We start from the raw sequence: 57,671 nt of genomic DNA, 5'->3' as shown, positions 1-57,671 counted from the left end.
AACTCCAGAGCCTGGTCAGTGGCGCCACGCCACCGACACTGGCCAACCTGGAGAACATCACCGCCCCTGGGGTGGCCATCACCCGTCAGGTCATCGAGGCGATCCGGGCGATGCCGGCCTCCGAGCAGGGCCTGATCATGGGGCGCCTGGTGTCGGAGATTAGTACCGCGCGCACGGTGGAGAAGGCCCTGTTCGCCCGCCGACTGCTGCTCACCGGCCGGCAGGTGCCGGAGGTGTATGCCACCGAGGTGGCCCGCGAGCATGCCGATGCCTCCATCACCGAGCTGGATAAGGAGATCGAGAACCTGCTGTTCGAGACCCGGGTGCGCAAGGAGGTCGTCTCGGACACGGTGAGCCTGTTGCTCCAGCGGGCGGCGGCGCGCCGCCAGGCCTCCCTGGACACACCCGCGGTGCCGACGGTCGATCCCCGGCCTGTACGTAATGGCCGTGTTCCGTAACGGTTTGGCCAGGCGCCGGCGCTGGTTCGTGCTGTTGACCCTGCTGGCGTTCGGGCTGGCGTTGGGCATCGGCGCCTTCCTGTGGCACTCGCTACAGACCGCATCCCTCGTCGCGATCCAGTCCCGGATCGAGCTGATGAAGCCGCTCTTCACCACAATTCGACTGCTGCTGATCGGCCTGGTGGCGTTGGCATGGCCAGCAGTTACGCGATGGCTCCATCGACGGGGGCGCATCGACGAGGGCGGGGCAGGGCGACTGCTGTCGCTGCGTTGGCGGATCGTTACCTGGCTCCTGATAATCGAGCTGCTGCTCGGGCAGAACCTCCTGGGCCGTTTCCTGATCGCCCTGCAGGGAGCCGCCGTATGACCGTCGACAGCTATCTCGAACTGTTCACCACCCTGTTCGGCTGGGCTTTCTATGGCATCCTCTGGGATGTGCTGGTGGAGACGGGTATCGTGTTCCTGCCGTTTTTCGGCATCCTCATCGACAACTGGCGGGAGCCCGCCCAAGGCGGCGAGTTCGGCACCGTCACCGGGTTATCCCTGCGGCGCATGGAGATCGAGCTGTTCATCGCCCTGCTGGTCGTGGTCCTTGCCGGACAGCCGGCCGCCCTGACCCCGTTGAACGCCGGCACCCTCAGCTACACACCACCGCCGACCCTGATCGATCCCACGCCTACCACGGCGACGGTCGGTGCACCCCAGAGCACCTACGGCTCAGTCGGGTTCACCGGCTCGCCGGCCACAGTAAACGTTCCAGTGTGGTGGTATGCGGTATTGGCCATGACATCGGGGTTGAATCATGCCGTGATCGAAGGTCTGCCCTCGGCCACCGATATGCGCACCTACGAGCAGCAGGCCCGCCTGGCCACCATCGCCGACCCGCGCCTGCGGCAGGAAACCAGTGACTTCTTCAGCCAGTGCTATACACCGGCGCGATCGAAATACCAGGCCGAACGGCCAGCCACGGCTGCGGTCAACACCCTGTTGAGCACCTACGGACCGGATGATCCCGACTGGATGGGCTCCCATCTCTATCGCGACACGCCCGGCTATTACGACACCCTGCGGCCAACCCTGCAGATTCCGGGCTGGGCCTACAGCGCGGCGCGCGACACCGAATATGATCCGGCCGCGCCGCCCGCCTGGGGCAAGCCCTACTGCAAACAGTGGTGGGAAGACGGTGTGATCGGGCTGCGGGAGAAGCTGATCGATGAGGCCGATGCGACATCCGCCGGCTTCTCAAGCCTGGTCGCCGCCGTGGCGCCGATACTGGCAAGCGAAAAGCAACAGGATGCCGTGGCCCGCACCGTACTCACCAGCTCCCCACCCAGCTGGTCGAACAACGACCTGGTGGCCAATAATTCCGGCAGTACGGGCCTGGTGAGTACCGCGGAGAACTGGATCAAGGGCGGACTGGCATCCGGTGGCGTGGTCACCGCATCGGCCCTGTTCTCGGTGACCATGACCGCAATCCTGCAAGCCCTGCCGATGGTGCAGGCGGTACTCCTGCTCGGTATCTACGCCTTGCTGCCCCTGGTCCTGGTGCTGTCGCGTTACTCCATCGCCATGATGGTGATCGGCGCCATGGCGATCTTCACCGTCAAGTTCTGGAGTGTGCTCTGGTACTTGGCGCTGTGGGTGGATCAGAACCTCATCCAGTCGATGTACCCGGACGTCAATGTCTTCCTGCAGATCTTCGCCAACCCCGGAGAACACGACACCAAACGCCTGCTGCTCAACATGATCACCACCAGCTTCTATCTGGGGTTGCCGTTGCTGTGGAGTGGCATGATGGCGTGGGCGGGGGTGAGCATTGGGCGTTCCATCACTGCGGCATCTACACCGTTGGCACGTCCGGGAGAGGATGCGGGGAGGCAAGGAGGGAGTATTGGTAAGGCGGCAATCTCAAAGGGGATGAAGAGATAAACCTTGACTACATGTCTTCTTCATACCAACCATCTGGGTCGGTACCTGCGTCCAAACGCCCGGTGCGATGATTCAATTCACCAGTCAGATCTGAATCGTGGGGTCTGCGCTCCTCGTCATGCTGAATTTCCATTGAGACAAAAAGCTCACGCAGGACACCCGTCAAGGCTACCAGTAGCCCGATCGTGAACACGCCAGCTTTGCGAAGGATGGTTCCTACGCCTGTACGCTGCTCTTGGGTGATGGTTGTATGCTTTTTCATATCCCAAATGATAGATGATGGTGCCATATCGGAACAGCTTCTATTCGAAAACTGCCGATATTCGGTAATCACGCCAAGCTGAAGACCCCGGCTGGGTAAATCTGATAATTGAACGGTCTGTCAAGCAACTGAAATCCCTGTTATTTTTTAGGGATTCATAAATACCCTATGATAATGCCTGTATGTACGGTAAAAAACCGTAGACAATCAGTATTTACATTAATATATTCGACCATTTTTTTAAGTTGCCAGAAATGCATAGACAATTTACATCCTCATTGGTTTAGTGGATGGGTTGCGCGTAACACGGATCGCCTGTGAGGAAATCGAGATATGACTGGAATGGAAGGTCGCAGGATCACACTGGATGACGCCGAGCGGACTGGCGTTAACCGGCCAGCGCATAATCGTATAGCGAACGTGAAGGGGTATTCGACAACTACCGGTATTCTGCACCGGCTATGTGAGTGTTTTGAGTGCCGCCTGGATCGATTGGCGGAGTATTTGCCGGACAAGCAGGGACAACTGTGATTCTACTGGGTTGTGCCTAACCGTGAACAGCGAACTTAACTGAACCGTTCATGGAAATGGAGGATAACCAATGGAACGCATACTAATAACTTGGCTAGGCAGCCACGACCTCGCTGCTGTCGATGGTGATAGTCCTGGCCCAGTTTACGCAGCCATTCAGGATGCCAATAGCTGTGGGCGTCCATATAAAGTACTTCACTTCCTCTACAACTACAGTGAAGAGGAGGTGCGCCCTTATCGGGAGTGGCTGTCCATTCAACTTCCACCCGATTCAACGGTTTCATATAGCGCCGTTCAGCTATCGTCCCCATCGGCATATAAAGAGATATACCCCGCTGTAGAGCAAATATTGCTCTCACTGGATGAGAGATTCTCTGAACTGCAGCGCACAGTTCATTTGAGCCCTGGCACACCAGCGATGACCGCTGTGTGGATCCTCTTGGTCAAAACCCGTTTCCCCTCTATCTGTATTGAGTCCTGGTATGACAAGAAAACTGGTCAGCAGCACGTCAATACCGTGGAATTGCCCTTCGAGATAGATGCTCGTTTCACGAAAGAGGCGCTAGATCGTTCAGATGCGAGGCTTATGCAGCTCTATCAGAGCGAAACTCAGATACGAGAGGCCTTCAAGGGCATTATCACTGTGGGGGGGCTAGGTGACGCGCTACAGAAAGCACAAAAGATGGCCATCCGGGAAGTACCTGTTCTGCTCATGGGAGAGACTGGAACAGGTAAAGAGGTATTTGCCCAAGCTATCCACCAGGGCAGTCGGCGATCTGATGGGGCGTTCGTAGCGGTTAACTGCGGGGCTTTACCGCGCGAGTTGGCTGAGTCGCTACTGTTTGGCCACAAAAAAGGGGCCTTCACCGGAGCACACAAGGACCATTCCGGATTCTTCGCCCAAGCTGATGGCGGTACGCTCTTTCTTGATGAGATTGGTGAGCTGAGTCTCGACCTTCAGGTAAAGCTCCTCAGAGTGCTGCAGGAAAAGATCTATACCCCGGTTGGTGGAACCGAGGCAAAGCAGAGTGACTTTCGTATCATTGCAGCTACTCACCGCAACCTTATGCAGCGGGTTGCCGATGGGCAATTCCGAGAAGACCTTTTTTACCGCCTGGCCGTTGGGGTAATCAAGCTGCCGGCGCTCCGAGCGCGTGTAGAAGATATGGATGTGCTCGTCGATGCCCTGATGGCCCAGATCAACGATGAGCTTGCTGACCAGATCGGTCATCAGCGTAAGAAAATAGATCAATCAGTAATAGATATTATCAAATCACATCCCTGGCCCGGTAATATCCGAGAGCTGCGAGCGACCTTGTTAAGGGCTATGGTCTGGACAGAGGGTCCTCGCCTGTCTGCTGAAGCGTTTCAGGAAGCGATGCTAATACTTCCAGCCAAAGATAAGCAATTGTTAGTAGATACAATTACGCAACCTATTGATATCAATGAGCTAATGGATGATGTAGTCAGGCATTATATCCCCTTGGCACTGAAGCAAACGGGCGGTAATAAGACCCAGGCGGCAAAGCTTTTGGGGCTGAAAAGCCAGCAGGTGCTGACGAATAAGATGGAAAAACTTGGGATCGAGTAGGAAGTTGGCACACCCCCTGCACTAAGGAGGGTATGGACGAGATTATGCAATCACAGAATTTCGAGTTTCTACGGAAGCGCTGGCCCGAGTTGGCATCACTCGGTGGCTTTGCTGAGCAGTATGCCCATCGCGACCCGGAAAGCGCACTGGTGAAACTGCGCACCTTTGGTGAGCGGACGGTTGCTATCGTCTATCAGGAGCTTTCGCTTCCGCGCCTCCCCATGTCTGGCTTCATGGAGCTTCTGACTAACGATGCACTTGAAGCAGTCACTCCCAAAGTTGTCATCGATAAATTGCATGCTCTCCGTATTCATGGCAACAAGGCTGCGCATGGCGATAAGGCTTCCGTCAACAGCGCATTGTGGCTGGTGCGCGAGGCATGGGACCTGGGGCGTTGGTTATTCATTACCTATGGTCAGGGGGAGGTCGATGCAGTCGCTGAGTTTTCTCAGTCAGAGCCACCCAAATCAGCCAAGGGTGAATACAAAAATGAGCGCAAGGCCCTGCTGGAGCAATACGCCAAGCAAGAAGCACGCATGCAGGCACTGCTGGCCGAACTGGAGTCTGAGCGCCAGAGGGCCTCACAACTTGAGAAAACGGCCGAGGAGTTAGCCAAGTTCCAGGACAAGGCTCAGCGTGTGGCCAACGATCTCCACTTTGATGAGGCCACCACCCGCAAGCGCCTTATCGACATGCAACTGGCTGAACATGGCTGGGATGTTGGTGCGGACGGTGCGGATACCGAAGAGGTCACACAGGAGGAGAAGGTCCTCCATCAACCAACCGCAACAGGCGAGGGCTACGCTGACTACGTCTTGTGGGATGCCAACGGCAAGCCACTGGCAGTGATTGAGGCAAAAAAGAGCGCAGTTGATGCCGAGAAGGGCCGTCATCAGGCACGTCATTATGCCGATGGCCTGGAAAAGATGCACGGCCAGCGTCCGGTGGTCTTCTATACCAATGGCCATGACATCTGGATTTGGGATGATCACCCTGAACAGGGCTATCCACCACGTCGGCTCTATGGTTTCTATTCCAAGAGCAGCTTGCAGTACCTCATCCGCCAACGACGTGAGCGAAAGCCGCTCAATAGTGTTTCTCCACGCCCGGAGATCCTTGGTGAGCGTCTCTACCAGCACGAGGCCCTGAAACGTGTCTGTGAACGTTTCGAGGATAAACAGCGCAAGGCGCTCGTCGTGCAGGCAACGGGTACCGGTAAAACCCGTTTGGCCATTTCTATTAGTGATGTAGCGATGCAGGCTGGCTGGGTCAAGCGCGTACTGTTCCTCTGTGACCGGCGTGAGCTGCGCAAACAAGCGAAAAATGCCTATAGCGAATTTCTCTCGGCCCCGGTGACCGTCCTCAATTCCAAGAGTGTGCATGACGACGTCAATAGCATCTTCCTCGCCACCTATCCGGCGATCGAAAAGGTTTACCAGCGGTTCGACCCCGGCTTCTTCGACCTCATCATCGCGGACGAGTCGCACCGCAGTATCTACAACGTCTATGGCGATCTCTTCCGCTATTTCGATGCACTGGAGCTTGGCCTCACCGCTACGCCGGTAGAGATGGTCAGCCGCTCTACCTGCCGCCTGTTCGGCTGCGACTTCAAGGAGCCTACCGCCAACTACACCCTGGATCGCGCTGTGGAGGAGGGCTACCTGGTCCCTTACGAGGTGGTAAAACACACCACCAAGTTTCTCCGCGAAGGCATTAAAGGTCATGCCCTCACAGCGGAAGAATTGGCGCAACTGGAAGACCAGGGTATCGACCCCAACGCACTCGATTTTGATAGCGGGGAGATCGACCGAGCCATCTACAACAAGGACACCAACCGGAAGATCCTGCAGAACCTTATGGATAACGGTATCCGCCAGGCGGATAGTCAGACCCTGGGTAAAACCATCGTCTTTGCCCGCAACCACCGTCACGCCAAGCTGCTGGAAGAACTCTTCAATGAGATGTATCCCCAGTATGCCGGCAAGTTCTGCCAGGTTATCGACAACTACGATCCTCGTGCCGAAGCGCTCATCGATGACCTCAAAGGGGAGGGCAGTAACGACCAGCTCACCATTGCCATCTCTGTGGATATGCTCGACACCGGCATCGATGTCCCCGAGGTCGTCAATCTGGTCTTCGCACGTCCCGTTAAATCGCCCATCAAGTTTTGGCAGATGGTCGGTCGCGGTACCCGCCTCTGCAAAGATCTGTTTGGTCCGGGAAAGCACAAGACGCGCTTCCAGATCTTCGACCACTGGGGTGTAGTCGAATACCACGGCATGAAACAGCGCGATATTACCGTTAGCCAGAGCAAACCACTGATGCAGCGTCTGTTTGAGGCCCGCCTGGTCCTGGCCAAGGAGTCACTCAACAAGGGTGAGGTCGATCACTTTGATACCCTGGCGCAGTGGCTCGCCAAGGCTATCAATGGCCTGAATGAGAAGACCATCGCCGTGCGAGATAAGTGGAAGCTCAAGCGTCAGCTGGGCGAGGTGGATGTGATCCGCCAGTTTGCCGCCACCACCGTCACCCTGCTGGAGACCGATATTGCCCCGCTCATGCAGTGGGTGGACATCCGTGGCTACGCCGATGCCTACCAGTGGGATCTGCTTATCACCCAACTCCAGCAAGAAAAGCTAAAGAAGAGCACTCGTTATGAAGATCTTAAGGGCGATGTACTGAACCTGCTCTCCAGCCTGCAAATGAACCTGAACCAGGTCAAAGCAAAGGCTACCGAGATCAAGCAGGCACGCGACCCACAATATTGGGACAACGCTTCACTCGAAGAGATCGAGGTCATGCGCGAGTCACTGCGCGACATCATCAGGCACCGTGATAAGGGCACTGGCCCTGAGTATGAGCCGCCGATCATCGATATCACCGACAACGGTGAGGTGCGTGAGCAGCAGACTACCTATCTTAATTCAGTGGACATGCGTGCTTATCGCATCAAGGTGGAGCAGGCACTTCTGGACCTCTTCGAAACCGATGCCACCCTAAAGAAGATCCGTAACGGCGAGCCGGTTACTGAGCAAGAGCTGGATAGCCTCAATGCCCTGATTCACACTCGCCACCCTGGTATCGACCTGCACACCCTGCAGGGCTTCTATGGCTCGGCGGCACCGCTGGATCAGATTCTGCGCAGCATCGTAGGCATGGATGCCGAGGCGGTGAATGCACGCTTTGCGGCCTTTATCCAGGCCTATCCGTCACTCACTGCCAAGCAGGTGCAGTTCCTCGGCATGCTTAAACGGCAAATCGCCCAAAGCGGTGCTATTGAAATCAAGAACCTTTATGAGATGCCCTTTGCCGCCGTGGGAGACCTCGACGAACTGTTTGATAGTGAACAGCAGATTGAGCAGCTCATCGCGATCGTGCAGAGCTTTGGTCGTCAGCCCTCAGCTCATGGCGATGCGAATCAGGGTGAGCATTGATGAATGCAGTAATTGACTACAGTGAGCAACTGCTCAGCTGCGCAAAGTGTAAGGATTTGCTGGCACAGAAGCGTGTTGACCCCTCGGTGAATGACGAAACGGTTATTCCAAAACCGATAGTCAACGGTATCAAGCAAAGGCCGATTATGCTGGTTGGCCAGGCGCCTGGTATCAAGGAGTATGAGTCTGGTAAACCCTTTCAGGGGCAGGCCGGTCAGGATATCCGCAGGATATTTTCAGAGATCGGAGTGACTGATTTTGATGAACAGGTATGGTCTACGGCGGTCGTCAAATGTTACCCCGGTAGGAAACTGGTCAAGAATAGTCGAAAAGGTGGCTATCGCGTGGAGGACGAGGTTCCTCCGACACGCATGGTTAACAACTGTAAGCCTTTCCTGGAGCAGCAGATCGCTGGGGTGGAACCAAAGGTAATAGTCACCCTTGGCGGCTTCCCGCTAAAGGCCTATCTCCGCTTACGTGGCCGCAAACCATCAGAGGGAAGACTGGATGCCTTTGTAGGAAAGACTGAGCAGTGGGGTGAAAAGACCATCGTATTCTTCCCTCATACCTCGGGCAGCTCACGCTGGCTCAATGATTACGCCAACAAACAACGCTTTGAGCAGGCGAAGCAGCACCTGCGCAAGGCACTTATCGAAGCAGAACTGACAGCAATCTAGGTAGAACGTAAAAGTATGATCACCGGTGAACTGAAAAACCAAATCGATAAACTCTGGCTGGAATTCTGGCAGGGCGGTATTGCCAATCCGCTCACGGTGATCGAGCAAATCACCTTCCTCATGTTCTGCCGCCTACTCGACATCAACGAAACCCGCGATGAAAAGCGCAGCAAGCGCACCGGCCAGAGCTTCCGCCGTCGCTTCAATGACGACCAGCAGCACATACGCTGGTCTGACTTCATTCACATCGAAGATGCCGAGCGCCTGCACACCCTGGTGCGTGATGAGGTCTTCAAGCACATCCGTGAGCACAATAGCGATACCCGCTTTGGCGACTACATGAAGGATGCCCGCCTCGCCATCGACAAGCCAAGTCTGCTGCAAAAGGCGGTGCGGATGATCGACAAACTTCCCCTCGAAGCGGGTGATACCAAGGGCGACCTTTACGAGTACCTGCTCGGCAAGCTCACCACCGCAGGCATCAACGGCCAGTTCCGTACCCCGCGCCATATCATCAAGCTGATGGTGCGTATGCTGGAGCCCAAGCCCAACGAGGTAGTGTCCGATCCCGCCTGTGGTACGGCAGGCTTTCTGGTCGCGGTCCTGGAGTACCTGCTGGAGACCTATACCTCACCGGATGGGGTGATCCGCGAAACCGTTACCCTGGAAAACGGCAAGACCGAAGAACAGGCCATCTATACCGGTGACCTGCTCGATCAGGAGCAGTGGGCCCATATCAAGGGCAAGATGTTCCACGGCTTCGACTTCGATGCCACCATGCTGCGCATCGCCGCCATGAACCTCTATATGCACGGTGCCGAAGACCCGGATATCCACTATCAGGATACCCTGGCGCAGAGCTTTGCCGAGAAGTTCCCCAAGGCCGAGCGTGATGGTTTCGATGTCGTCCTGGCCAACCCCCCCTTCAAGGGCAGCCTCGACGAGGACACCATCAACCCCGCCATCCTGCGCCTGGTCAAGACCAAGAAGACCGAGCTGCTCTTCGTTGCGCAGATCCTGCGCATGCTGAAGACCGGTGGCCGTTCTGCCACCATCGTCCCCCAGGGCGTGCTGTTCGGCTCCTCAACTGCGCACCAGGCCCTGCGGGAGTTGCTCATCGAGCAGAACCAGCTTGAGGCGGTGATTAACCTCCCCAGCGGGGTGTTCCGCCCCTATGCCGGTGTCGCCACCGCCATCCTCATCTTCACCAAGGGGGGCAGTACCGATCACGTCTGGTTCTACGACCTGCAGGACGACGGTTTCTCCCTGGATGACAAGCGCGACCGCCTCTATGACAGCGACTTTGCCGGAGACCTACCCAAGGTGCTGGAGGCATGGAAAGGGCGCGACAAGAAGACCGCCACTGGTAAAAAGAATGACCGTACAGCCGCCTGCTTCTGGGTTAGTCGGGAGGATATTGCCGATAACAAATATGACCTCTCCGTCAACCGCTACAAGGAGGTGGTCTATGAGGAGGAGCAGTACGACCCACCCAAGAAGATCCTGGCTCGTATGAAGAAGCTGGAAGCCGAGATCATGAAGGAGATGGATGAGCTGGAGAGGATGTTGTGAGTTACTTCGTGAATCCTCAGAAATGGCCTGAAGTACCATTGTGTGAGATAGCTCCATTGAAAAGGGGCTACGATCTTCCTGTAAAAAGTAGAGAGGAAGGTGACGTACCAATATATGCAGCGAATGGTCAGAATGGCACACATAATGAAATTAAAATTAATGGGCCTGGCGTCATTACTGGGCGAAGTGGAACGATAGGGAAAGTACACTACGTTGAAGGTGGTTATTGGCCGCTTAATACTGCTCTATATGTTACTGACTTTAAGGGGAATCATCCTAAGTGGGTGTATTACATGCTTCGTGCATTTCGTCTTGAAAGGTTTTCTGAAGGGGCTGGAGTTCCGACATTAAATCGTAATTTGGTGCATGGCGAACTAATTCCTCTTCCACCACTAAAAGAACAAAAACGCATCGCCGCCATTCTCGACAAGGCCGACAGCCTGCGCCGCAAACGCCAGCAGGCCATCCAGCTCGCCGACCAGTTCCTGCGCTCTGTTTTCCTCGATATGTTCGGTGATCCGGTAACCAATTCGATAGGGTGGGATGAAATTATTCTCAAAGACATCTCGGATATTCGCTCCGGTGTAACGAAAGGGAAGAAAATTGATACATCTACCGCCGTGACATTGCCTTATATGCGAGTAGCCAATGTCCAGGACGGTTATCTTGATCTGTCAGATATTCAAGAAATTACCGTTTCACCTGCCGATGCAGAAAAATGCAAACTGATGGAAGGCGACATCCTTCTTACTGAAGGGGGTGATCCTGACAAACTTGGGCGTGGTTACGTATGGCATGGTGAGATAGACAATTGTATTCATCAGAACCACATTTTTTCTGTGCGCGTGAATGATATTAAGCGAATTAATCCTTTGTTTCTAAGTGCGGTTATTGGTTCTCAAAGAGGCAAACGATACTTTCTCAAAGTAGGGAAACAAACTACTGGTATTGCAACAATCAACAAAACTGTATTGAGCGAGTTTGTTCCAATAATTCCACCCTATGCTTTACAAATGCGGTATATCAAAGTTGTTAACAGTGTGCGGACTGTTAAATCTCTCCAGGGGTCGACAAATATTGGGTTGTTTGACTCATTAAGCCAAAAAGCCTTTGCGGGCGAACTCTAAATTTTATTATGACTGATAAAACACAAAAGAAACTCGTTTTTATCAGTCATGCGACGCCGGATGACAATGAGTTTGCGCTCTGGCTTTCGACCCGTCTAAAGTTAACGGGTTATCAGGTGTGGTCAGATGTGACTCAGCTTTTTGGTGGTGAGGTATTCTGGCAGGATATTGAAGAAGCGATTTCAGAATATACCTGTAAATTCATTCTTGTCATTACACGTACATCTCTTTCAAAGCCCGGCGTGCAGCGCGAGATTGAATATGCGCTCGCTGCTGAAGTGAAGCATGGCCTTAAAAACTTTGTTGTGCCAATCATAATAGATGACTCATCATTCGGCGGTCAGCCTTATGACCTGTCAACGAGAAACATCATCCCCTTTCGAAACGGTTGGGCTGAAGGGTTTTCGCGGCTGACTGAACGTTTCTCGCGTGATCATGTGCCTGTGAATGTGGAGGAGCCCATTAATATTGGTGGCTTTATCGGTGCGCAGATAAACCCGCAGGTGACGCTAGTAAAAAAAGAAGATATTGCCGTCACCAACTGGTTGAGTATCGAGCAATACCCTAAGAATCTAAACTTTTATCGGATACCGGTGAAACCAGATAATTTCCGCAAACGATTTTCAGACTTTCCTTACCCCTGGTTTGAATATGCTACAAACCTGGCTTCGTTTTGCAATATTAGTGATATGCAGAAGGGGCTGTTTAATTGGGAGGCTCCAGGAGCGGATCCTCAGCTGGATATCAATGCAGTATTAACCAATCAGCCAACAAAGTATCCTGCTTTCAAACGAGGCGATGTACTTAATAAGTTAAATTACATGGTGGCGGACGCCTGGTCAAAAGCAATGCGTAACATGGGTTTGCATTGTTACACCCTTGCAAATGGTAAGGAGGCCTTCTTTTTTTCTGATGATGAAAAATTTTCAGGTATGCTGAAATTCCCGGATATGCATGGAGTTGAACGGCGTCGCAGCATTATCGGTTTTAGTGGAAAGAACAATGTTTTCTGGCATTTTGCTGTCGAAGCAAAAGCGCTGTTTGGTTATCAGCCCAAGATATGCCTTATTCCTCATATCGTCTTTACTGAGGATGGGAAAAATCAGTTAGCTGATAAGAATAAGATGCATGGTTTGCGACGAGGTTTTTGCAGGAACTGGTGGAATGATCGATGGCGAGATATGTTGCTGGCGTATCTACATACAATTTCCAATGCTGAACAGCAGATACTACTACCAGTTGCCTCTAATAATAATATCGTTATTTCAGCTAGGCCTATCATGTTGGATTCACCTGTCAGCATTGAGTTAGAACAGCAGCCTGATGAAGTTCAGGATGATGAGAATGACGATCTAATAGTAGTCGATCTTGATATAGAAGAAGAGGAGTGCATGGATGAATCCCTCTAACCAATTAATTTATATTGATGAGCCGGAACTTTGTTTTGGTTTTGAGCAACATCTCGATTTTTCGAAGGATGGATTAATGCTGTTCGGGCCGCTGGATGGGCCTGAGAGGCCTGTTGGAATTCGCGTGGGCGTGGTCGGCTCACCAAAAGGGATAGAACGTTATAAAAGATGGGTTAAACACATAAACGGCTATATTCCTGCGGGTGACGAGACCGCTGCACATCATACCGCGTTTCCGGGTTTTGAAACGGTGTTTGGCGCCAAGTGGCCAACTGAGCCTGTTTGTGAAATCAGCATTCCGGAAATAAAAATACTAAACAGCATCCGGATTAAAGACCGGCACCAGGCTATTTATAATACAGTAAGCTTATTTGATGCTGAGATTAGGCGTCATATCGTAGAGGAAGAAGCGCAGGTAGAGGTGTGGTTTGTAGTAATACCTGAAGAGGTCCACAAATATGGTAGGCCTAAATCAAAGGTACCAAATGACATTGCGCAATCTTCCCCGATTTTAATGACAGCGAAACAGGCGCGTGTGCTGGATAGTCAACAGTCATTGTTTAAGGAAGATCATGAAAATGCTGAAGTCTATAAGTATGAATTGAACTTTCACAACCAGCTTAAAGCTAGACTGCTGGATAGTAAGCAAGTGTTGCAGGTTGTTAGAGAAACAACGCTTGCCCCGGATGACTTCATGGAGGGTGGTCGGCAATCTAGGCGGCTTCAGGATCCAGCTTCAGTTGCTTGGAACTTGTGTACAACAGCTTATTTCAAGTCGTCAGGTCGTCCATGGAAATTGGCTCAGGTTAGAGAAAGGGTTTGCTATGTCGGTCTAGTGTTTAAACAGGATATGACATCAAAAGATCCAGCAAATGCTTGCTGTGGTGCACAGATGTTTCTCGATTCAGGAGATGGACTTGTTTTTAAGGGGGCTATGGGTCCATGGTATTCCGAGGCCACAGGTGAATACCATCTGAAGTTTGATGATGCAAAGAAGCTTTCAGAGAAAATCGTTTCAGCCTATGAGCGATTACATGGTTATCCGCCAAGTGAGTTATTTGTTCACGGTAAGACACGAATTAACCAGGAAGAGTGGGAAGGTTTTCAGGCGGGTGTGCCAGCTGAGACGAATATCGTAAGTATAAGAATTAGAAAAGAAAATCAATTTAAGCTTTATAGCTCAGGAACCCGGCCGGTGGCGAGAGGGATGGCATTACTTGTGACTAAGCGAAGGGGTTACTTGTGGACTAAGGGCTATATACCACGATTGAAGACTTACCCTGGCAGGGAAGTGCCTAATCCTTTGAATATCGAGATTTGTTATGGGGATGCTGATCTGGCGCAAGTGATGGAAGACATTATAAGTCTGACAAAGATTAATTTTAATGCGTGCATATACGCAGATGGTGAGCCGGTGACATTACGGTTTGCAGATCAGGTTGGGGAAATATTAACCGCGACACCAATGGCGCATGAGTTGCCGCCACTTCCGTTTAAACATTATATATAGCTTCGGAATTACGTTATGCGCGTCACTTCACTTTCACTTGCAAATTTCAAGGCTATAGGCTCGGCCACACAGGTAATCGAGTTTAAGCCTATCACCTTGCTATTCGGGCCCAATAGCGCGGGGAAGAGCAGTCTCATACAGGCTCTGCACTATCTGTATGAAATCTTTGAGCGTGATAACTGCGATCCAGGGCACACACAAATAGGTGGTGATCTTGATTTAGGCGGTTTTAGAAACCTGGTTCATGGACACGACCTCGATGCCACGATACGCCTTGGAATAGGAATCGAACTTGGAAATTCTCTATTACCGACTTACGGTAGTACGGAATATATCGCAGAGGAAGAGGAGCATACTGCTCTGGGGGAGTCCTTGAGTACTGACCAGGTTTTCGACTTGGCCGGGGTGAAGAGTGCTGATGTTACCATAGATATCAAGTGGAGCGAATTAGAGAAAAAGGCCTTCGTTTCTCATTATTCGGTGCAAATCGATGATGAGCCATTTGCCTTTCTTCATTGCTATGATGATTCCCGTCAGGCGAGCCTGAAGGCGCTAAACAGCGAGCATACGATGTTTGATGTGCCTGCGGAGGAAGGTGAAAGTGACGATACAGTGGGTGCACGGCTGCTCGACCATTTCAACGAATTGAGCAAAAGGCTTCCCCTCCAAATAGATTCTGGGCGTGGTGCGATGCCCAGGTTCGGAGAGCTATTAGGGCTAATGCCTGCGGGGGCCTTTGAGCCTGAGAATGCGGAATCATTTTCACGCTTTGTTCACTATATTTCCCGTGTCATGGTCGGGACCGGTGAACTGGTGCTTAAGTGTTTAAGGCAGTTTCTCTACCTCGGTCCGCTTCGTGAAATTCCTGGACGACACTTTATGCCGGAGCGTTCACCCGGACTTGATCGCTGGTCATCCGGACTGGGAGCTTGGGACCAGCTTTACAATGAGGGTGAAGATCTGGCCGATAAGGTGAATGACTGGTTGGCCAATGATGAGCGACTGGATGCAGGTTATGCCGTCAATTACACCGAATATAAGCCGCTGGCATTGGATTCGCCACTTATGGTCGCGCTTCAAGGAGGTAGCGAGTTGCTTGAATCGCCTGACTGGATCAAGGAGCAGCTTGGCAGTGTCGATACCCGCAGGCAGGTTACCTTACACGACCTGCGCTCCGACATTGATCTCTATCCAGAGGACTTGGGTACAGGGATATCTCAGGTACTTCCTGTATTGGTGGCCGCGCTTGGGCACAATAAGAACATCGTTGCCGTCGAGCAGCCAGAGTTGCATGTTCATCCGAAATTCCAGGTCGCGCTCGGTGAATTATTTCTTCATGCGATTAAGGGTGATGGGCGTGAAGCGGAAACCGTATTCATCCTTGAAACGCATAGTGAATACATGATGCTGCGTTTTCTGCGGCGTCTCTATGAGACGGCCAATGACGAGCTGGATCCGGATGCTCATGCCTTAACTCCTGATGAGTTAGCGGTCTACTACGTCAACCCCATCGAAGACAAGACAGAGATTACCCATCTGCGCCTGACGGAGGAGGGCGAGTTTCTGGACCGCTGGCCAAATGGATTCTTCCCGGAGAGAAAGAAGGAGCTGTTTTAGTGCTAAAGGAGTTTGCTGTCGATCCTGGCGTTATTGCCTCAAGCTTTGAAACCTGTAGGTTCCTTGTTAACCAGTTTGGTGTCGACAAGGGGCGCCTGATTTCAAGATTTCCCAAGAACTGGAAGCGGCGTGCTATAGAAGCGGCAGAACAATTGCCAGATGGCATCAATAAGGAGAGGGTGGTTGAGTACTTGAGCAGTATCAATAGTGAGTGGCTTACACTCATTTCATCAAGCCGGCCCTATGAAGCTCCTGGTGGCGACTGGCTCCCAAATGCAATTGCAGCCCATGCCAAGGAACCCTTTGCCGCCATTGTCTGTGAGCGGGATGAGTCTGCAGGTCAATTGATTAGCGCTGAAAACTGTGATCTTGATCCACTGTTCTCCGCAAAGACCATGGATGCGGTTAAACGCACTGCTGAAGCGCTCTCAATGGTTGCTGAGCCACTTCTACAAAACTGCCGCACGCTACGCCTTGTTGATCCCTATTTTGATCCTACTGAACGAAGATGGCTGAATTCTCTGGCTGCAATCCTTGCCCTAATACCGGATATAAACAGGGTGGAATGTGAATTCCACATTGTGGAACGAGAAGGCACGAGGAACAAGATCGGCTCGCCGTCAACCGCTGAATTAGTCCGTCGTCTGCAAAATCTTTGCGGAGTTATCCCAGTTGGAGGTGTTTTGAGAATTATCCGTTGGAAGGAAAATCCAGGTGGCGAACGCTTCCATCGACGCTATTTGCTGACGGAAAGTGCTGGGCTGAACTATGAGGGGGGATTGGATACGTCAACTGGGGCGGATCAAACCACAGATGTTTCTCTCCTGGATAGAGAGCACCATGCTAAAAGGTGGGAGGAATATGACCTGGCATCTCAGGTCTACGAAATGGTAACGCCGGTGCTTGAAGTCGACTCACAGGGTAACGTAACTGAGCTATGAGGGTAAATTATATTACGCCATCTTAATAAAAGTTATTGACTTATGAGCTGGGATGCGTTTTAGAAAAAATACTCACATAGAATCAATAAGATAACGGTTTCGTAATATTGGCACGCCCATTGCCATTAATAAAGGGAAACACCCGTCCGGGTAAAAGACGTGCAGGAGCAGTTAGGAGGAATTATGGGTTTTCTGGATGACGTAAATGAAATCAAACAGGAACGACAGCGGCGCCTGGCGAATGAGCGAGTGCGCAAACAGGGACAAATAAAGCAAGATTTTAGAAATAGAATTCAATAGGCGGTGAATAGCCTTGAAGAAATCAAAGAAGGTATTAAAGCCGCCGCGTCGCAAGGGAAGAGCGAATATACGGTTATTAGCAGGCTTGTGTCTATCAGTCCTCCTTTCTTCAAAACAACAACCGAGATTGAAGGCTATCAGTGTGTAAAGACGATACTACTGACTAGTGAACCTAACTCCCAAGGTTTCAATGGGCGTTGGTACTTTGTAAACACCAAAGCGGGGAAAGACGCCATTCTCGATGAGGAGTTGAAGCAATTATGGAATCTACTTGAATCTCTGGGGTTGCGCCCCTTTTTTTCTGGTGGAGCTATCGCTGCTGATCTTTGTGTACGCTTTTGACACGGCACAGTCGCTTTCAGCTGTTGAGTGGTATGTGTAACGGACAAGAGCCCATGTGGGTGACAAGACATTTAGCCTCAGCATTATTTGGTGAGTCTGTAGACCGGGATATATGAAATGAGCGCACAAATGGTTGTAGTAAATTCATTAAAGGCATGGCTTAGCGAGTTTCTGCTTGTTCGCAGTCTGTTCAAAGGACCCACCGGGCAGCCACTTTATGCTTATCAGGTAACCAGTGATGAGTATCGGCAATTACGCGGTCTGCTTGCCTCAACAGCTGGAAAAGCATTTGACCCGGTTCACGGAGGAAAGTGGGCTGCGCTATTTTGCTTGTTTACGGCTGAGTGGTTCCGCAGAGAATACGACGCTAGTGAAGGGGGGTGGTCCTGGAACGGCATTGAAGACAGGATCGATGTCAGTTTCAACCCCAATCAGCGCGCTAACCTTGTAACTGCAGGTTTGGAGGGGTATTGGCAACGTCCCGTACACTATCGTGAGAACGGTAGGGATCTGTTAGGTTCGCTGTTTTCTGAAGGGGGCTTACCCTGGCTGTTGGTGCAAAGTGACACGCACGGTTTTGCCCGCGCTGTGCGTTTTGGCCTTAAACACTTCTATGAGACACGCGGCAATCGTCGCTCCACATTTGATACGATGGCTGAGTGTGAGCATTACCTGCCGCAGACCTTCAGAAATGTCGAAACACGTCAGCTTCTTGCAGGTATCGTCGAACAGTTGATGAATCTGGTAACCAAATACCCTCTCAGGGATGTCGATGATTCTGCCAAATACCTGGATGCACATGCTCAAGCCTGGCGAAAGTCATTCCCTATACCCCTGGATGAGGCCAATGCTAGGGGATTGATAAATGATTGGCTGCGGGATGCTGGAAGGCGCCGCCAGGAGCGCAAAGACAAGGTCGATAGTCTCCATCCCTTTACCTGTACACATCAGTTACTGGGGGATTTACCAGATTGGCGTATCAGAACGAGTTTGTCGCTCCCAGATAAAGCAATACTAGACATAACGTCCCATGAACTCTCTACAACTCGCTTTCAGATAGCTTTCTATGAGGGTGAGAGTCTATTAGCCAAGGGATCTGTGACCTATGGACATGTGGCGGAAGAGCGCGTCGGTGTTCAGTTCCCGAAGACACAAATGACATTGGAACGTCGCAAGCCAGAAGAACCACTAAATCTACGTCTACTTGCCAATGGCCAACCTGTGCAGACCTTCTATTTTGAGGATGGTGGCCTCGAGTACAACGACTCTCCACTGATTTTTAAAGACTGTGGAGATGCGCGATATTTTGTGGCTAGTGCATCGTGCCTTCTGGAGAGTGAAAGGGCCTATATTAGGATACCTAGTGATTACGACTTGCTTGAAGGATCGGAAGGCGTAACTGTTGGAGTAGATCGCCATGGTGGGCAATGGATTGAGGTGACAGATGATGTCCGCCTTGGTAATGGAACAGATGTTGTTTCCGTGCGTCTCAATCAAAGCGTAACGGATGAATTTAGACCGTACCTGTCAGGGCATACCGCCATATACAACTCCCTTCCCAATACGGTTTATATGGGATTCCCTCGAGTGGAATTCCATGACGGCAGTGAAAATAATCATACGAATACCCGGCAATATGCTAATGGTGAACTAGTATCTGCAAAGAAATTGGAGGGTTTTGCTGGCGTAGTCAGCTATGCACTAAAAGATGAATCTGGTGAGACCTTACTACGCCGTCGCTTTGGGGTGCTGCCAGAAGGATTTAGAGTTTCGCTGTTTTCAGCAACTGCAAATAATCATGCACGGATTGTGATCAATTCGGAGTCTTTGACGGCACATGTTGTTAATGACGATATCCAGTCAGAATCTAAAAAGTCATCTGGCGATACGGTTATAAGCATTGAACATCTAGGAGCAGATACGCCTAGCCATTTGTTGCTCGATGTGAGTAGCAGTGATCGCTCAGAGCCTGTTCGACTAAGACTTCCTTATCCGTATAACGGGGCACGCTTGTTGGGCTCTGATGGCATGCCTCTGGAGAGGAAGGATTTGATTCTTGATGAGCTGCTTGGAACTCAGCTATTGCTTGTCTCAGATTCAACCCAGGGAAAGAGATATTTTATTACGCTTGAATTGGTAGCGAATACAGGTCAGAGACCGAAACGGCATTACGAGATAAAGATTGGTCAAGTACCTCAGGTAATTGACCTTTTTAGTTACCAACCGGATATGCTGCAGTTGATGGGGGCGGTCAGTTCTCAGGATGCCTACATAAGGCTTATAGTTGAAAGTGAGCGTAGGCTGCTTGATATGAATATCAAGCGCTACCGTGGGCGCGTGTACATCGATAGTATTGGAATACTAAAAGTAACTACAGACCGTTTGGATGATGATGTACTTGAGGCTCGCCCTGTCGCTATGCTCGTCTCTAACCCGCAAAGAGAGCCGGTGAGGATACCCGAGGCTGTTAGCGAAGGTGTAGGTACCGGTTGGCACAATATCCCAGCGGAAATGGACCGGGATGGGCCTTGGGTTATTTACCCCGCCAATGACTCACCTTCTAAATTTCGCCCACATATCTATGTGCCACCTGGCGACACTATTGCGCCCCCAGATGAGCCCGTGAGGACGCTACATAGTGCGGCGAAATATTTTCACCCCATTCATAGGCCGACAATGATCGATGAGGTAATCACTGAAATGGTGACAGACTTTGATCATTCAGGATGGCAATATCTCTCTGATCTTAAACAGAACTATTCACACTTGCCTCTTTCCACATTCGAAAGCTGGCTGTCAGTCTCGCGTAATAAGGAAGCCCTGGCTGCAGTAGTTTTCCGGCTGGCCGCCGATGAGGTGTTTTGTGAACGATTGCAGGATGAGTTGGCTGTTATTTGGGACTGCATACCAATCACTGTGTGGGCTTCTGCCAATCAACGAATGCGGAATTGGCTTATGTCAAAGAATATATCAGACGAAGTATTGGCATCTGTTATCGAGAGTCGAAAGTCGGTACTTAAAAGCATCACCTCAGGTTACGATTGTATAGATAGCTACTTGGAGCATGGTGACGCCAGAGGATGTAAATCCTTACCGTTGGAGGTATTCCTACCTGGTTGGTACCAGGAGTTGCGTCGTACGCATGAGTCAAATCGCCACTGGCCCACAGATCTTAGAGAAGATCTCACAACCTGGGTTCATCGGCAGGTACTTCCTGATGTGCTGGGTAGCCTGTCTTCGGTACATTTCTCTGATGCGGTAACATACCTGCCCATATTCATGGCACATGTATCAGCTGGTAAGGCGTCGATAGAAGAACTATCTCACAGTAAAGAATACGTAAAATTTGCCATAAAAATGATCTCGGATTTTGATCGTGAATCATGGTATCGCGCAGTGCATGCAGCGGTTCTTTCATTTGTTATCACTAATAACTAAGTAGATGTAGACGATGAATTACTTCAAGGATCTTGTTGAGCAGAGTCTGAGTCGTGCGCGCGAAGCCACACTTAGTGTTCTGGGTATTAGTAATGCTGGTTTGCGGGGGCACCTGAGTGCCCAGATGAGTGATGAGCTTGGGAAGGAGGGGTGCTTTCTTGCGCCTCCGGTCTTTGAGCATACCTTTGGGTGGCATCAATCGGATGAGTTGTTTGGCAGCCTGGCAGGTGGTCTTCTCTCTAAGGGCTTAATTTCAGCGCTAGCGAATGCGGATAACTACAAATTCACATCCGACATTCATCCTTACATACACCAGGTCAAGGCTTGGCGAACACTGTTAGATGAGAAACCAAAGTCAACCGTAATAACCACGGGCACGGGCTCTGGTAAGACTGAGTGTTTTATGGTGCCCATTCTGGATGACTTGATCCGGGAGTATGAGCAGATTCAGTCGCCACTGATTGGGGTTCGAGCACTGTTTCTCTATCCGTTAAATGCCCTTATAAACTCTCAGCAGGAACGCCTAGACGCTTGGACAAAACGGTTCGGTGATGGAGTAAGGTTCTGCTTATATAACGGCAAAACTGAAGAGCGCGAAAGTAAAGTAAGGAAGCAGCAGAAAACCTGTCCAAACCAGATTCTTTCGCGTGAACTGCTGCGGGCTGAGCCAGCCCCAATTCTGATGACTAATGCCACCATGCTGGAGTATATGCTGGTTAGGCAGGTAGATAGCCCAATTATCCAAAAATCACGTGACTCCAGGTCGCTGCGCTGGATTGTGCTCGATGAGGCGCATACCTATATCGGTTCCCAGGCAGCTGAGATGTCCCTACTGTTGCGAAGAGTCGTCCAAGCCTTTGGTAAAGACCCCAGTGAAATACGCTTTATTGCAACGTCGGCAACCATAGCCGACGACAAGGCGGATGAAAGACTAAGACGGTATCTTGCAGACCTCGCTGGGGTGACTGTTGATCAAGTTGTGGTTATCAGTGGAAGCAGGGTCATCCCTGACATAGAGGCTAACAGCAGTACTAACAACCTGGGATTAGATGAAATTCGGGGTATTGATCCCAATGAGGTCGTTTCAACTCAAAGGTTTGCAGCTCTGGCGTCAAATCCAGTAGCACAAAAACTCAGGCATGCTGTTGTTAACAGTGCTACACCACAAGGCCTTAATGCGTTGGTAGAGATAGCTAGGGATGGGTTGAAGGGGGAAACACGAGCCCAGAGGCAACGAGAAGTCCTAGAGTGGCTGGATGTCATGACTGGAACCCAGGTCTCTGAAAATACAGTACCATTCCTTAAGTTACGTATCCATATGTTTCAAAGGATGCTGCATGGGATCTGGTCTTGTGTAGACCCAGACTGCACCGCAAAATCAGATTCGTTTGAAAACTGGCCTTTTGGCAATGTCTATGTCACACAACGTTCCAGATGTGAATGCCACTCACCTGTCTATGAGGTAGGGTTCTGCACGGAGTGTCAGACACCTCATTTAGTTGCTGAGGATATTGGCGGTGAATTGCAACAACGTAGCCCCTATGCCGGAGATGAATTCGCTCTTACATATGATCTTAATGAAGAAGATAGTCAGCTTCTTGAGGAGGTTGGTCATATAGGAGGAAGGTATGGGGCTCAGAAGGTGGTTTTGGCGCCATCCACCTGTAATCATGACGAGTATCAAGAAATCGCCCTTGATGTCGACTCCCTTGGGTTAGGTAGGGTTAACCAAGGGCGTAGTATATCTATCCATATCTCGTCAGAGACAACCTCACAATGTGGATGTTGTGAAAATACTGGTGTGAGAGGGAAGGATTTTCTCAGGAAGTGTTACCTGGGAGCACCCTTCTATGTGGCTAATGCAGTACCGACTGTATTGGAGTTTTGCCCTGACCCAGTTAAGTCGGATAGTGACGGTAAGTCACCAGAGGAGCTTCCCGGGCGAGGAAGGAAGCTAATTACCTTCACCGACAGCCGCCAAGGCACGGCCCGCATGGCTGTGCGCATGCAGCAAGAAGCAGAACGCTCAAGATTGCGTGGATTGGTGTTTGAAGTTCTCAGAAATGAACAGTCAAAACGTGATCTTGAACCAAAAAATACTCCAACAGTAAGTTATGAGGAGTTGTTGAAGCAGGCAGAAACCCTCAAAGCCATGGGTTTGGCCAAAGAGGCTGAGAGTGTAAGAAAAACAGCAGAGGCAGGAAGGGATGGTTCAACTGAAATCGATCGCGCAGAAATACCATGGTCAGATATGGTTTCTGCTCTTGCAACAACAAAAGATATCTCTCAGTCCATCCTAGATTACAATAAATATTCTAATCCTGAACTGTTTTCTGGTAATGAAGCAGGTGCAGCGATGGCAAGATTATTACTTGCCAGAGAATATGCACGCCGTCCGAAGAATCAGAATAGTACCGAAACACTAGGCCTGGTTGGCATCGGTTATGCAGGCCTCGATAAGGTTATTAAGCCCCCTATGTACTGGCAAGAAACAACAGCCATACCTACGGAGGGTTCTTATTTATCTGAGAAAACAAATCTCACCCTCCAGGATTGGAGGGATTTTCTTAAGGTCGTCCTTGACTTCTATATTAGGGAAAACACCTTCCTCCGCTTGGATCCAACTATGCAAAGGTGGATGGGGAGCCGATTTACTTCTAAGACGCTATATCCCCCAGAAAGTGATGTCGTTGAGAGTACAACAGTAAGGGTTTGGCCGCAGATCAGGTCTGGCACCCCCAGTCGCCCTGTAAAACTACTCGAGCTTGGCTGTAGCCTTAATCGAATAATCAGTACAGATCGGGATAAGATTAATCTTTGGCTCAAGGAAGCATGGCAGGATTTAATCAAGGTGCACATCCTAGAACCGATGGATGCAGGGTATTCGCTGAATTTGACTACTTTGACCTTCTCACTCCCAGGGACTGGATGGGTATGCCCGCTAACACACAGGTTGTTCGACACAACCTTTAGGGGCCTGACTCCTTATCTGCCCAGTAAACTGTTATCCAGAGACTATCGGTGTACTAAAGTTGATCTTCCAGCCCTATTCTCATTCAGACCAGATGGTAGTGGCGTGTCAAAGCTCAGACAGATCCGCACTCAGGTTGCTGAAGACAAGGATGTTATTCGCTTGAGAAACGAGAATCTATGGACGGATCTCTGTGATAGGACTGTTGAAGGTGGATTTTATTACCGTACGGCTGAGCACTCGGCTCAGCAGTCAGCAGAAAAGCTCGACACTTATGAAGATCTTTTTAAGAAAGGTCGAATAAATGTTCTTAATTGTTCGACGACCATGGAAATGGGGGTCGATATCGGAGGAGTTTCTGCAGTAGTAATGAATAATGTGCCACCTCACCCGGCGAACTATCTGCAGCGCGCAGGACGGGCAGGTCGGAGAAGTGAGGCGCGCGCGATTGCCTATACGCTGTGTAAGGCAGATCCGCATAATCAGAGAGTTTTCTCACAGCCAGATTGGTCCTTTGTAACGGCAATACCAGCTCCGAGTATTACCCTTAGCTCGGATCGTATTGTCCAGAGACATGTTAATTCACTGTTGCTGGCTATCTACCTAAACAAAGAAACAGACTCGTCTGATAATACCAAGCTGACTGTAAGCTGGTTCTATGGTGGGGAAGACTCAGTATGCACTAGGTTTGTGGGCTGGCTGGGTAACTGCGCAGAGGAAGTGGAGGTTGTTGTGAGAACGCTTGTCCGAGGCACGGGGCTTGCTGGTCGGTCTGTTTTATCAATTGCTGAAGAGTCATTACTCTACCTGGTAGAGCTTCAGGAACGCTGGGTTACTGAATTGAATAACCTTAGAAGCAAGATGTCATCAGCAAAAGATGAACCCTATAAGAGGGCGTTGGAATTAGAGCTTGAACGCCATGAAAACGAGTATCTACTTCGTGACTTGGCGGCCAAGGCATTCTTGCCAGGATATGGGTTCCCAACAAATGTCGTTAACCTCAATACCTACAATATTGAAGACTTTATAAACAAGACACGTCATAAGGACGGTTTGCTGCGTGAGGACAATATCTTCACTTCGAAAGAGCAACCAACTCGTGGTCTTGATATTGCAATAAGGGAGTATGCCCCAGGAGCACAGGTCGTGATCGATGGGCGTGTGTACCGATCGGCTGGGGTGAGTCTGCATTGGCACTCTGGCGGTGCAATTAATGAAGCACAAAAGTTTGATGTGGCATGGCGATGCCCGAATTGTGGTGCTTCCGGCATCGTAGAAAATGCCTATTCGAACAGCTCCGATTTGACGTGTACACATTGTGCATATGAAATCCCATTAAGTGAAAAGAAAGATGTGTTGCGACCTTCTGGCTTTCTCACAGATTTTTATGAGTCAACCACTAATGACGTTTCATCACAAAAGTATATTCGCGTAGAACGTCCGCGGATCCATCTGGATGGTGAAATGATCGCACTACCAGATGAGCGATGCGGGTTTGTTCGGTTTGGGCACGAAGGGAGTGTTTTTTATCACTCATCAGGGGAGAATGAGAGAGGTTATGCGGTTTGCCTAAAATGCGGACGCGCTGAGTCGATGTTGAGTAACGGTGATGCACCACCAGCACTTTTGCCAGATAAATATCATCGTCCTGTAGGTGGCGCATCCGGTAGTAAGAAGGAAAAGGACTGTTCTGGCTCAAACGTGAAGGCAAATGTATATCTAGGTTATCACACACGTACAGATGTTCTTGAGCTATGCCTACGTAGTCCAAAAACAGGGACGTGGCTTTCTGATAGCCCGGAACATCAGATAATCGCAATGACGCTGGCTGTTGCTATCCGCGATGTTATTGCAGAAGTTCTCGGTGTGGCCAGTACAGAAATGGGCTTTAGCGTTCGTCTTGATAAGGATATTGATACTGGCGCAGGAAGGACGGTAATTCAGCTCTACGATCAGGTAAGTGGTGGGGCCGGATTTGTGCTTGCAGGGCTTTCAGATGTGGTTCAGCTAATTCGAAAGGCATCTAGCAAGCTCTCTTGCCCGGTAAATTGTGAGAACGTTTGCTCGCATTGTCTTGCGAGTCAGGATAGTAGAGTTGAGCTAGAGGAGCTCGACCGGAAAAATGCTCTTCGGTGGCTTTCAGAAAGTGATTTACTTTCTTATCTTGTGTTGCCGCACATATTTGAAGCGGTCCCGAATGCCACCTACTGCTCCTATGAGCCAATCCGATTTGTCCGTTCTGCTATAAATAAAGGGGCGGATTCCATATTGATAGCTCTCCGTGGCGACCCTCTTGAGTGGGATTTGGGCTCCACACAGTTCCGTGACAATGTATTGACCTGGGCAATTGTCGACAAACTCCGTGTGGCATTGGGGGTTGATTCGGCAGAATCACTTCCGGAGGATGTTAAGAGGGCTCTGGTCACACTTTGGCGTCTTGGTGTTCAAGTATTAGAATTTGATAAAAAATGGGATTCATTTGGAGTTCCAGTCACAGTGCAAATCAATAAAGGCTCCTCTTCACAGTCGCTGTTTTCCAATGACAGTAGTTCCTCGAATCCTGGGGATCATTGGCTTAAGTCAGGTAGTACTACAGTTTGGGTCTCATCGGATGGTGTCGAGCCATTATCAATAGAGTCTTTAGATATCTCTTCGTGGGATGTTGTAGAGGCTGGAGCTAAGGTCGTTGAGGTTACGAATGAGCTGAACGGACCTCTTCGTACTCTACCCAATAGGATGAGTGAGCTGCTTCGAACACAAGCCCCAGAGCTGCACAAGATGGTTGAGTCGGATAGAGCGGTATCAATTAGCTACTCAGACAGATTCTTAAAATCACCATGGTCGATTTTGTTACTAGGTAACTTCTTGGCTGTTTTTGCCAATGACAAGCTAAAAGCCATTGAGCTCAAGACATTGCGTTCTTCATCATCTAGGTTTGGCTCCGAGATTAAACATGACTGGATCGACTGGAATGTTCAAGATTCAATCCTAAGGGAGTGGGTAGGTAGAGTGTTGCGTGTAGATGTTGATGTCAAACTCATTGAACGACCATACGAGATGCAACATAGCCGTGAGTTAATTATTCAATGGGAATCGGGTGCCAAGAGTAAAATGATTTTAGATCAGGGTATGGGATATTGGCAACCGCGCGGCCCATACAGGAGCGATAGAAGCTTTGACTTCAATCTGAAGAACGATCAGCAGATAGAGAGAATGATTGAGAAATATAAAGTACTCGATATGTTGAATGCAGGAGCATGGCCAACCGTGCTTACCATTTTGCCACAAGCCCCTGACAGATAAAGCGGGTTGTACTACAAAGGGCCTAGATATACGAGTAGGGTGGAGAAGACCGCCGTCCACAAGGGAATCCCCAGGCGAGCAACCTGTTTGCGGTGATCCATTACCTGCAGGAGCAAGAGGGGATACAGCTGGAAGTCAAAGCCCGGAATGGTGGGTGGCCGAGCTAGCGCTGCCAGTCGGCTTAACGCTCCAGATCACCGATCCAACAGCGGAATGAGGAAAACGGATGAATCTGGATGGCAATCGGACTGTGCTATTATTGTGCTAAATCACAGGCACACTCAATTGTAAGTTATTGATAAGTCTACTGCGGTATAAAAAGGGCAAGCGACGCAAGTGACTGATTAATAAATAAATACTACTTTGATGTACTGGCTACGAACCAGGTGGTCGGAGGTTCGAATCCTTCCGGGCGCGCCATATAAACTAAAGCTCACCTTCGGGTGGGCTTTTTTTATATTGCATGTAAAGCAGATTCGAAACTCCTACTTCAAACGGACGGTTCGACGAGGCCCGCAGGGCCGAAGCAAGAGCGTGAAGCGCGAGTCATCCTTCCGGGCGCGCCATCTAAAACAGGTGTGTACCGAGCACATAGGTCACACTTTATACCGGAGAGATAGGTAACACTTCGGTCAAGAAAGGGTTGGGCGCAGGCTCAACCCTTTGTTCGTTTTCATCAAAAAATCCTAAGTCATATTGCATAAAGCTGACAAAAAGCGGTTAGTGTGAAAACACCAACGGTTTTTTCGTTTTAGCACCCATGTGTGGGAGCGGGAGTTTTCTCGGTACATACCGTTTGTTGCCTGCATCAGATTGCCTCGTTCGGCCACAGAGTAGTGCGTCGTGATATGCCCGACTTTTGTTCTGATGATTTCTGATATTTCTCATAACTCATGCCTATTGTACCTTGATGCTGTCTGTGTGTGTTTCAGATCATAGACCCGCACAGTAGCTAAACACCTGTGCTTAATTTCAGATGCACTGTCTGTTTTAGTGGGGATGTTCAATGCTCGGAAAACCGGCTTGTTACCTAATTTTCGCCATGTACATATATGGTTTCGTTACTATGATAATTTTTACTAAAGTAATCGTGTTGATTGGCCGTTACATATGAAAGTAAAATTGAACATGTAATCAATGCATGGGAAGTAAACCTGGTTTTAAGCTGGGTACAGAAAAATAATAAATGTTGTGGTAGTAGGCAGGAAAATATAATGAGTACAAGGACGCGGGAGCGTAATAAGTCATTCTTGGTTATTTTGTTGCTGCTCATCGTCAGTCTTGTCGGCGGTCTGCCAGCAAGTGACGCGACAAATTATTTCCAATTGTTGTTCGTGTCTTTGTCTCTTGTTGTTGGGTTGTCGTGGCTTTGTACGCATTTAGCGCAATCACCAGCGGTTACATTCAAAAGTGAACAACTAATAAAAACTACTCTGTGTCATATCCAAACTGATTGTTCCAACCTCCGGTTCGGTGGGCTTTCACCTAACTCTTCGCCTGTATGACGGCGCTCATCTTGAACTCGCTATTAGTAACGGATCAGGCCATAACACACATTGTCGCAAGGCTGTATGACAATTAATGAACTGAAAAGCATGGTTAAGGCAACTGCTCCCATCCAAAGTGAAACAGGTGAGTTATCGTCATTAAATGATGGGTTGGTATCCGTAGGGCGCTACGCAATGATTGAGCGACATCGTTCCTGCGATGATGAGATAAAGAATAAATAAGAAATGAGTAATACGTTCTTTTGGAACGTGAATCAGTGTTATTAAAGAGTCAACCTTACGAGCAAAGCGATGCTGGTTGTCGATGATTCGCCTTCATGAGGCGGATCGCGAGTATTGTCCTGAAAGGGCAATTTGGATCGCAAATAATACAAATGGCCGGGATGGTGTAATGGAATTTGTTAAATGGATCAGCTGAATCCAATTGAGTTGGTTTACCCCCTGGTGGTTTAAAAAAATGGCGGCTCCGTATGGACACCCGCTCGCGGTTCTACCGCTAAAGACTCGCAATGTCAGGAATGCTTGTTTCACTACAGCCTGACACTGATCAAATATTGTTAAAAATAATAAGAGAGGAATGTATGAGGCGTGTAGTCATTGATCCGGTAACGCGCATAGAAGGCCACCTAAGGGTGGAAACGCACATGGATGGTCGAATCGTGACCGACGCCCGTTGCTCCGGTGACATGTTTCGTGGTATCGAAAAGGCGCTGATTGGCTATGATGCCCGTGTCGCACAACAGGTCACCCAGCGAGTCTGTGGGGTTTGCCCGTACGCCCATGCCGAGGCGGCCGCTCTGGCATTGGAACAGGCCATGGGGTTGCGACCCAATGAGAATGGCCAGTTGCTGCGAAACCTGATTGTTGGCGCCTATCAGCTTCAGGATCATCTGCTTCATTTCTATGTCCTTTCTGCCTTGGACTTTGTCGATATCACTGCCATTCTCAAGTACCACGGGAATGACGCGGGGCTGAATACCTTAAGGGATTGGGTGCGCAGTGAACTGGATAGTGGCAAGATCTTCCCGGCTGCCCCTTTTCTGCCGCGTTACGAGGGTGTCTACGCGAAGGACCAGGAGCTCAATATCTCTGCTATTAAAGGTTATCTTGATGCTATTCCGATAATGGCCGATCTGCACAAGATGGTGGCAGTATTTGGTGCCAAGGCACCTCACCCGGTTGCCATTGAGGCGGGTGGCGTGACTACCCTTCCGACCATTGACCGGATAAATAAGTACAAGACCTGGCTGGCTGGGGTGGGGCACTTTATTCGGAATCAGTATCGTAACGACCTGCTTGGGGTGGCCAGCGTATTTCCCACCTACTTTAATGAAGGCAAGGGCCCAGGCAACTTTCTGACCTTCCCCTATTTCCCCGATTCGTCAGGCGAGAACCACGCCTTTGTCGGTGGTGCCACACTCGGCGGAAACTATCAGGCGCTGGATCTATCACGCATTACAGAAGACCACACTCACAGTTGGTATCGGAATGAACCCTCTTCGGGCCTTAAACCGTTGCAGTCGACAACACTGCAACCGCTTGATTGGGATGAATACCAACAGGAAATTGCGCGCAAGGATGGTAAGTACAGTTGGACACGTGCCCCCCGCTATGGTGGTGAGGTAATGGAAGTTGGACCGGCGGCGCGAGTGATCAATACCTATCGAAGCGGTCAGCATGATGATTTTAACCGTCAGATTGATGGCATCAATAGGGAATTGAATATTGGACTGGGTGAGTATGATTCTGTGATGGGTCGCCATCTGTCACGGCTGATCTGCTCGTTGCAGATCCTTGAGCGCTTAGAGGCGCAATTGCACGAGGTGCAACCGGACAAGAGTGCTTTTATCGAGCAGGATATGCCGAAAAACATGCGCGGTTATGGTCTCACAGAAGCGACGCGTGGTGCACTCGGGCATTGGATTGAAACGCATGATAAGGGCTATATCAGTAATTATGAAATGATCGTCCCGACCACCTGGAATATGTCGCCGCGCGATGCGGCAGGACGGCCGGGGGCGGTTGAACAGATGTTGATTGGTACCCAGGTCGCCGATCCAGAGCAACCGCTGGAACTGGCGCGCATTGTGCGTTCAACAGACCCGTGCATGGCATGTTCTGTTCATTAGAAGTGGGATGAATACGATGGAAAAAATCACACGGCGTGAAGCATTAAAGAAGGTTTATGGTGCGATTATTGCCACTGGTGCGGCCTCATTTCTAAGTTTTGATGATCTCCTGGCAGCCGATAAATATGTTGATAAAAGACTAAACCTGGTCTGGTTGCACGGTAGCTCCTGCTCCGGTTGCTCCTGTAGTTTTCTCGATATTGAGTATGTTCCAGTGCTCGATATTCTGAGCCGTTTTGCCAATGTCATCTTTCATCCCGATCTCTCATTGGCCACCGGTGATCAGGTGACCGGGATATTGGATCAGGTTGTCGATTCTGATCTTGACTACCTGCTAGTGGTAGAGGGATCAACTCCAGTCGGGATGCCACATGCCTGCCTGATGGGGCACAAGCCTTTTGTTGAGTGGGTGGTACCCATGGCGAAACGTGCAACAGCGTGTGTTGCTGCCGGTACTTGCTCGGTGTTCGGTGGCGTCACGCGTATGAATGGTATGCAGACCGGGGTACAGACTTTACCTGAACTGCTTGCAGCGCAGAATATAGCCAAGCCTCTGGTGAGCCTGCCGGGCTGCCCAATGAAACCTGAGCATCTCGTCTACACCTTGTTGCATTATGCGATGAAAGGGACGCTGCCTGAGCTTGACTTGCAGCATCGACCGATTCATTTTTTTGGGCGTACGATTCATGAACGCTGCAATTACTACGCAGATTTTCAGGAGAAGCATTACGCCAGATACATTGGAGATAGTGGCTGTCTCATCAATCTTGGTTGCCAGGGCGTGGTTACCCGTAGTGACTGCATGATAAACGGCCACAACAATAATACGAGTACCTGCATTAAGGCCGGTCATCCCTGTGTAGGGTGTGCGAGTGAGCATTTTCCACGGCAGATAATGTTGCATCGTCATGATGACCCGCGGGTCATTAAACGCAAGTTTTAAGATGCGTAGCGGAGATTAAATATGAGTACCCGCCAGGAATTACGTATTCACCTTACAAACTCGCTACTCTTTCGGGCCCTGCTCTACCTTGGTGTAAGTGTCTGTATTGTCTCACTATTGTCCATTGCAATTTACTATCAGCGTCAGAACATGCTCCTTGAGCAACGTATTGTCGAAACCGGGCACGGGCTGTTATCAACACTGGTTGCTGATTCCAGCGAATCAATAAACAAAGGGCAGCGACAATCCTTCCAGCACGTAATTGATAACTTCTCGAAAATTGACGAGGTTGATAACGCTGCGCTCTACGCCCGCTCTGGATTAATGACCTATAAGTCGGGTGAAGTTACCGTTGGCAAGCCGTTTAACCACAAGGATGGGGTTTTGTCCAATCCCAACCGAGAGCTCTTTGACGCGACACGTGGCCGTCACCAGAGAGAAGACTGGAGCGTCCGTGACTCGAGTGAAACGCCATCTACAAAACAGCATATAGAGACGGTGCGTTCAAGCGGGCATGACTGTGTCGACTGTCATTATACGATCGATCCTGCGATTGACTTCGATGAAACCGGACGTGCTCACTTTATGGAAGATGACAAAGCGCATTTTTTCCAGCGACTGACGGCGACTTCAGAATGTGTGGTCTGCCACACCAACTGGCGTGAAGGTGAGACGGGTGGTTACCTTCGGGTCAGTATGGACAACAGCTACGCGGTGGCGCAGAAAAACGAAAACCTCATTGGTGTTCTAATAATCATAACTGCGGTGCTGTTGCCTGCACTCATTATCGTACTGTTAGTCTTTCGCCTTATCATCTATCGGCCGATCTACTCCCTGATTCACAGCATCAATGACCTGACCCAGGGGGAGGGAGACCTGACGCTTAAACTGAATGACAGGAAGCAGGATGAAATGGGTCTGCTCTCTCGGCTTTTCAACCGTTTTATTGACAAGATCCATATTATCGTGTCACAGATCAAGATGCGGATGCACGGTGTACAACTTGCCGCAACCACACTGGGCGAAAAAAGCCTGACCATTAGTGCCAACAATCGAGATATTGCTGCGGAGCTCAGTGATATTGCTGGACAGACTGATTCGATGAAGAATTCATCGCAGCGGGTGCTGGCGGCGATCAATCACATTGATTCAGGATTAAATGACATAGTTCGTGCCATGCAACAGTCACGGACCAGTTCACAGCACAACCGAGAGTGCACTGATCAGGTGGTTCAACGAGTCGAAAAGGTTTCGGCACGTATGCAGGCCATTATCGATAACTCACGTCAAGTGGCGACACAACTTGAAATGATTGACAAAATTGCGAAGCAGACCAACCTCATATCCCTCAACGCCGCTATTGAAGCCGCCCGTGCAGGTGAATATGGGAGTGGGTTTGCAGTGGTCGCCAGTGAAGTGCGTAGCCTTTCTGATGAAACAGCGGTGCTGACCAGTTCAATCAACCAATCTCTCGGTGTTTTTGTGAAGGAGATCGAAATGGCGGAACAGGAGGTAATGGCCACTAAGGATATGGTCAACGAGGTTACCGAAACTTCACGTGCTACCGAGCAGGATCTCTCAGCTGCAGTTGATCAGGTCGACAGTCTGAAAAACGAGTTCACCGAGGTGAATGCCGCTGCCCATGAGCAGGACGAGATTGCCGATCGTATTGCCGATAACATTCTCAAGGCAAGCAGTGAAGCGAATAAGACCCATGAAGTATCGCAAAGCCTGTTGACACTTGCGGAGCAATTGGTTCAGTCGGTGAATGAGGTGGAGAGTGAGACTTCCAAGTTCAAAACTGGTGCTGTACTGACAACCTGAGAGAGCCGGCTCGTGGGAGCAGCGTCAGCCGCGAAATTCGCGGATAAATCTGCTCCTGCAAAAGGATTGTCCCTCATGCAACAGGTGACCGGGATAGCGCCCTTTATCTGCGTATGCTTGGTTTATTCATGGGTCCTTTCTTTTATCGATTACTGGAGTGTCTGAACGGCTATCTCCTGCTTTGGATCTGAAATTTACCGTCCGGTTTCTTTGTTGGTGAGTGGGAGAAATTCCATTAGAAGTCTTTTTGATGCCCCGCCAGGTTGCGCTTTCTTAATGTTCGGGATGGGGTAATCGAGCCTCAAGTCTGAGGCGCTCTTCCATCCGGTTACACTCATTCCAGTGCATCAGGGTCTCCCCAAATGCGGAAATGTGTAACCCATGTCTCCGGTATTTCTTGAATCACACACCTTCAATGATCCGGGTAACCCCATCAATGGTGAAGGACGCGAGCTTTTCAATTCAGTTGCAGATATGACTGGAAGCGTTACCGGTTGGCTATAACGGCTATATTCTTTATATCAACCGGGCCATTGCACAGACCCAGGGCCGATCCCGGGTGTTTTATTCGAAAAATGCCCTGGAAAGCAAAGTCCATAACAACACCGATTTATTACCGGGCTGTCATGATGGAAGTGCAAGGATTTCTCTAAACCCGGTGTCTGACTATTGAATCCATTCGAGGCGTAGCGATGGTACCTCACAAACAGGAACACCCCGCGTTTATCTACGCGGTGGAAACAGAACGACAGGCGCTGGTGTCAACAAAAGCGCTGCGCGGCGTCCCACCGAAGGCCAGTAACCGGCTATTGACGGCCACATGGAATTTAACGAACTTTGGTCTTCAGAAGCGTACGGATGGTGATCTCGCGCTCATGGCTGAGATAATTTCCTGGTTTGATCTTGTGGCGATCCAGGAAATCGCTGATTCGCTGATCCACTTGCGTCTGCTACTGAGTCATCTGCCCGCCAGTTATCGGGTCATTCTTTCCGATATCGGCGGCAATGATGAACGGGCGGGGTTCCTCTATGACAGTGATAAGCTCACCCGACTGGAACTTGCCGCGGAGGTGGCGGTGCCGCCGAGTGATCGGCGCTATATTCGTTTGAAGGGGGTCTCTGGTGCGTTCGAGGGTTTTGATCGTAACCCTTATGCGGTGGCATTTCGGGCAGGTGCGCTGGAGTTTACCGCGGTTTGCGCCCATCTGTTCTTTGGCAGTCACGCCTATTATGATCAGGACCGGCGCGCGCTTGAGGCCTATGCGCTCGCTCGTTGGGCCGATCAACGCCACAAGGCGGCAGGAGCCTACTCTCAGAACATCCTGGTGTTAGGCGATTTGAACCTGCCGATTCGGGGCAACTCCAGCAATGTCTACAAGGCGTTGAAAGCCAAGCGTCTGATACTGCCGCAACACTCCACGTCCATGGGCAGCAATCTCGCGGGCGACAAGGATTATGATCAGGTGGCATTCCATGCCGGTGGCATGCAGGAGGCCTATCGGGGGCATTCAGGGGTCTTTGATTTTGATCATGATCCTTTCTTTACCGACGCCTGGACTATTGGCCCTGACTATTTCAATAACGCAGTGAAGTATCATATCGCGGACCACAGACCCTTGTGGGCAGAGTTTGAAATATGATGGTGCTGTATTTTCTCGCCCACAGCTGAACCCTGAGAGATGCCTATATGGTCAGGCTCTCCATAACTGTCGGCCAAAGATCCGAATTTGCGTTTAACGGAACAACATTTAGTGCCTCGGAGATTGCCGAGGCACTGTCGCAAGAGCATCGTTTTATCCCGGGCTAGTCGTCATTACCTACCCGAAGCACCAGCTTGGCCACGGGTCCCTGCCAAGTGTGGACTCTGGCGTCGAGATCACTGTCTCCGCTCAGTGGGTCGTTATCTCCCGTCACACCCTGTGAATATGGATGGTTGGATTGTGGTCCGGGCCCACAGTGGCTACGCCCCCCGTCCCGGTGTTGCCTCCGGGATCGGCGGGGATTCCAGGGACACCGGGTGCATCGCCACCGGTGATGATCTCATCATTTGCCTCGGTGCCGGCGTCATAGCCGCGCAGGTAATAGATGTAGGTACCCTTTTTTTTCGGGACTGGCAAACCATTAAGGCCAACGAAGCCGTCATTCGTGGGTAGCAGCATGGCGACAATTGAAAGGAACCGGTGGTTGTTTCCCGGTAGGTTGAACACTGCCTCGGTGCTCGCGCCTGGCGCCAGGAGTCCGGCCGCCGGATTGGCAATGTATTCGCTGCCGACCGCTTCAAGGTCATCGATCAGTCCATTAATATTGCCACCCTCGGCCATGGCCTGAAGATGGGGTGATGCCGCCGTACTGAGTTCAAAAAGGCGGGTGTTACGGTCATGAGCGGCCACCAGTAGTTCGGTAAAGTAGGTGGCATTGGTTATATTGGTGATTTCAACACTGATCTCGCGGTCTCTTGCGATGACATTCGCAGAGGTTAATATGCTTGCGGAAATCAGTAAGGCCGTCAGACTTTTTTCATGATGGTCTCCTTGTCGGTATGGTGATTCAGTCACCGACCGTATGCTCCATGTTTGAAGGCACTGGTATCGGTTGTTTCCATGCTGCACAGAGGAGTGTGGGCGTATAATTTTTCATCGGAGTTACGCTGCCATCACAAATGTGTCACGTAGAGACCTCCGGTTACCACTGACCGAATGGCCCATATTCCCGAGCCTGGTGCATCATGGACTGGTGGTCGGATGGGTGATCCACCCTTCCAGCGGATCAATGGTGGTTGGCAGGCCATAGTTGCTGTGACGCCTCGTCCACGCCCATGCGGCCTGGATGGCGCAGAGCAGGGCGTCGAGATGATCCGCGCCGGGGTCATCGGCCAGGCTGTTTGGCGCTTCCACTGTCAGGCCATGGGATGGCTGGACACCGTTTTTGTTGACGAGGTTAAGTATTTCCATTCTCGCTTTGTATTGCTCCCGGGTCTGTTTGGCTTTGCTGTCCTGCTTGTAGCTTTGGCGACCGATCAGGCTTCGGGCCAGAATGCCGGGATACGCTTCGACGACGATCCGTCGCGGGTCACCTTGTTGCAGGCCGTGTATCGTGACACCGGCTTCTTTGATGCGTGGCGCGCCTTCAAAGAACATCAGGCCGACCGGTGTTCCATAAAGCTTTTGCGGGCTGATGGATCCGGCGGCGATATCGGTTGCGCGGCGATGCTCCTTGTCTCCTGCGGGGCGGTCTTTGCGGTAGTCATCCAGTGCGGAGCGAAAGCCCTGGCGTCCGAGCTGTTTGGCATGATCGACATAGCCCTGCCAGGTATCCGGCCAGCCGATGGTCTCGATGAATCGCCTGGACTGCCCGAATGGGAAGTCGATCCCGGCGACCCATGGGCCAGGCTTTCTCAGGGCGGCCTCGAATGCCGCGAAGTCCCGCCACTCGGTCAGATTACCCGCGCGGAGATGAGTGTCTTCAAGCACGGATTCCAGGCAGGTGATGGGTTTGCTGCGTTGCGGGCGGCTGGTGAAATCAATGCCGTAAATAATCATGCGTCCATAGTGGCACTGCTTGGGCCGGCGATCCAGAATAACTCCCCGTTGAGCTGAGGCGGTGCGCGTTGTGCCTCCGCTGGATCAACCTGATCCAGGGAAAAGTGTGCGCAATTGGTCCGAAAGTAGGGTGGTGGATATGGCTTTGCCAGAAACGTTGTGGGAATATGTCCGGTTTGTTATCGGCGAGCAGCCCTTGGTGGCGTTTGTGATGGGAATGGATTTGGCGATATGTGTGGTTTTTTTCAGGTAATACAGAAGACGGTTCCTATATCAAGAGAGAAATTCACTGCTGCTCTGAATACGCTTCATCATCGGGGACCCGATGATCAAGGCGTTCATTATCTGGATTTCAACACACCGACGGCCGATGGGGAGGTGGTCTGTCACGCCGCTTTCGGGCATCAGCGGCTTTCAATCCTCGATCTCAGTGATCGTTCGCATCAGCCGTTCCTTAGTCAGGACAAGGTGTTCCTGTATAACGGAGAACTGTATAACTACCGGCAGATCGGGGCGGAGCTGAAAAAGCAGGGTGTTGATTTTCGCACCACGGGTGATACCGAAGTTTTCCTCAGATCCGTCGTCTCCGGAGGCGCCGGGGCGCTGGCCGATTTTAACGGTATGTGGGCATTCAGCCTGTTTGATGCAGGCAGAAATGCTCTTTTCCTGTCACGCGACCGGTATGGCAAAAAGCCGCTTTTCTATTATCTCGATGATGAGGTGCTCTGCGTCTCCTCCAGCATCGGCGCCATCAAGACATATCTTGGGCTGAATCTGGAATTTCGTCGTAGCGCGCTGCTGGACTATTTTCTCTTTGGGTCCATGCATCCCTCCGCCTCGGCTGAGACGCACTTCCAGAAAATCTCTCAAATCCTGCCTGGCCACTACTGCACCTTTGATTTCAGCCGGTGGGAGATGACAGGCGCTCCCTATTTTGACTGGCACCATCCACCCGCAGGTTCAACGGGAGATTACCAGCAGCAAGACCTGGTCGAGGTGCTTCGGGACAGCGTCGCTTCGCGGCTGGTGTCGGATCGCCCTGTGGCACTGCTGTTGTCGGGTGGGATCGACAGCTCGCTATTGCTGTCGGTGCTCTACAGCGAGAAATTACAGGACCAGGTGAAAATTTTCATGGGCGATACCGGCCGCTCCGATGATTACAAATATGCCCAAAAATGTGTTCAGGAGCTTGGCGTGGCTGCGGAAACCGTGGTACTGGATTACGACAGCAATTCGTTTGAACAGTTTTTGCAGGTATGCCGGCACCATGAAAAGGCGTTTCCCTTCAATGGCAATGCCATGGCGATGCCGCAGATGTACGAGGCCATAGCCCAGCAGGGGATTCCGGTAGTACTTGACGGAACCGGTGGCGACGAATTGTTCGGCGGGTATTGGGGCCGGCAGTTTCAGGCGGCAGTCCGCGATGCAATGAGGCGGCGTGACTGGGCCTGGATCAAGCAGAGTTATGCCTGTGACGGCAAGGTCAATAATGTCCGCAGACATATTCGGGATGCCTTCTGGCCAGCCCGGTATTTGAATGCCAAACAGTCCCTCAAGACCCGCGTGTCGGCGCAACTGCATCCGTTGCTCAATATACCAGCGCCGGAGATCTGGTCGGCGAAAAATCCGGATCCCCTGAATGATCTGGGTCTTGGTTTTACCGATGTCCTGTGCAATGACATCGCGCCGGGAGGGCGCCTGGGTGAATGGATATGGCACAATGACCGCAATGCCATGATGGCCAGTGTGGAGAACCGTAGCCCCTTGCTGGACATGCGTCTGCATCCATTTGTTTTTTCCGGGTACCGAAAGAAATATGCCGATTGCTGGAACAAGCACGAGTTGCGGAAGGCGTTTGACGCCTTACAACCCCTGCCGACCCAGTGGCGCAGTCAAAAACAGGGATTTCGGTGGGATGGAAAACATTTCATCAATAATAATCGGACCAGGATTATGGAGTTGATAGAGGCGACGGAATGCCTGTCCGATGTGGTCAATACGAAAAGACTGCTTTCCCTGGCCCGGAAGTATCCCAATATCCTGAGATCTTCCCTGGGCAAGCGTACCCTCTGTATTGCCGGGCTGGAGCAGAGCCTGATTAAAAACTAGCCGGAAGGCTTTTCCGGCTGTCGTTGTTCATCAAACTCGATTATTCCTCTCAGCGAAGTGAAGTTGGAATGGGCGGTTAATCTTTTCATGCAGCTGGGGCTAGTCGGAACGAATCCCAACATCACGCCACATAAAACCTGCCGGTTTGTCCAGGGTTACTCGGGATCGGCGAAAACCTCGTCGCCGGTCGGCTCCAGATGTGAGACGTCATTCATTTCCTGACGAAATTTTGAAAGCTCATAATACATGCGTCGGCGCGCACGACTCTGGTTGCCAAGCGGACGGTGTTCCGGGATGCAGTGCCAGGGGTTGATTTTCAGGCGCTTGGCAAACTCGAACTGTGCCGCCGAATCGAATTTCTGCCGGGGAATATGGATGGTTGCCGCCGGAATGTAGGGTGACAGTTTTTCCGGCCAGCGCACCGCGGCATTCTCAATCGGCATGCGGTGCGGATCGGTCTGCAGCTGGATCTGCAGATCAAAGGTCACATCCTTTTCATCCAGCGTTTTCACCATGTTGTCGCGTAGGTAGTTGAACGGCGGCGAGCCGAACGGCAGGCCGGGAATATCTTTGGGTACCCCGGTTTTGGGGGCAAACGAGTACATCATCGCCTGGCCCTCGCCGAGCAGATAGGGCACGCAACTGTAGTAGCGGTGGCCCAGGGGGTTGAGCTGGGTTTCGTTCCACAATGCCTGCATGATGAAATCCAGGATATGTGAATCGAACGGGTTGATAAAATAGTAGATCGGCATGTCCACCAGGCTCCAGTACTGCAGCTTGGCATTTTCCCGCACGTCCGGGGTGACGAAGGTGGGGGTGCAGACTCCCATCATGTCCTGGGTGAACTTCTCCTCATCCATCAGCTTCTCGCCCGGCACATCCATGATTTTGATCGCCATGCTGGAGAATCCCACGTCGCGGATATCCGCCGGTACGTCCGGACCGGGACCGGAAAAGCGTACGTAGGCGGGATAACTGCGCTGGCTGGCAAAAATCCCCTGCCGCAGATGCTCCGGCAGATCATCGCGAATAGTCACCGTGGCCCGGACGATGCCGTGGGTCTTGGTGTTGCCACCACGCTCGTAGCCGCCGGGTTTGAAGTGGCCTCGCATCTGATCGGCCATCAAATCGATAATGTCGTCAAGCGCCTGTTCCTCCCAGGGAAATATCTTTTCCTCCGCCGATCCCAGTCCGTAATCGAGGCGGTTGCGGTTGATCAGGTACTGCAACAGTCTGGCGACCGGCTCGCGGGTCAGGCGATTCAGCGTCGGTCTGAAGTAGGGCTCCAGGCGACGTTCTATGTTCAGCCCCGCGACCAATAGCCGATGCAAGACATCTAATACAGGATAAAGCCGTCTGCGCAGCGCCTTGTTCATGATGTGGCCTCGTCCTTTGTCATCGCAGCATTGGCCAGGTAGCGCAAGGCCCGAATACCGGGCATGAAGAAATAAGCGCCGCCCTGCACGGTGATGAATTGGGGCATCGTGTGAATGCAGTGGGCCGGGCCCTGGGGATCGGGTTGGCTGAAGTGATTGGTCGACCGGCCATTGGCGAGCGGTTGTCGGTTACCCAGCAATGGGTCGGCCTCGTTCTGTACCCCGCCAAACTTGCTGCCCATCGACCAGGCGTTCTGCACAAACTCAAACTGGCGCGAGATATTGGCGACCAGGCAGATGAAGTGCAGGCCCCGTTGTGCCTGCGCGGCACCTGTTTCCAATGCCTGTGCCGGCGACAGCTGTTCACCGTAGACGCGGCCGCGTCGCAACAGTCGATGAAAGCGGGTCGAGGCGATCAGGTCATCGCCGGGGTGTTGGCGGCCAAAGCCAAATATCCGCACCAGGCGTGACAGCATGCCGGTCACGCCTGGAGGAAAATCACCCGTCCTGGGATTGGAACGGCGAATATGCGCACCGACCGGGCACTGTTGGCCATGCGGGTCCCGGGCAAAATCAAACTGATTCAAGGCGACCGCTGGACCGCTGTTTTCAATCCCCTCGATTGGTTGCCCGGTGCGGTCAACCAGCGGCGTGCCGTCGCGCTGACGGCCCACCATGCGGCTGGCCAGTTGCTCCCGCTGCTGCGGGTCTCCATTGGCCTGCTGGTCCAGGAACTGCCAGAACCCGGGCACATCCTGATGCAGTTGCCGCATGACCAGATAGCTGCCGTTGCGTCCCAGATCCTGCAACTGTGGCTGTTCTTCCGCTACGGGCAATAGCGACGCCCGTTTGTCAGCCTTGGGATCAACCAGCGGACGGTGGGTATATTGGCCGTATTCGTTCGGGTAGCCCAGTAACAGTTCACCCAGGGAGAGCAGGTTGGAATATCGGTCCCGTTGGTGCAGATCGGTGGTTTGTCGGCGTTCCCAGTCGATAGCGGGCTGGCTGATGCCATCGGTAAAACCGAAGGGTTCGATATTGCCGCTGTCGACCGTGGGTAATTCCGCAACTATCCGAAACGCCTGACCGAACAACGGGTCCTGGATGGTCGTCTCCTTCCATGCCGCCAGTTGGCCGGGTTTGGCATACAGCATCAACAGCAGGTGCGGCACGCTGTCCGGTGTGCCGCCCCAGGTCCAATGTTGCGGAGCGTTGTCGGCCACATCACCTAGGCGCCGTGACCGGCTGTCATCAGCGGCCATGCCGGAGAGAAACGCCTCGGAGAAGCCTTCAAGCACCGCTTCGTCCAGACACAGGGCGCGCAGGCCGCTGGCAGTGACGGCCACTTGCAGTGCCGTTTCCGGGGGTGGGTTACTCCACTCGGCGCTGCTGACGGGAGCCGTCTCCAGCCATTCACCCGCTTTTGCGGCATCGGTAATGTCGAGTAATAAAAACAGCGCCTCCCGCAGACCACCATGCCCGAAACGGGCCAGTGCCTGGATATCGCTGTATTCCGGGTTGCCGGGTCTGCTCATGGTCGCTTCCGGGTCATGTCTGAATCTGTGCCAGCCACTGGCGAATCTCCTCATCGCTCTCCTGACGAACCTCCACGCCTTCCCGTATGCGACTGTTGCGGGCCAGGTCAAAGGCCGTCAGGCCGGGGTACGCCTTGTACCAGACCTGGGTCGGCAACGCCCGACGCTTCAGGAAATGCTTGAATTTCTGCTCCTGTTCCGCGCCATCCTTGATCAGCCAACGGGTTGAGGGGTAACCCGCGCCATTGCTGAATACCAGGTTCAGGCCCCAGGCGACCTTGTTGATAAAATCATCCATATAACTCTCCAGGCTGCCGTCGTAATTGCTGGCGAACAGCAGACGTCTGTTGTCATCCAGCATGACCCAGCGGGCGAAGTGGATCGTCTGCACCCGGGTCAGATAACCACGGTTGTAGACGTGCCGTGCCGCGTAATCGAGCAGCCAGAGAAAAAACCGAACCGCATGGCGTCGAAACGGCTGCGGCTTGACCTCGCCGAATGCGCTGAAGGGATTGGTGACATCGTGATCTTCCAGGGCGGCCAGCTGCCGCATATACTCCCGGGGCGGGCGATCGATCGACTCCGGATCGCTACGCTCCAATTGGCGCAGTCGCCAAACGAGGTAGGGCGACACCAGCAGAAACAGCGGTGACAGGAGCAACAGCAGCAGCGGTACTCCCAGCTTGTGCAGCAGGTTCTTCATCCACCAGTCTACCGGTGTCGGGGCGGCTGGCGTCAGGGTCAGTCTTGCGGCGTCCTTTTCCCGCTCCACAAAGGAGAGCAGCCGTTGGCGAATCGCACGCGGGTTATCACGCCCGATCTCCCGCACAATCCGCCGAAGCTCCCCGGACAACGCCTCGTGCAGTGCTGTCTCCTCACGAATCTGCAGGACGGTGCGGCCACGCCAGTTAATGTAGTTGGCGGCCGGTTCAGTATTGTGTGCCTGCATCCAGTTGACCAGACTGTCGCGCTCGTCGATGAAGGCGTCGCAGTGGCCGAAAATGTGCCTTAGTTGAGGCCCGGCCAGTACAGCCATCTCGGCGATAAAGGTGTCGGACGGTCCATCACAGTCACCCAGAAAAACCAGTCGCGGTGGTGCGGCCGGCAAGGTTGATACCTTATCTTCCGCCACCAGTGTCTGCAGGATCAAAAACCGGGCGACATGCAGGCGATCGAATCGGCCAAACGGAAACATTGTATTGTGCGGGTCTACCACGCCCGGCTCGCGGTTCATGGCCTCCAGCAGTGTCCGCAACGGATCCAGTCGATCCTCGGCAATGTTCGCAATAATCATGAAAGTGGATTGCGGCGTCATGCAGTGCGACCTGTCCGGGCAAGCTGATTTATGGTGTATCGTGCCGGGTTAAGGCAAAGTCCAGCACCCTGGTTTTTCCCCACCAGACCTTGCCCAGATAAACGCCGGGTTCAATCTCGCGGATTTCATCACGTATCACCTTGGCGAAAAATGAGGTTTTTGAATAATCGATCACAATGGTCTCTTTGCCGTCCATCCAGCTCTTGTCGCGGTACACCTTGGCAACCACAAAGGTCAGACTGAAGGGAGTGATCTTGTTAATCAGGACGCCTGACTGGTAGTCCGGGGGAAACAGGTCAAAGAGCTTGCCCTGCCAGGCAAAAGCCCGTGCAATGCCCGCCAGGGTTTTGGAGAACAGCGAGCCGGTGACAATCGCGGTGCCGCGGGTATCACCGGATGGGATTGTGCCGGCATCCGCGTTGCAATAGATGTCATCCAGCTCATCCCGTGACCTGTCCAGCCACTGCATTACCAGTTGGTTCATGGTGCCTCTTTTGTTCTTAGTTGGGATGCGCTGAAGTAGGTCTCCCGGCGCACCTCGTTCATCCGCCCCAGGGGTTGATGTTCGGGCAGGCTCTGCCAGGGGTTGAAACTGATCTTTTCACATGCCGCCAACGCCTCGGGGGTGTCAAATACCTGTGGCTGGATGGTGAGGGTGGCCACCGTATGGAAGGGAGAAACATCTTCTGCCCAGATCACCGACGCATCCTCGATCGGCATGTCGCCCGGGTGAGTTCTTTTTTGTATGCCGAATTCCAGACAGACCGGTGCCCGGTCCAGATGCGCCTTCATCGCGGAACTCAACTGATCCTTGCCGGGTTGCCCGGCCGGTGGCTCCGACGTACCGCTACAAGGGGTGACCGAGTATTTGACCGCCATGCTGTCATCTGTTCCGAGCCGGTACGGGGTGGTGCTCCAGTAACGAATGCTGAACGGACTGCTGTGCACGGCGCGGGCCTTGAACAGAATCCACAGGGACTTCAGATGCGAGTCAAACGGGTTGATAAAAAACCCCACCATTTTGTCTTCCTGGCGCGCCCGGATAAAGTCGAGGAAATCTTCCGGGGTGCCGACAAACAGAGCCGGATAGCTGTTGAGCAAAAAATCCTGGATGCCGCTTTCGCCCCAAAGCGTCTCTCCCTTGACGCCGAATATCTTGATAGAGAGGCCACGGATATCTTTTTCTGAATCATCCTGCTGGCTGGCGTTGGCGAAACGCAACCGCGCCCGGTAGCTTCCCGGTTGGGCAAACAGCCCCTGTCTGAATTCATTATTGATTGACTCGTGAACGCGAAATGTGGCGTCGAGACAGCCCAGGCTTTTTGCCTGATTAAAGCGGGGGATGACCCCATCGATCGGACTGGAGCGCATGATGGTCGCGATGCGCTGATTCATTTCGGCCACCAGCTGTTCGGTGTTGACGGGCTCATCCGCGGTTGCCGTCCCCGTCAGGATAGATCCCACCAGGGTCGCTACCAACATCAGTGGACGCTTTAATCGGCAGATGTTTGCTGTGTTCGTCCCTTTCACCCGTGCTCCCTATGGCTGGTTGGAAAATGCCGGATCTGTTTCCGCTCCCGGGCGTGGCTTCCATGAGATGTCGTAATAACTCCCCCGGTCCCGGGCCCAGGGATCAAAGGCGTTTTTCACATGCATCAGTTCATTCTTGATCTCGGGGATGTTGCGGATCAGCAACCGCTTCAGTGGCGACACAGCGACTTCGTGACCGTTTACCGCTTCCGGCTCGAGGCAGGCCTGACTACCGTCGGCCAACTTGCTGACCGGGTAAGGGCACTCCTGGACCGGGCCGTTATGCATGACCCAGTCGTAGCCCAGGCGCGAATAAAACTCGGGCCGGAAGCTGGAGGTAAAAAAACGGTCGCTGAACAGGCGGCGGGAGGCGTTGATAATGAAGATATGGAACTGGGTCTCGGAAATGGCGAAGCCGTGCGGACGGGTGTACTCCGCCATCCAGCCAACGATATTGTCCACGTCTTCGATATTGTCCACCACCGAGCCGTCCGGACGGCCATGGCAGTCGTTGATAAAGCTGCCATCCCCGTTAAGCTGAGCCGTGGAGATGATTTTGCTGGCGTCGCAGGCATGGGTGCCGTAAATCTCACGCAGGCGTTGCACGGTCTCCTGTTGATGCCGACGCCAGGGGTCGTTCTCATCCAGACGATGATCGACAAAGTCATCAAAACTGGTCAATGTTTTCAGCCCGATCTGACGCCGGAATTCGTTGAAGCGCGGCACGCCACGCTCACGATCGCGCAAAATATCCAGTGCGATAATATCGAGCTGTTTGCTCTCGGAATCCAGGTGTGGCATCGGCAGGTTTTGTAAAAACAGTGGCGAATTACGCAATTGCAGCAGGCCCAGTCGTTGCCGGCCCATGCTCAGGCCCCAGTTTTCCAGACCACGCTGATGCATCTGTGCGGTAGCCGCCTTGCGTACCGTCGCGGCGACAGGAATGTTGTGGGTGATCCTGTTGGGTTCGCTGGCATTGCGGAACTCGATCAGGTCAGGTACCAGTGCATGCAGTCGGTAAACCGACGGAAACTCTTCGGGAAAGTTGAACGGCGACCCGAAATGGTTGGTGCCGCCGTTGACATCCGTCTCCAGGTTGTTCAGATTCCATGCATCGTGCTTCCACCACAGACGGCCTTCAGGGCGGCTGTTGCCCAGGCCGAAAATGCCGGCCCCGGATGCAAATACCGAATAGGCGCCACCGGATGCCTTGGGGTTATCGGATTGCCCCAGCCACTGCGCCACTTTCGATGCGGTTCGGCTGAGGAAGTTTTCGTCCTTGCCGGTGATGCGCCGTAAGATTTGTGAGACCCGGCTCTCCTCCTGGTTGAACAGGCCGGACCAGTTTGAATTCATCGCTTTATTCAGAGGTTCGTTATAGAGCAGTTGAGTGGTCCATTCGATGGTGTGAATCTTTGCAATCTCGGCAGCTATCACCAATCGTGCTGCCTGAAACAGCCGCTCATCTTCAACGTCCTTGTAAGCAATGATCCGATCAGGCTGGTCCGGGTTACGCAGCCCCGAGTCGGCGTCCGGGGTTTGCTTCTGTAGCTCGCGGAAATGGTCGACAAAATAGTTGTGCTCGCGGGTAAACAGATTGTGATAGAAACTGAGCCCGATATTCCAGTTGTCCGGAAACGCCACCGACTCCTGCCCCAGCCACTGAGGTTGCACCGGGCAGTCAGCGCTGTAGACGGCGCAATCGGCCAGCAGGGGCAGATAGTTGTCCTGCATCAGCAGTTTCGCCTTATCGTTCGGGTCGCGCAGCACCCGCCGCAGCGACGCCTCGTCATAACCATAGATCTGCGAGGCGTCCCACCAGGCGGTGACATGGTTACCGGTCGTCCTGTAGGCACGTTTCAGGTATCGCTTTCCGGCAAACTCAAAGCTTTCGGGATCGGTTGTTTCGGCATACAGCGAAGGCTGGACGCGGTCGCCGGGGCGACACCCCAGGGCCTGGGCTTCGGCCGAATCACAGCCCGCGGAAACCAGTTGGTTTTCGTTGAGTCCCTCGACCGTATGCGAGAACCAGTCGTGGGTCATGAACTGAATCCAGAACGCCGCCAGCACATTGAAGAAGGGCGCTTTAAGGTAATCGCAATTGGAATCGGTGGAATAGTTGCTATCGCCCAACCCCTGGTTGCAACCGTTGCCCGATGTCTGTTCGCGGGTGAATAATTTGCGGCTGAGTAGTTGCGGGTCGGGTTTCATCAAGCCCAGACGTCCGGCGTGACGATTGCGCACCAAATCAGTTTTTTCCAGGCGAGGGAAGGTCTCTTCAAACTGGGCATTGCGTGCAAACGGCATCCCGGTCGCACCCATCAGTGGATTCGCCAGGTCGTTGCAAATGCCGTTTAAAGTACGGTGGGTAATCAGTGAGCCACTGCACAACTGCTTGCCGTCTCCGCCTACCGCCGTGTAGTTCGGATGATTCGGAGGCAGTCGCATTTCATCCCACACCGTGGTGGCGGCGCGTGTGGGATCGGTGACAAATCGCTGATAAGTGTCCTGGTCGAACAGATTGAACTTGATCAGTTCGATGCGCTGGTATTCCAGATCCATCAGGGCGCCATCGACGCCGCGTCCATCCGGATACAGATGCTCACCCAGGCGAGTGATCGCCTGGTCGCCCTGGTGTTTGCTCTGCTGATCGCCGCTGGCGTAATAATTCTGCCAGTCCACCCAGGGCGTATTGCGGTATTTTACGGCTTTTTCACCACCGCGGCAGCGCGCCGTGTCTTCTTCAACCTTGCCTAAAAATCGTTGAGTCGGGTCATCGGCTATCTCCAGCAAACCGGATGACGCCATTTTAATGCAGGCCTTGGCGTCACTGTCAGCCACCACCACCGGGCTCAAGAGAGAGAGACCACACAACAACGAACAGGTGATGGGGTTTGGTTTTCTGTATGACCGCCGCTTCTTCATGAGTCCCCCTATATCCCTTTAGGGATTGGTACGATCCCGGGTCACTTTAAATCCAAGCCCAACATGTTTTTTGTTTATTGACTAATATCTTAGTTTATCGTGACTATTATCATAGTATAGATAAATCACGACATCGCACGTCGTGCGAATTTTCGACACCCTGGGGCAAGATGACTAACCGCTGTGGCCAATTGCGCAATGAGCGATATTCTCATCGCGCTGAAGTGGAGCGGGTTCAATATGTGTGGCGGCGAGACCAACAGAGCACCTGCGAGGAGCGGGATTGGCTTCAGGAAAAACCAAGCCACATTAACCGCGTACAGCGGTGCCCGCAGCCGATACGCATGTTGGTCAGCGGTCTGAAACTGTCCGGTTAACGCTCGACATCATAAATCAGGTCCATGCTCTGACTACTGCCGGACTGTACTTCCAGGCGCAATTTCTCGCTCAATCGATAGCGTGTGATCAGTGCGCCGCGGTTATCAAACAGTCCGACGGCATAACTGACATAGAGATCGGGTGAAAGGTATTTGCCCAGTAACAGGGCGGTCTCTTCCAGGGAGCCGCCTTCTTCCAGACGCACTTCATCCACCCCCAGGCCGGTGGCCAACCGGTCGAGAATCTCCTGGCTCTTTTCCAGCCCCTTTGCGGCAACGGCCTGGCGCAGCATGGTGGCACCGCCCGGTCCCTCCGTATCCAGCGATTGCCCGGTGACCAGGTAGGCGAGGGCCTCCTCTTCGGGCAGGGTCGGGTCGCTGGAGACCTCAACCTGAGGCGCGCGCAGGTTCCCACTGAGATTCAGGATGGCCGTCACCGACTGATCCTTGGAGAGCCGGGTTGCCTTGATATCCAGGGTCGGGTTTTGTGGCGATCCATTGAATATCAGGCGCCCCTGTTCAATGGTCAGATTCTGACCATAGGCGCGGTAGCGCCCCTCTCTCAGGACCAGTTGCCCCTGGGCCAGGGTTCGGCCTTCCCGGCTGTTGACGGCGACATCGCCTTGCAGCCGGGTTTCGAGCCCGAAGCCGCTGAACCGCACCTGTTCGCCTACCTGAACGGCGACTTGTGCATTGATCGCCAGTGGGGGTGATGGCGGCTGGGATTCGGTCTTACCGACAATGACTTCATCCTCGCTCACGCTTACGGCGCTTTTGGGCAGTTCGTGCAACTCTATATCGGCCCGGGGCAGTTTCAGCTCACCCTCGATGCCCAGTTGTTGCTTGCGCAGGGTGATATTCATGTCGGGCGAGGCGTAGGCCACGGCCTCCGGCAGACGCACCACCTGAACGTCCTTGCCCTGCAGTTTCAGCGCCAGCGGCCACGCCTGTTCGGCGTCGAGTTGCAAGTCGCCCTGCAACCGGAGTGTGCCGCCGCCGGAGGTCAACTGGCCTTCCAGGGTCAGTTTCTCTTTGCCCTGGTTGCGGGCCGAGAGCGCTATGTTTTCCAGGGCCAGTCCGAGCTGGGGCACGTTGGCGGCGCCCTGGTCGAGCCGGATAAAACCGTCAATCTCCGGCTGCTGGAGATCGCCGGCGACGTTTGCCTCCGCCGCCAGGTTGCCCCGGATATCACTCAGGCCCGGCAACAGCAGGCCCAGGGGTTGCAGGTCGGGGATATCCGCCTTGAGTGTGCCGTTTACGGCAACGGGTCCTTTGGCGGAGAAGGCGGCGGTACGTGCCTGGGCGGTAATGCTGCCTTCGCCAGCCATCAGCTTGAACGCCGCCTGGTTGCCCTGCGGGGTCATCTGCAGATTCAGCATCCCGTCCTGCAACGCCAGGCGCAGTGGTTGCTCCTCTGTTGCTTCCAGCAACAGGCTGCCCCGGGGCAGGGTCAGCTGCGCCTCGCCCGTCAATGCTTCGATAGGACCGGCCAGTTGTAGCTTGCCGTCGAAGCTTCCCTCGACCCTTATCTCCTCGGGGAGCCAGGGCAGCAGGCGTGCCAGGGGGATGGCGGTGAGGCTGGCATCGAGGCGGTTGCTGGTCGGGGTCCAGGCACCATTGGCGCACAGGCGGGCGCTCTGCTGCACCAGGCAGGTTGCCTCCAGGCTGAACTGGTCGCCGCCAACCAGCACCGCCGCCGGTCCCTCCGTGCGCCAGGTTCCTAACTGCGCGTGCTCGATGTTCAGTCGTTCCAGTTGTCCGCTCCAGAGCGGCGCGCTCCAACCCCCCTGCACGGCCGTGGTCAGCTGCAGGTCGCTGGCAGCCAGCGACAATTGGGCCTTGTGTGCCTCCGGAGTGCCGCTAATGGCCAGTGACAGCTTGCGCCCCTGCCAGTCACCGCTCTGCAGTCCCTTGGCGGTCAGTTCACCTTTGGCCTCACCCTTCGCCCAGATGAGATCAGCTGCCAACTGGTCGATCCGCTGCCCGGCATAACGCAGACCGCCGCCCTTCAGGCGGGCGCTGATTTCAGGATTGTCCCGCACCCCGCCCAAGCGGCCATCGGCCTCGATGTTTCCCTGCAGTGCCGGCCAGAACGCCGCCAGGTCCGGGGCCTTCAAGGCATATTGAAGATCCAGCCGGTCACCCAGCATGCCGTGCAGGTCGAGCCGGTTGGGGCCGCTCTGCAGCTGCAGGGTCTCCAGGTTGAGCCCGGTCGGATCATAGCGTCCGCGCCCCGTGGCGCTGATGGGCTGCTGCTGCAGGGTGCCGCTCAACTGCTGGAGATCGGCCGCCAGCCAGAGACCCTGTTCGCTTATCCCGCCCAGCAGGGCCGCCTGCAGGGCCAGCTTGCCCGGCCACTCCGGCCACTGTGTCGAGGGGTCCAGTGACTCACCTTGGATGACCAGATTCCAGTCAATAGCCGGTGCCCAGGTCAAGTCGCCAGTGGTACGGATTTTGCCATTCAACAGTTCGCTATCGAGGGTTATGTCGGACAGACCGCCGGCACTTACCAGGCCCTGCAGATGGGCCTGTATATCCGGCACGTCGGCGTGCGGGAAGGTCAGGCTGGCTTGACTCTCCAGGCGTGGCTGTTGGGCCGGCCCCTTGAGTCGGAATGTACCGGCGGGGCTCTCGCTGGTGGGGTCGCTCAGCAGTGGCCAGCGGGCATGGGACCACTCGCCGCTCAGATCCAGTTGCGGCTCGTCCGTATCAAAGCTGACGGCGCCTCGGATCTGCAGCTCCAGCGGTTCTGATCGGTCACTGATCTCCCGGACGCTCAGTGACAGATCATCCAACCGGCTGGTGGAGAGACGGGTGTCCAGTCGGGTATTGACCGGGGGCGTTTCGGTGTCGGGGAAAAGCAGTTGAGCCTCGCTGCTCAGATGTAACCCCTCCAGCGGTCCGCGCAGACGGTAGTGACCGCCGGCACTTTGCACCACGGCCGCCTGTGGCGGCCACGCCAGCGGCTGCCACTCGCCGTTGATATCGACCACCGGGCTCGCACCGGACAGATCTATGTGGCCCTGTGTGCTGATCCTGAACGGGGTTTTGGTAGCATGCTCGATGCTCAGTCTGTTCAGGTCTCCGCCGATCTGCCCGGCACCACTGGCCGCTCCGATTTCCGGGAGTTCTCCTTGCCAGCGGATGGTCATCTGTAGTGGGTAGTGCCCGGTCAGCTCCAGGTGACCCTCACCCTCGGCCTGGTAGGTGTCGTAGTTAATCTGGAAGTGGGTGATCTCTATCGTCGCATCCTGTGTTCCGGCGCCGAGGGTGACACGGCTGATCGACTGAATGTCGTCTCCTTGCTGTATCCGGATATCATCCAGTTCAAGCTGGTCCAGGCGCAGCGCCAGCGGCAGGCTGGGCGGGGCCGTGGACTCGGTCGTTTCGGACGGGCCGATGGCGGTATAGTGAACGCCCCCTGCCTGCAACCGCTGGATATGCAGCAGACCGCTGATCAGGGCGGCCGGTTTCCAGTCCAGATGCAGCGTCTGAATGGTTAAATGTTGCTGCTCGTCCCGGTACTCCAGCGCTTCCAGGTCCACTCCCGCCAGCAGGGAGCCGCGGAACGTACCGATGCGAAGCTTCTCACCCAGAACCCAGCGAAGCAGCTGCTGGCTGCCCTGTTCCGTGCCCAGCAGCCAGGCACCGCTGCCCAGGGCGCCAACCAGTGTCAGTAATATTATGGTTAGAAGAGGGCGCTTCAAAGATCCGGTCCCATGGAGAAGTGAATGCGGAAGCTGTCCTGGCTCCGGTCATTGGGTATGGCCAGGTCCAGCCGGATAGGGCCGACCGGTGAACGCCAGCGTAGCCCGACACCGGCGGACCGCTTCAATCCGTCATTCCAGCCGTCAAAGGCGTTGCCGGCATCTACGAACAGGGCCGCTGACCAGGCGCCTTGGATCGGGTATTCATACTCGAGGCTGGAGCTGAGCAGGTAGCGGCCCCCCACCACCGTACCGTCGGTGTCTTGCGGACCCAGGGACTGGTATCCGTAGCCGCGCACGCTCTGATCACCACCTGCAAAGAATCGGTAGGAAGCCGGTAGTTCGGTAAATGTAGATGCGAAAGTTACTCCCGTGTCGGCGCGCAGCAGCAGGCGCCCCTTGCCCAATGGCTGAATCCATTTTCCGGCCGCCAGCAGTTGTACGAAACTGGCATCCGAGAACAGGCTCTCGTGGGCGCCGCGCAGTTCAAGATTGAGTCGTGACCCCTGGCGCGGCTGCATGCGGTGGTCTGCCGTCGTGCGTGCCCAGCTGACGCCGGGAACCAGCAGTGTGGCGGAAGTGTCCTCGTCACCGATCAGGGAGTCTTCCGAGACCCAGTCGATATAGCGGGTCTCGTTCCAGCCACCGCGCATGCCCAGGGTGCGCAGGCCGATGGTGGCGGTGTCGCTGGTCGTGGTGTCGGTGTCGAGCTCGCGATAACCGGTGCGAATACTGAGTTGGTCGATATGCGGCTCCTGCATGGGAATCAGGTATTCAATACCAAGGGAGCTGTCGACGCTGGAGAGCGTGAGCTTGGATTGCAGGCGGTGACCGAAGCGATTGATCCGTCTTCTGTCGTAGGCCAGGCTGAGGCGCGGGCCGGTGTCCGTGGCGGCGCCGATCCCGATCCGGTAGGCAGTGCGTTTGATCGGCTCCAGCGCCACCTGTACGTTGATTTTGCCGTCGATCGCCCCCTCGTAGTCGGGTTTTACCGACACCCGTTCAAAAAAGCCGCTGTCGGCCAATGCCCGGTGCAGTGAAGAAATGGCCCCCGAATCATAGGGGTCGCCCGCCTTGATTTTCAGGTAACGCTCCAGCAGTTCCGGTTCGTAGGTCTGTTGATCCAGTTCCAGCGTGCCGATCCGGTAACGGGGACCGGACCGGTAGTGCAACAGGATGGATGCCTGGTTGGCGGCGGGTTCAACCCGCAGCTCCCGGCGCAGGAAGCGTCCATCGAAATAGCCGCGTTCTGCCGCCAGGCTTTCGATTTCCCCCTTCAGCGTTTCGTAGTGCCCGTGGTGCACCTGACTGCCGGGGCGTACCGGGGTCGCCTTGAGCAGTTTGATAAAAGCGGGATCATCTTGTGCATCACCCTCGATCCGGATGGTGACCTGATTCAGGCGAGTCGGCTCACCCGGATCGATGTTAAAGCTCGCCTGCCAGCAGGGTTGTTTGAATTGCAGGTTCTTTTCCAGTTTTATCCGGTAATACCCCAGGGCCCTTGCCGCCCTGTCCAGCTCCTCATCGGCACGCCGAAACAGCCTCTTTATCCGCCATTCCGGGGCACTGCATGGCTCTGTGGTCAAAGAGAGGCCAGCCCGCAGGTTCTCCTGCAGATCGCCGCTGACGCCGGTAAGATCGATTGACGGTTCTGCTGCTCCTGCCACCGAGTTGCCCAGGGTCAGCCAAAGCAGGGAGCGCGGCAGAATTCGCCATTGACGGCTACTGGCAAGCAGCATGATTCGAAAGGGGTTCATCGGACCAATTATATCCCATGGGATAGACTCGTTACCCCACAATCGGGCAGGATAAGTAGAGATTACATGGTGGGCGAGTAATATAAACTTAGCGCGGATCGGTCGAGAGCCGGTTCAAACTGATTCAGTTTCAGAACCAGTCCTTGCGCTTAAACAGATAGAGCAGACCGGCCCCAACCGCAACCATGACTCCCCAGATCAAGGGATATCCGTAATACCAGTTGAGCTCGGGCATGGCCCAGGGACTGTCGGATTTGTTACCGAAGTTCATTCCATAGACTCCGGCGATGAAGGTGAGTGGAATAAAGATTGTGGCGATTACGGTAAGTACCCGCATGGTTTCATTCAACCGGTTGCTGACACTGGAGAGATAGAGATCCAGCAGGCCCGTGGTCATATCCCGGTAGGTTTCCAGCAGGTCCATGATCTGTATGGTGTGGTCGTAACAGTCACGAAAATAGAGCCGGATCTCCTCCTGAATAGGGTACTCTTCGTTGCGCATCAGATTGTTCAACACTTCACGCTGTGGCCAGAGCATACGACGCAGCAACAGGGCGTCCCGTTTCAGTTCATGTAGTCGCCGCAGTGTCTCCCTGGTGGGTGCTGCCAGCAGTTGCCCCTCCAACTCCTCCAGTTCGGCACCGAAGCGTTCCAGTACGGGAAAGGATTGATCGATTACCAGATCCACCAGCGCATAAAGCAGATAGTCGGGGCCCTTTGTTCGCAAACGGCCGGTATGCTTGCGCAACCGTTTACGCACCGGTTCAAACGGATCGTGGGCTCCACCGTGAAAGCTGAAAATGACATGGTCGCCTAGAAACAGGCTGACCTGTTCCGTCTCCGCATAGCCATCCTCCATAAGTGGATGACTCAGGATAATAAACAGTTGCTCGTCATAGAGTTCGGTTTTCGGGCGCTGACCGGAATTGACAATGTCTTCAAGGGCCAGCTCATGGAGTCCAAAGATTGTTCCCAGTTCCATCAGGGCGTCCGGGTCTGCATCCCCCTGCATATGTATCCAGGTGGTTGTGGGACGATCGAGGGCAGCGCGACAGGCCTCGGGGGGTGTGTCCTGGGTCTCCTGTAATTCCGTGTCGGAATAATCGATCAGTGTGATGTGTGGGGGTGTCGGGTATGGTTTGTCCGAAATCCGCAGGGTGCCGGGGCGGGTGCCGGGAGGGTGATAGCGTTTGGTAAAGAAACTCATGGTCTATCGACCGCCATGGTATCGTTTGAAGCGGGCGCCATGCGGACAGGCAAATGTTTTGCCGTTTCTATTGTATTGGCCATATGTTGAGCGAGACACAAACTATCTGGCATAACGTTTTCCGATCTCATCAGTTCCGGGAGCCTTCTGCTATCATCGCAGAGCCGATGCGTAGAGGTAAAGCTTGTCCATCACCAGATGGTTGTCGGTATCCACCTGGCGAGGAGATGCCTCATTGTGTGCCGCCTCCAGGGTGGTGGGTTATAGTCACCAAAACCCTTGGTAACGCCGGCTTGTTGGGCGTACCCCATCGTCGGATCACTACTGGACTAACAATCGGTAACTCATGGAACACTGGACAGAATACACGCGCTTTATTACATCTCTGGTGGTCATTATGGATCCTTTCATGGCGATCCCGATTTTCCTCACCATGACCAAAGGCTATACCCCTCGGGATCGCGCACGGGTCGTGCGGATCGCCGTTTTCACCGTGGCCGCCACACTGATTGTATCGGCGTTGAGCGGTGAAGGGTTGCTGGCATTCATGGGAACCAGTCTGGGATCGTTCCGTGTCGGTGGTGGTATTGTGCTGTTTATCATGGCGCTGGCGATGTTGCAGGCGCGGGTCGACCCGGTACGCACCACACCTCATGAGGAGGAGATTGCCTCAGGTCTTACGTCCATTGCCGTGGTGCCCCTGGCCATACCCCTGTTGGCCGGGCCAGGCGCCATGAGTACGGTGGTTATCGGCATGCAGCGTTCAACCGCGCCCTACCATGAGATAATGATTGTGCTCAGTATTCTGCTGGTTGCTGTGGTGCTCTGGCTGGTGCTGAGTCTGGCGGTGCCTATCGGGAAGCGGCTGGGCGATATCGGGCTGAATATCCTCAATCGTATTTTTGGCCTCATCCTCGCGGCCATAGCGGTTGAGGTAATCAGTAACGGAATCAAACAGCTGTTTCCAATCCTGGTCAGCTGAATAACCGGGTGCGTCCGGGCTGAAAATCCGGCGCGGGTTTATCCGCGTTGGCTAGCGGGATACACCGATACATCGGTAGACGGCAAAGCGCTGCTGTCCGTCACTCACCTCGGAGATCGGTACTACCGTGTCTCCGCCAATTTTTGCGGCGCTGTTGCGTGCCAGTATGCGCAACTCATCCTCCACTTTTTGCCGGCTCCTGTCGATGCCGGCAATCTTGTCCACCAGGGAGACGGTGGTGTTGCCGAGTTCCTTGCAAGTAGCAACCTCATCGGCATCCAGTACCCGCACTTTCTCGCCTTCCGGGGTGGTTTTTACCCAGGCGCATCCGCTGGATAACAGGATGCCCGCAAGCGTGCAGAGTGAGATTGTTTTTTTCATTGTATTCCCTCGATGATGACAGGTTTGGTAAATGTTCCAGCTTTTTGCAATTATCTGGTTGATTGTAGACCAATCAATAGGCGACCCGGGTGACGCCGCCCTGTTTCAGCAGGCGGATTCTGTCGCCGGCATGAAAATAGCGGTCGTTCTCGACTTCCTGGACAACCGACAGGATTTCCCCCGATTCCATGCGAATGGTGATCTCCTGGCCCTGCTTGGTGGTCAGGTTTTTCTCCGCAGCCTGGCCGGCCAGGCCGCCGGCGACGGCACCGACTACCGTGGCGATGCTGCGACCCTTGCCGCCACCCACGGTACTGCCGGCGATGCCGCCAATAACGGCCCCGGAGCCGGTACCCACAATACCGTCGGTTCTGCCTTCGATCACAACCGGGGTGACGGATTCCACCGTTCCGTACTTGACCGTCTGCACTCTGCGTGCTTCGTCGCGAGTATAGGTGGTCCCCGTCAAGCCGCTGGTGGTACAGCCGACCAGTGCAACCGTCATTGCCAGCGCAATCAATAGATTGAGCGATATTTTCATCTGTGTTCCCCCGTGAATGTGATGGAACCGGTTGAGCGCCTGTTAGTGCAATTCTGTACCGAACAGGACGCAAACCGCCCTTTTGGAATCATATCCTATATTACTACTGACCATGGATAGCTCCAGAAGATCATAAGGGTGGTGTGAATCGGTGCGATTATTTGTAATCACTCTCCCATCAGCCACAGTACAACGTAGGGTGGGTTAGGCGCGTTGTTTGCGCCGTAACCCGCCAAGCTTGCCGTCAGGCACACCTTAAACAAACGGGTTGTGTTGCTGCGCAACGCCTGGTGGTGGGTTACGCAAAAAACGCTAACCCAAATATGGTCTCCTCCCCATTTGCAAGGCATTAGATCTCGATGGCAGGGACAAGTTGCTACCATATATCCGGCCTGTTATCGAAGCGACTCTTGGCTTCTGGCCTTGATGAGCATGCGCACATACCGTCCTTATCACCCTATCGTTCTCGTAAACTGTGGGCACGCCAGGTTTTCGGTATGCCGGTCTGACCTGTGTTGTCATCGAGGGTCTCTTGCCTTCGCAACTCTGGGTAGGTTTGTCATCTCCTCCGGTT

General features: G+C 53.2%; 36 protein-coding genes and 1 tRNA gene (1 of these 37 running past the window's edge). 23 read left to right on the top strand and 14 right to left on the bottom strand.

Annotated elements, in window-relative coordinates; translation table 11 throughout:
* The 3 genes in view from A3GO_RS0114990 to A3GO_RS0114980 are tightly spaced (each overlapping or abutting the next) and all read left to right on the top strand, a layout consistent with a single transcriptional unit that may run on beyond the window.
* Window positions 1–458, top strand: the 3' end of a protein-coding gene (locus A3GO_RS0114990; protein ID WP_051302403.1) for an integrating conjugative element protein. It extends 898 nt beyond the left edge of the window; 458 of the gene's 1,356 nt are visible here — the last part of the coding sequence; its start codon lies off the left edge, out of view; its stop codon occupies window positions 456–458.
* A complete protein-coding gene (locus tag A3GO_RS0114985) occupies window positions 442–825 on the top strand; it encodes a hypothetical protein (protein ID WP_051302402.1) in 384 nt (127 codons plus the stop codon). Before A3GO_RS0114990 ends, A3GO_RS0114985 begins: the two co-directional genes overlap by 17 nt.
* Window positions 822–2,387, top strand: coding sequence for a conjugal transfer protein TraG N-terminal domain-containing protein (locus A3GO_RS0114980; RefSeq protein ID WP_029134092.1), 1,566 nt, complete (start codon window positions 822–824; stop codon window positions 2,385–2,387). Before A3GO_RS0114985 ends, A3GO_RS0114980 begins: the two co-directional genes overlap by 4 nt.
* Window positions 2,388–2,394: 7 nt before the next feature.
* On the opposite strand, the gene A3GO_RS0114975 is transcribed toward A3GO_RS0114980, so the two are convergent.
* A complete protein-coding gene (locus tag A3GO_RS0114975; RefSeq protein ID WP_029134091.1) occupies window positions 2,395–2,676 on the bottom strand; it encodes a hypothetical protein in 282 nt (93 codons plus the stop codon).
* 306 nt (window positions 2,677–2,982) lie between these two features.
* Between A3GO_RS0114975 and A3GO_RS25810 the strand changes: the two genes are divergently transcribed.
* From A3GO_RS25810 to A3GO_RS0114890, 18 genes are all read left to right on the top strand, one after another.
* Window positions 2,983–3,180 carry a helix-turn-helix domain-containing protein gene (locus A3GO_RS25810; protein WP_084610122.1) on the top strand — a complete coding sequence of 66 codons (198 nt, stop codon included), beginning with the start codon at window positions 2,983–2,985 and terminating at the stop codon, window positions 3,178–3,180.
* 70 nt (window positions 3,181–3,250) lie between these two features.
* Window positions 3,251–4,771, top strand: a complete 1,521-nt coding sequence (locus tag A3GO_RS0114970; protein ID WP_029134090.1) for a sigma-54 interaction domain-containing protein — start codon at window positions 3,251–3,253, stop codon at window positions 4,769–4,771.
* Between the two features lie 44 nt (window positions 4,772–4,815).
* Window positions 4,816–8,205, top strand: a complete 3,390-nt coding sequence (locus A3GO_RS0114965; RefSeq protein ID WP_029134089.1) for a DEAD/DEAH box helicase family protein — start codon at window positions 4,816–4,818, stop codon at window positions 8,203–8,205.
* On the top strand, window positions 8,205–8,882 hold the full coding sequence (locus A3GO_RS0114960) for a uracil-DNA glycosylase (protein ID WP_029134088.1): 678 nt from the start codon (window positions 8,205–8,207) through the stop codon (window positions 8,880–8,882). The genes A3GO_RS0114965 and A3GO_RS0114960 overlap by 1 nt, the downstream gene beginning before the upstream one ends.
* A gap of 15 nt (window positions 8,883–8,897) precedes the next feature.
* Window positions 8,898–10,454 (top strand): type I restriction-modification system subunit M, encoded by a 1,557-nt coding sequence (locus A3GO_RS0114955; protein ID WP_029134087.1) that lies wholly within the window; start codon window positions 8,898–8,900, stop codon window positions 10,452–10,454.
* Entirely contained in the window at window positions 10,451–11,581 is a 1,131-nt protein-coding gene (locus A3GO_RS0114950) for a restriction endonuclease subunit S (protein ID WP_029134086.1), read from the top strand. Before A3GO_RS0114955 ends, A3GO_RS0114950 begins: the two co-directional genes overlap by 4 nt.
* 8 nt (window positions 11,582–11,589) lie before the next feature.
* Window positions 11,590–12,990: a toll/interleukin-1 receptor domain-containing protein gene (locus tag A3GO_RS0114945; RefSeq protein WP_029134085.1), complete on the top strand. Its 1,401-nt coding sequence runs from the start codon at window positions 11,590–11,592 to the stop codon at window positions 12,988–12,990.
* Window positions 12,977–14,500 carry an argonaute/piwi family protein gene (locus A3GO_RS0114940; protein WP_029134084.1) on the top strand — a complete coding sequence of 508 codons (1,524 nt, stop codon included), beginning with the start codon at window positions 12,977–12,979 and terminating at the stop codon, window positions 14,498–14,500. Before A3GO_RS0114945 ends, A3GO_RS0114940 begins: the two co-directional genes overlap by 14 nt.
* Before the next feature lie 15 nt (window positions 14,501–14,515).
* Complete coding sequence (locus A3GO_RS0114935; RefSeq protein ID WP_029134083.1) at window positions 14,516–16,117, top strand: AAA family ATPase; 1,602 nt, start codon at window positions 14,516–14,518, stop codon at window positions 16,115–16,117.
* Entirely contained in the window at window positions 16,117–17,058 is a 942-nt protein-coding gene (locus tag A3GO_RS0114930; RefSeq protein ID WP_029134082.1) for a hypothetical protein, read from the top strand. Before A3GO_RS0114935 ends, A3GO_RS0114930 begins: the two co-directional genes overlap by 1 nt.
* A 303-nt stretch (window positions 17,059–17,361) precedes the next feature.
* The gene (locus tag A3GO_RS0114920; RefSeq protein ID WP_029134081.1) at window positions 17,362–17,700 is read left to right on the top strand and encodes a hypothetical protein; all 339 of its coding nucleotides are present in this window, start codon (window positions 17,362–17,364) and stop codon (window positions 17,698–17,700) included.
* Window positions 17,701–17,817: 117 nt separating this feature from the next.
* On the top strand, window positions 17,818–21,138 hold the full coding sequence (locus A3GO_RS0114915; protein ID WP_037375559.1) for an STY4851/ECs_5259 family protein: 3,321 nt from the start codon (window positions 17,818–17,820) through the stop codon (window positions 21,136–21,138).
* A 13-nt stretch (window positions 21,139–21,151) separates the two neighbouring features.
* The gene (locus tag A3GO_RS0114910) at window positions 21,152–27,412 is read left to right on the top strand and encodes a DEAD/DEAH box helicase (RefSeq protein WP_029134079.1); all 6,261 of its coding nucleotides are present in this window, start codon (window positions 21,152–21,154) and stop codon (window positions 27,410–27,412) included.
* 309 nt (window positions 27,413–27,721) lie between these two features.
* Window positions 27,722–27,832: transfer RNA gene (locus A3GO_RS26200), tRNA-Ser, on the top strand.
* 1,732 nt (window positions 27,833–29,564) lie between these two features.
* The gene (locus tag A3GO_RS0114905) at window positions 29,565–31,049 is read left to right on the top strand and encodes a nickel-dependent hydrogenase large subunit (RefSeq protein ID WP_245621750.1); all 1,485 of its coding nucleotides are present in this window, start codon (window positions 29,565–29,567) and stop codon (window positions 31,047–31,049) included.
* 16 nt (window positions 31,050–31,065) lie between these two features.
* Complete coding sequence (locus A3GO_RS0114900) at window positions 31,066–31,992, top strand: NADH-quinone oxidoreductase subunit B family protein (protein WP_029134077.1); 927 nt, start codon at window positions 31,066–31,068, stop codon at window positions 31,990–31,992.
* Window positions 31,993–32,013: 21 nt separating this feature from the next.
* Window positions 32,014–33,816 (top strand): methyl-accepting chemotaxis protein, encoded by a 1,803-nt coding sequence (locus tag A3GO_RS0114895; protein ID WP_029134076.1) that lies wholly within the window; start codon window positions 32,014–32,016, stop codon window positions 33,814–33,816.
* 875 nt (window positions 33,817–34,691) lie between these two features.
* On the top strand, window positions 34,692–35,456 hold the full coding sequence (locus A3GO_RS0114890; RefSeq protein ID WP_157606834.1) for an exonuclease/endonuclease/phosphatase family protein: 765 nt from the start codon (window positions 34,692–34,694) through the stop codon (window positions 35,454–35,456).
* A gap of 270 nt (window positions 35,457–35,726) precedes the next feature.
* Here A3GO_RS0114890 and A3GO_RS24055 read toward each other — a convergent pair whose 3' ends face one another.
* A complete protein-coding gene (locus A3GO_RS24055; protein WP_245621749.1) occupies window positions 35,727–36,371 on the bottom strand; it encodes a spondin domain-containing protein in 645 nt (214 codons plus the stop codon).
* 168 nt (window positions 36,372–36,539) lie between these two features.
* Window positions 36,540–37,355: a DUF429 domain-containing protein gene (locus tag A3GO_RS0114880; RefSeq protein ID WP_029134074.1), complete on the bottom strand. Its 816-nt coding sequence runs from the start codon at window positions 37,353–37,355 to the stop codon at window positions 36,540–36,542.
* Between the two features lie 231 nt (window positions 37,356–37,586).
* Here A3GO_RS0114880 and asnB point away from each other — a divergent pair, with 231 nt between their 5' ends.
* Window positions 37,587–39,464: an asparagine synthase (glutamine-hydrolyzing) gene (asnB, locus tag A3GO_RS0114875; RefSeq protein WP_029134073.1), complete on the top strand. Its 1,878-nt coding sequence runs from the start codon at window positions 37,587–37,589 to the stop codon at window positions 39,462–39,464.
* 155 nt (window positions 39,465–39,619) lie between these two features.
* Here the strand turns inward: asnB and A3GO_RS0114870 are convergent, their stop codons facing one another.
* The 9 genes from A3GO_RS0114870 to corA form a co-directional block, all read right to left on the bottom strand.
* Complete coding sequence (locus A3GO_RS0114870) at window positions 39,620–40,840, bottom strand: catalase family protein (protein ID WP_029134072.1); 1,221 nt, start codon at window positions 40,838–40,840, stop codon at window positions 39,620–39,622.
* Window positions 40,837–42,375: a Dyp-type peroxidase gene (locus tag A3GO_RS0114865; RefSeq protein ID WP_029134071.1), complete on the bottom strand. Its 1,539-nt coding sequence runs from the start codon at window positions 42,373–42,375 to the stop codon at window positions 40,837–40,839. Before A3GO_RS0114865 ends, A3GO_RS0114870 begins: the two co-directional genes overlap by 4 nt.
* 13 nt (window positions 42,376–42,388) lie before the next feature.
* Window positions 42,389–43,690, bottom strand: coding sequence for a hypothetical protein (locus A3GO_RS0114860; protein ID WP_029134070.1), 1,302 nt, complete (start codon window positions 43,688–43,690; stop codon window positions 42,389–42,391).
* Window positions 43,691–43,718: 28 nt separating this feature from the next.
* Window positions 43,719–44,174: a hypothetical protein gene (locus A3GO_RS0114855; RefSeq protein WP_029134069.1), complete on the bottom strand. Its 456-nt coding sequence runs from the start codon at window positions 44,172–44,174 to the stop codon at window positions 43,719–43,721.
* Window positions 44,171–45,172: a catalase family protein gene (locus tag A3GO_RS24050; protein ID WP_051302399.1), complete on the bottom strand. Its 1,002-nt coding sequence runs from the start codon at window positions 45,170–45,172 to the stop codon at window positions 44,171–44,173. Before A3GO_RS24050 ends, A3GO_RS0114855 begins: the two co-directional genes overlap by 4 nt.
* A 57-nt stretch (window positions 45,173–45,229) precedes the next feature.
* Window positions 45,230–48,145, bottom strand: a complete 2,916-nt coding sequence (locus A3GO_RS0114845; protein ID WP_084610119.1) for a peroxidase family protein — start codon at window positions 48,143–48,145, stop codon at window positions 45,230–45,232.
* Between the two features lie 373 nt (window positions 48,146–48,518).
* Window positions 48,519–52,229, bottom strand: coding sequence for a translocation/assembly module TamB domain-containing protein (locus tag A3GO_RS0114840; protein WP_029134067.1), 3,711 nt, complete (start codon window positions 52,227–52,229; stop codon window positions 48,519–48,521).
* A complete protein-coding gene (locus tag A3GO_RS0114835; RefSeq protein ID WP_051302397.1) occupies window positions 52,226–53,986 on the bottom strand; it encodes an autotransporter assembly complex protein TamA in 1,761 nt (586 codons plus the stop codon). The genes A3GO_RS0114840 and A3GO_RS0114835 overlap by 4 nt, the downstream gene beginning before the upstream one ends.
* A gap of 130 nt (window positions 53,987–54,116) precedes the next feature.
* Entirely contained in the window at window positions 54,117–55,193 is a 1,077-nt protein-coding gene (gene corA / locus A3GO_RS0114830) for a magnesium/cobalt transporter CorA (RefSeq protein WP_029134065.1), read from the bottom strand.
* A 346-nt stretch (window positions 55,194–55,539) separates the two neighbouring features.
* Between corA and A3GO_RS0114825 the strand changes: the two genes are divergently transcribed.
* Window positions 55,540–56,175, top strand: a complete 636-nt coding sequence (locus A3GO_RS0114825) for a MarC family protein (protein WP_029134064.1) — start codon at window positions 55,540–55,542, stop codon at window positions 56,173–56,175.
* 51 nt (window positions 56,176–56,226) lie between these two features.
* Here A3GO_RS0114825 and A3GO_RS0114820 read toward each other — a convergent pair whose 3' ends face one another.
* Together A3GO_RS0114820 and A3GO_RS0114815 are read right to left on the bottom strand one after the other, a co-directional pair.
* Window positions 56,227–56,556 carry a DUF4156 domain-containing protein gene (locus A3GO_RS0114820; protein WP_029134063.1) on the bottom strand — a complete coding sequence of 110 codons (330 nt, stop codon included), beginning with the start codon at window positions 56,554–56,556 and terminating at the stop codon, window positions 56,227–56,229.
* Window positions 56,557–56,629: 73 nt separating this feature from the next.
* A complete protein-coding gene (locus tag A3GO_RS0114815; RefSeq protein ID WP_029134062.1) occupies window positions 56,630–57,097 on the bottom strand; it encodes an outer membrane lipoprotein in 468 nt (155 codons plus the stop codon).
* Between the last annotated feature and the right edge of the window lie 574 nt (window positions 57,098–57,671).

Origin of the sequence: Sedimenticola selenatireducens DSM 17993 (assembly GCF_000428045.1) — a bacterium.
GTDB classification, from domain to species: Bacteria; Pseudomonadota; Gammaproteobacteria; order Chromatiales; family Chromatiaceae; genus Sedimenticola; species Sedimenticola selenatireducens.
The sequence above is the reverse complement of the archived record's forward strand: the minus strand, read 5'-3'. Positions and strand labels throughout refer to the sequence as shown.

Bases quoted from the DNA above. Each gene is read 5' to 3' on its own strand.
- A3GO_RS0114985 (WP_051302402.1), top strand. From the start codon at position 442: ATGGCCGTGTTCCGTAACGGTTTGGCCAGGCGCCGGCGCTGGTTCGTG.
- A3GO_RS0114980 (WP_029134092.1), top strand. From the start codon at position 822: ATGACCGTCGACAGCTATCTCGAACTGTTCACCACCCTGTTCGGCTGG.
- A3GO_RS0114975 (WP_029134091.1), bottom strand. From the start codon at position 2,676: ATGGCACCATCATCTATCATTTGGGATATGAAAAAGCATACAACCATC.
- A3GO_RS25810 (WP_084610122.1), top strand. From the start codon at position 2,983: ATGACTGGAATGGAAGGTCGCAGGATCACACTGGATGACGCCGAGCGG.
- A3GO_RS0114970 (WP_029134090.1), top strand. From the start codon at position 3,251: ATGGAACGCATACTAATAACTTGGCTAGGCAGCCACGACCTCGCTGCT.
- A3GO_RS0114965 (WP_029134089.1), top strand. From the start codon at position 4,816: ATGCAATCACAGAATTTCGAGTTTCTACGGAAGCGCTGGCCCGAGTTG.
- A3GO_RS0114960 (WP_029134088.1), top strand. From the start codon at position 8,205: ATGAATGCAGTAATTGACTACAGTGAGCAACTGCTCAGCTGCGCAAAG.
- A3GO_RS0114955 (WP_029134087.1), top strand. From the start codon at position 8,898: ATGATCACCGGTGAACTGAAAAACCAAATCGATAAACTCTGGCTGGAA.
- A3GO_RS0114945 (WP_029134085.1), top strand. From the start codon at position 11,590: ATGACTGATAAAACACAAAAGAAACTCGTTTTTATCAGTCATGCGACG.
- A3GO_RS0114940 (WP_029134084.1), top strand. From the start codon at position 12,977: ATGAATCCCTCTAACCAATTAATTTATATTGATGAGCCGGAACTTTGT.
- A3GO_RS0114935 (WP_029134083.1), top strand. From the start codon at position 14,516: ATGCGCGTCACTTCACTTTCACTTGCAAATTTCAAGGCTATAGGCTCG.
- A3GO_RS0114915 (WP_037375559.1), top strand. From the start codon at position 17,818: ATGAGCGCACAAATGGTTGTAGTAAATTCATTAAAGGCATGGCTTAGC.
- A3GO_RS0114910 (WP_029134079.1), top strand. From the start codon at position 21,152: ATGAATTACTTCAAGGATCTTGTTGAGCAGAGTCTGAGTCGTGCGCGC.
- A3GO_RS0114905 (WP_245621750.1), top strand. From the start codon at position 29,565: ATGGATGGTCGAATCGTGACCGACGCCCGTTGCTCCGGTGACATGTTT.
- A3GO_RS0114900 (WP_029134077.1), top strand. From the start codon at position 31,066: ATGGAAAAAATCACACGGCGTGAAGCATTAAAGAAGGTTTATGGTGCG.
- A3GO_RS0114895 (WP_029134076.1), top strand. From the start codon at position 32,014: ATGAGTACCCGCCAGGAATTACGTATTCACCTTACAAACTCGCTACTC.
- A3GO_RS0114890 (WP_157606834.1), top strand. From the start codon at position 34,692: ATGGCTGAGATAATTTCCTGGTTTGATCTTGTGGCGATCCAGGAAATC.
- A3GO_RS0114880 (WP_029134074.1), bottom strand. From the start codon at position 37,355: ATGATTATTTACGGCATTGATTTCACCAGCCGCCCGCAACGCAGCAAA.
- asnB (WP_029134073.1), top strand. From the start codon at position 37,587: ATGTGTGGTTTTTTTCAGGTAATACAGAAGACGGTTCCTATATCAAGA.
- A3GO_RS0114870 (WP_029134072.1), bottom strand. From the start codon at position 40,840: ATGAACAAGGCGCTGCGCAGACGGCTTTATCCTGTATTAGATGTCTTG.
- A3GO_RS0114865 (WP_029134071.1), bottom strand. From the start codon at position 42,375: ATGAGCAGACCCGGCAACCCGGAATACAGCGATATCCAGGCACTGGCC.
- A3GO_RS0114860 (WP_029134070.1), bottom strand. From the start codon at position 43,690: ATGACGCCGCAATCCACTTTCATGATTATTGCGAACATTGCCGAGGAT.
- A3GO_RS0114855 (WP_029134069.1), bottom strand. From the start codon at position 44,174: ATGAACCAACTGGTAATGCAGTGGCTGGACAGGTCACGGGATGAGCTG.
- A3GO_RS24050 (WP_051302399.1), bottom strand. From the start codon at position 45,172: ATGTTGGTAGCGACCCTGGTGGGATCTATCCTGACGGGGACGGCAACC.
- A3GO_RS0114845 (WP_084610119.1), bottom strand. From the start codon at position 48,145: ATGAAGAAGCGGCGGTCATACAGAAAACCAAACCCCATCACCTGTTCG.
- A3GO_RS0114835 (WP_051302397.1), bottom strand. From the start codon at position 53,986: ATGAACCCCTTTCGAATCATGCTGCTTGCCAGTAGCCGTCAATGGCGA.
- corA (WP_029134065.1), bottom strand. From the start codon at position 55,193: ATGAGTTTCTTTACCAAACGCTATCACCCTCCCGGCACCCGCCCCGGC.
- A3GO_RS0114825 (WP_029134064.1), top strand. From the start codon at position 55,540: ATGGAACACTGGACAGAATACACGCGCTTTATTACATCTCTGGTGGTC.
- A3GO_RS0114820 (WP_029134063.1), bottom strand. From the start codon at position 56,556: ATGAAAAAAACAATCTCACTCTGCACGCTTGCGGGCATCCTGTTATCC.
- A3GO_RS0114815 (WP_029134062.1), bottom strand. From the start codon at position 57,097: ATGAAAATATCGCTCAATCTATTGATTGCGCTGGCAATGACGGTTGCA.